The 57,671-nt window shown below is 72.3% G+C and carries 45 protein-coding genes and 1 pseudogene (2 of these 46 cut by a window edge); 32 read left to right on the top strand and 14 right to left on the bottom strand.

The features are described 5' to 3' along the window. From ABD793_RS29760 to ABD793_RS29750, 3 genes are all read left to right on the top strand, one after another. A protein-coding gene (locus ABD793_RS29760) for a serine/threonine-protein kinase (protein ID WP_344865937.1) crosses the window boundary here: on the top strand, positions 1–786 show its 3' portion. The gene continues 681 nt to the left of window position 1, outside the view; only the last 786 of its 1,467 coding nucleotides appear in the window; its start codon lies off the left edge, out of view; the stop codon is at positions 784–786. 103 nt (positions 787–889) lie between these two features. Next, entirely contained in the window at positions 890–1,903 is a 1,014-nt protein-coding gene (gene dapA / locus ABD793_RS29755) for a 4-hydroxy-tetrahydrodipicolinate synthase (RefSeq protein ID WP_344865936.1), read from the top strand. Beyond that, positions 1,900–3,597, top strand: a complete 1,698-nt coding sequence (locus ABD793_RS29750; protein ID WP_344865934.1) for a ribonuclease J — start codon at positions 1,900–1,902, stop codon at positions 3,595–3,597. The genes dapA and ABD793_RS29750 overlap by 4 nt, the downstream gene beginning before the upstream one ends. 209 nt (positions 3,598–3,806) lie before the next feature. On the opposite strand, the gene ABD793_RS29745 is transcribed toward ABD793_RS29750, so the two are convergent. From ABD793_RS29745 to ABD793_RS29730, 4 genes are all read right to left on the bottom strand, one after another. After that, positions 3,807–4,751 (bottom strand): EamA family transporter, encoded by a 945-nt coding sequence (locus ABD793_RS29745; protein WP_344865932.1) that lies wholly within the window; start codon positions 4,749–4,751, stop codon positions 3,807–3,809. 49 nt (positions 4,752–4,800) lie between these two features. Then, positions 4,801–5,415, bottom strand: a complete 615-nt coding sequence (wrbA, locus tag ABD793_RS29740) for an NAD(P)H:quinone oxidoreductase (RefSeq protein WP_344865930.1) — start codon at positions 5,413–5,415, stop codon at positions 4,801–4,803. A 34-nt stretch (positions 5,416–5,449) separates the two neighbouring features. Further along, entirely contained in the window at positions 5,450–6,277 is an 828-nt protein-coding gene (locus ABD793_RS29735; protein ID WP_344865928.1) for a lysophospholipid acyltransferase family protein, read from the bottom strand. Positions 6,278–6,581: 304 nt separating this feature from the next. Then, a complete protein-coding gene (locus tag ABD793_RS29730) occupies positions 6,582–6,842 on the bottom strand; it encodes a hypothetical protein (RefSeq protein WP_344865926.1) in 261 nt (86 codons plus the stop codon). On the opposite strand from ABD793_RS29730, the gene ABD793_RS29725 reads away from it, so the two are divergent. Next, complete coding sequence (locus ABD793_RS29725; protein ID WP_344865924.1) at positions 6,832–9,165, top strand: DNA translocase FtsK; 2,334 nt, start codon at positions 6,832–6,834, stop codon at positions 9,163–9,165. The two genes, ABD793_RS29730 and ABD793_RS29725, sit on opposite strands and share 11 nt — an antisense overlap. Positions 9,166–9,209: 44 nt before the next feature. Beyond that, complete coding sequence (locus ABD793_RS29720; protein ID WP_344865922.1) at positions 9,210–9,617, top strand: hypothetical protein; 408 nt, start codon at positions 9,210–9,212, stop codon at positions 9,615–9,617. A gap of 12 nt (positions 9,618–9,629) precedes the next feature. Here the strand turns inward: ABD793_RS29720 and ABD793_RS29715 are convergent, their stop codons facing one another. Continuing rightward, positions 9,630–10,151: an amino-acid N-acetyltransferase gene (locus tag ABD793_RS29715; protein ID WP_425548792.1), complete on the bottom strand. Its 522-nt coding sequence runs from the start codon at positions 10,149–10,151 to the stop codon at positions 9,630–9,632. Positions 10,152–10,302: 151 nt separating this feature from the next. On the opposite strand from ABD793_RS29715, the gene ABD793_RS29710 reads away from it, so the two are divergent. From ABD793_RS29710 to atzF, 9 genes are all read left to right on the top strand, one after another. Further along, positions 10,303–12,348: an acyltransferase family protein gene (locus ABD793_RS29710; protein ID WP_344865918.1), complete on the top strand. Its 2,046-nt coding sequence runs from the start codon at positions 10,303–10,305 to the stop codon at positions 12,346–12,348. A 1,106-nt stretch (positions 12,349–13,454) separates the two neighbouring features. Beyond that, on the top strand, positions 13,455–17,036 hold the full coding sequence (locus tag ABD793_RS29705) for an AAA family ATPase (protein WP_344865916.1): 3,582 nt from the start codon (positions 13,455–13,457) through the stop codon (positions 17,034–17,036). A 97-nt stretch (positions 17,037–17,133) separates the two neighbouring features. Then, positions 17,134–18,582 carry a 30S ribosomal protein S12 methylthiotransferase RimO gene (gene rimO, locus ABD793_RS29700; protein WP_344865914.1) on the top strand — a complete coding sequence of 483 codons (1,449 nt, stop codon included), beginning with the start codon at positions 17,134–17,136 and terminating at the stop codon, positions 18,580–18,582. After that, positions 18,579–19,241, top strand: coding sequence for a CDP-diacylglycerol--glycerol-3-phosphate 3-phosphatidyltransferase (pgsA, locus tag ABD793_RS29695; protein WP_425548791.1), 663 nt, complete (start codon positions 18,579–18,581; stop codon positions 19,239–19,241). Before rimO ends, pgsA begins: the two co-directional genes overlap by 4 nt. After that, a complete protein-coding gene (locus ABD793_RS29690; RefSeq protein WP_344865910.1) occupies positions 19,241–19,705 on the top strand; it encodes a CinA family protein in 465 nt (154 codons plus the stop codon). Before pgsA ends, ABD793_RS29690 begins: the two co-directional genes overlap by 1 nt. A 100-nt stretch (positions 19,706–19,805) precedes the next feature. Further along, positions 19,806–20,261, top strand: a complete 456-nt coding sequence (locus ABD793_RS29685; protein ID WP_344865908.1) for a helix-turn-helix domain-containing protein — start codon at positions 19,806–19,808, stop codon at positions 20,259–20,261. Positions 20,262–20,489: 228 nt separating this feature from the next. Continuing rightward, on the top strand, positions 20,490–21,359 hold the full coding sequence (locus ABD793_RS29680) for a PspA/IM30 family protein (RefSeq protein ID WP_344866182.1): 870 nt from the start codon (positions 20,490–20,492) through the stop codon (positions 21,357–21,359). Positions 21,360–21,400: 41 nt separating this feature from the next. After that, entirely contained in the window at positions 21,401–22,390 is a 990-nt protein-coding gene (gene pspM / locus ABD793_RS29675) for a phage shock envelope stress response protein PspM (protein ID WP_344865906.1), read from the top strand. A gap of 661 nt (positions 22,391–23,051) precedes the next feature. Continuing rightward, on the top strand, positions 23,052–24,800 hold the full coding sequence (gene atzF / locus ABD793_RS29670) for an allophanate hydrolase (RefSeq protein WP_344865904.1): 1,749 nt from the start codon (positions 23,052–23,054) through the stop codon (positions 24,798–24,800). On the opposite strand, the gene ABD793_RS29665 is transcribed toward atzF, so the two are convergent. From ABD793_RS29665 to ABD793_RS29650, 4 genes are all read right to left on the bottom strand, one after another. After that, complete coding sequence (locus ABD793_RS29665) at positions 24,769–25,800, bottom strand: quinone-dependent dihydroorotate dehydrogenase (protein WP_344866180.1); 1,032 nt, start codon at positions 25,798–25,800, stop codon at positions 24,769–24,771. The two genes, atzF and ABD793_RS29665, sit on opposite strands and share 32 nt — an antisense overlap. Before the next feature lie 84 nt (positions 25,801–25,884). Then, positions 25,885–26,448 (bottom strand): GNAT family N-acetyltransferase, encoded by a 564-nt coding sequence (locus tag ABD793_RS29660; RefSeq protein WP_344865902.1) that lies wholly within the window; start codon positions 26,446–26,448, stop codon positions 25,885–25,887. A gap of 1,688 nt (positions 26,449–28,136) precedes the next feature. Next, positions 28,137–28,940 (bottom strand): Fpg/Nei family DNA glycosylase, encoded by an 804-nt coding sequence (locus tag ABD793_RS29655; protein ID WP_344865900.1) that lies wholly within the window; start codon positions 28,938–28,940, stop codon positions 28,137–28,139. A gap of 3 nt (positions 28,941–28,943) precedes the next feature. Further along, complete coding sequence (locus ABD793_RS29650; RefSeq protein ID WP_344865898.1) at positions 28,944–29,801, bottom strand: ParA family protein; 858 nt, start codon at positions 29,799–29,801, stop codon at positions 28,944–28,946. 112 nt (positions 29,802–29,913) lie between these two features. On the opposite strand from ABD793_RS29650, the gene ABD793_RS29645 reads away from it, so the two are divergent. Then, entirely contained in the window at positions 29,914–30,645 is a 732-nt protein-coding gene (locus tag ABD793_RS29645) for a methyltransferase domain-containing protein (RefSeq protein ID WP_344865896.1), read from the top strand. A gap of 166 nt (positions 30,646–30,811) precedes the next feature. Further along, entirely contained in the window at positions 30,812–32,026 is a 1,215-nt protein-coding gene (gene dinB, locus ABD793_RS29640; RefSeq protein WP_344866178.1) for a DNA polymerase IV, read from the top strand. Between the two features lie 797 nt (positions 32,027–32,823). On the opposite strand, the pseudogene ABD793_RS29635 reads toward dinB, so the two are convergent. Continuing rightward, positions 32,824–32,928: pseudogene (locus tag ABD793_RS29635) on the bottom strand (IS481 family transposase); the annotation flags it as partial. A gap of 1,093 nt (positions 32,929–34,021) precedes the next feature. Between ABD793_RS29635 and ABD793_RS29630 the strand changes: the two are divergent. Next, positions 34,022–34,426 (top strand): DUF3040 domain-containing protein, encoded by a 405-nt coding sequence (locus ABD793_RS29630; protein WP_344865894.1) that lies wholly within the window; start codon positions 34,022–34,024, stop codon positions 34,424–34,426. 408 nt (positions 34,427–34,834) lie between these two features. On the opposite strand, the gene ABD793_RS29625 is transcribed toward ABD793_RS29630, so the two are convergent. The 3 genes from ABD793_RS29625 to ABD793_RS29615 all read right to left on the bottom strand — a co-directional run bounded on the left by ABD793_RS29625 (position 34,835) and on the right by ABD793_RS29615 (position 40,311). Beyond that, the gene (locus ABD793_RS29625) at positions 34,835–37,390 is read right to left on the bottom strand and encodes a transglutaminase TgpA family protein (protein WP_344865892.1); all 2,556 of its coding nucleotides are present in this window, start codon (positions 37,388–37,390) and stop codon (positions 34,835–34,837) included. A gap of 559 nt (positions 37,391–37,949) precedes the next feature. Beyond that, positions 37,950–39,221, bottom strand: coding sequence for a DUF58 domain-containing protein (locus tag ABD793_RS29620; RefSeq protein WP_344865890.1), 1,272 nt, complete (start codon positions 39,219–39,221; stop codon positions 37,950–37,952). 31 nt (positions 39,222–39,252) lie between these two features. Then, on the bottom strand, positions 39,253–40,311 hold the full coding sequence (locus tag ABD793_RS29615; RefSeq protein ID WP_425548790.1) for an AAA family ATPase: 1,059 nt from the start codon (positions 40,309–40,311) through the stop codon (positions 39,253–39,255). Positions 40,312–40,583: 272 nt separating this feature from the next. Here ABD793_RS29615 and ABD793_RS29610 point away from each other — a divergent pair, with 272 nt between their 5' ends. From ABD793_RS29610 to ABD793_RS29595, 4 genes are all read left to right on the top strand, one after another. Next, positions 40,584–40,955 carry a hypothetical protein gene (locus ABD793_RS29610; RefSeq protein WP_344865888.1) on the top strand — a complete coding sequence of 124 codons (372 nt, stop codon included), beginning with the start codon at positions 40,584–40,586 and terminating at the stop codon, positions 40,953–40,955. Then, positions 40,948–41,478 carry a DUF3558 family protein gene (locus tag ABD793_RS29605; RefSeq protein WP_344865886.1) on the top strand — a complete coding sequence of 177 codons (531 nt, stop codon included), beginning with the start codon at positions 40,948–40,950 and terminating at the stop codon, positions 41,476–41,478. The genes ABD793_RS29610 and ABD793_RS29605 overlap by 8 nt, the downstream gene beginning before the upstream one ends. Before the next feature lie 70 nt (positions 41,479–41,548). Continuing rightward, entirely contained in the window at positions 41,549–42,073 is a 525-nt protein-coding gene (locus ABD793_RS29600) for a PPE domain-containing protein (RefSeq protein ID WP_425548794.1), read from the top strand. Beyond that, positions 42,070–42,777 (top strand): ESX secretion-associated protein EspG, encoded by a 708-nt coding sequence (locus ABD793_RS29595; RefSeq protein ID WP_344865882.1) that lies wholly within the window; start codon positions 42,070–42,072, stop codon positions 42,775–42,777. The genes ABD793_RS29600 and ABD793_RS29595 overlap by 4 nt, the downstream gene beginning before the upstream one ends. Here the strand turns inward: ABD793_RS29595 and ABD793_RS29590 are convergent. Beyond that, on the bottom strand, positions 42,666–44,006 hold the full coding sequence (locus ABD793_RS29590; RefSeq protein WP_344865880.1) for a glycosyltransferase 87 family protein: 1,341 nt from the start codon (positions 44,004–44,006) through the stop codon (positions 42,666–42,668). The genes ABD793_RS29595 and ABD793_RS29590 overlap by 112 nt on opposite strands. Before the next feature lie 486 nt (positions 44,007–44,492). Here ABD793_RS29590 and mraZ point away from each other — a divergent pair, with 486 nt between their 5' ends. From mraZ to murC, 11 genes are all read left to right on the top strand, one after another. Continuing rightward, positions 44,493–44,924 (top strand): division/cell wall cluster transcriptional repressor MraZ, encoded by a 432-nt coding sequence (gene mraZ / locus ABD793_RS29585; RefSeq protein ID WP_184776968.1) that lies wholly within the window; start codon positions 44,493–44,495, stop codon positions 44,922–44,924. 185 nt (positions 44,925–45,109) lie between these two features. Further along, positions 45,110–46,060, top strand: a complete 951-nt coding sequence (gene rsmH / locus ABD793_RS29580) for a 16S rRNA (cytosine(1402)-N(4))-methyltransferase RsmH (protein WP_344865877.1) — start codon at positions 45,110–45,112, stop codon at positions 46,058–46,060. Continuing rightward, on the top strand, positions 46,057–46,752 hold the full coding sequence (gene ftsL, locus ABD793_RS29575) for a cell division protein FtsL (RefSeq protein ID WP_344865875.1): 696 nt from the start codon (positions 46,057–46,059) through the stop codon (positions 46,750–46,752). Before rsmH ends, ftsL begins: the two co-directional genes overlap by 4 nt. Continuing rightward, complete coding sequence (locus ABD793_RS29570; RefSeq protein ID WP_344865874.1) at positions 46,752–48,674, top strand: peptidoglycan D,D-transpeptidase FtsI family protein; 1,923 nt, start codon at positions 46,752–46,754, stop codon at positions 48,672–48,674. Before ftsL ends, ABD793_RS29570 begins: the two co-directional genes overlap by 1 nt. Positions 48,675–48,916: 242 nt before the next feature. Then, positions 48,917–50,461: a UDP-N-acetylmuramoyl-L-alanyl-D-glutamate--2,6-diaminopimelate ligase gene (locus ABD793_RS29565; RefSeq protein ID WP_344866174.1), complete on the top strand. Its 1,545-nt coding sequence runs from the start codon at positions 48,917–48,919 to the stop codon at positions 50,459–50,461. After that, on the top strand, positions 50,458–51,981 hold the full coding sequence (locus ABD793_RS29560; RefSeq protein ID WP_344865872.1) for a UDP-N-acetylmuramoyl-tripeptide--D-alanyl-D-alanine ligase: 1,524 nt from the start codon (positions 50,458–50,460) through the stop codon (positions 51,979–51,981). The genes ABD793_RS29565 and ABD793_RS29560 overlap by 4 nt, the downstream gene beginning before the upstream one ends. Further along, positions 51,978–53,060 (top strand): phospho-N-acetylmuramoyl-pentapeptide-transferase, encoded by a 1,083-nt coding sequence (gene mraY, locus ABD793_RS29555; protein WP_344865870.1) that lies wholly within the window; start codon positions 51,978–51,980, stop codon positions 53,058–53,060. The genes ABD793_RS29560 and mraY overlap by 4 nt, the downstream gene beginning before the upstream one ends. A gap of 8 nt (positions 53,061–53,068) precedes the next feature. Beyond that, positions 53,069–54,493: a UDP-N-acetylmuramoyl-L-alanine--D-glutamate ligase gene (gene murD, locus ABD793_RS29550; protein ID WP_344865868.1), complete on the top strand. Its 1,425-nt coding sequence runs from the start codon at positions 53,069–53,071 to the stop codon at positions 54,491–54,493. After that, positions 54,480–55,970: a putative lipid II flippase FtsW gene (ftsW, locus tag ABD793_RS29545; RefSeq protein ID WP_344865867.1), complete on the top strand. Its 1,491-nt coding sequence runs from the start codon at positions 54,480–54,482 to the stop codon at positions 55,968–55,970. Before murD ends, ftsW begins: the two co-directional genes overlap by 14 nt. Further along, positions 55,967–57,088 carry an undecaprenyldiphospho-muramoylpentapeptide beta-N-acetylglucosaminyltransferase gene (gene murG / locus ABD793_RS29540; protein ID WP_344865865.1) on the top strand — a complete coding sequence of 374 codons (1,122 nt, stop codon included), beginning with the start codon at positions 55,967–55,969 and terminating at the stop codon, positions 57,086–57,088. The genes ftsW and murG overlap by 4 nt, the downstream gene beginning before the upstream one ends. Before the next feature lie 124 nt (positions 57,089–57,212). Beyond that, a protein-coding gene (murC, locus tag ABD793_RS29535) for a UDP-N-acetylmuramate--L-alanine ligase (RefSeq protein WP_344866172.1) crosses the window boundary here: on the top strand, positions 57,213–57,671 show its beginning. 972 nt of this gene lie beyond the right edge of the window; the window shows 459 of its 1,431 coding nt (coding positions 1–459); the start codon lies at positions 57,213–57,215; its stop codon lies beyond the right edge, outside the window.

The following is a 57,671-nucleotide window of genomic DNA, read 5'->3' as shown; positions in this document are numbered from 1 at the left end:
ACCACCGCCGCGACGCTGCACGCGGTCATGACCGAGACGCCCTATCCCACCCGGGCGCAGGGCCCGGTCGCCGCAGTCGTGGCCGGTCTGCTCGTGGCACAGCCGGAAGCGCGGCTCACCGCGCCACAGGCCCGCGCGCTGCTCGCCACAGCGACCGGGCACGATCGGCGCACCCCGCCGCCGGGCACCGTCGCGATACCGCAGCCGCCCGCCCGCAAGGCCCACCGCGACCGGTGGGTCGCCGCGGGCGCGGTGCTCGTGGTCGCGGCGCTGGTCGGCGGGTTCTTCCTGGGCCTGCCGGTCTGGTCGCCTGCCGAGGACGCGCAGCAGCTGGAAACCGTGACCTACGGGCCGGACGGGTACCTCAAGACTTCGATCTCCACGACGGACCTCTGCTACAACGTGGTGATCCAGCCGGGAGTGGTGATCAGCAGCGACAGCAGCGGGGACTGCGACAAGAACCACACGCTCGAGGTGTACGACAACGCCAAGGCGCTGCCGAGCGACAGCAGTTACGGCAGCGACGACAGCGAACTCGCCGCGTACCCCGGGGTCGAGGAGCTGAGCAAGGCCGCCGAGGCGCGCTGCGAGATCGCCTTCCACTCCACCGTGGTGCCCGAGAAGCAGCGCGGGGACCTCGTGTACCGGGCGCTCGTGCCGTCCCAGAAGGAGTGGGAGCTGGCGCCGGAGAACGACACCAGCAGCCCGGTGCGCGACTTCTACTGCGTGCTCACGCGTGCCGACAACGGGCAGATCCCGGCGCAGATCACCACCAAGGTCAAGTAGCCGCACGCGAGAAGTTCCGCCGCCCGCGTCCCGGCAACGGAAATTCTCCGCATCCAGCAGGTCCGGGCCGGTTTCGGGGTCCGCACGGGGTACCGTCTTGGCTATGTCCACCCCACCCTCCGCCGCGCCCGGACGCCCCTTCGGCCGCGTGCTCACCGCGATGGCCACGCCCTTCGACCGCGACGGTGCGCTGGACGTGAAGCGCGCGCAGGAACTCGCCGAATACCTCGTGGATCTGGGCAACGACGGCCTCGTCGTGAACGGCACCACGGGGGAGAGCCCGACCACCACCGACGCGGAGAAGACCACCCTGCTCCGGGCCGTCGTCGAGGCGGTCGGTGACCGGGCCACGGTGGTCGCCGGGGCGGGGACCAACAACACCGCGCACAGCGTCGAGCAGGCGAAGGCCGCCGCGGACGCGGGTGCGCACGGGCTGCTCGTGGTCACCCCGTACTACTCACGGCCCAGCCAGGCCGGGCTGTATGCGCACTTCACCACCGTCGCCGACGCCACCGAGCTGCCGGTGCTGCTGTACGACATCCCGCCGCGTTCGATCGTGCCGATCGAGGTCGACACACTGCAGCGGCTGGCCGAGCACCCGCGGATCGTCGCGGTGAAGGACGCCAAGGGCGACCTGATCGCGGGTTCCGAGGTCATCGCCAGTACCCACCTCGCCTACTACTCCGGCGACGACGGCCTCAACCTGCCGTGGGTCTCGGTCGGCGGGGTCGGCGTGGTCAGCGTGATCGGGCACGTGGTGGCGGGCCGGATCGGCGCGATGATCGACGCCTACGAGAGCGGCGACACCTCGACCGCACGTACGAACCACCGCGCCATGCTGCCGGTGCTGCGGGCGATGTCGCGCGTGGGCGGGGTCACCTTCACCAAGGCGGCGCTGCGGCTGCGCGGGTTCGGCATCGGCGACCCGCGGCTGCCGATCGTGCCCGCCACCGACGACCAGCTGCTGGCGATCGCGGCCGACCTCGGACAGGGCGGGGTGCCCCTGGAGGACACCGCCGCCTCGGACTGGCACGGCGCCAGGGTGGCCCAGGCGGATTCGCAGGCGGCCTACGTGGCCCCCACCTCGCACACCAGCGTGGGTACCCTGCCCCGGTGAGCTCATTACCCCTCGGCCCCGGCCCGACCCACCTCCCGCCCGCCCTGCCCGACGGCGCACTGCGCGTGGTCGCGCTGGGCGGCATCGGCGAGGTCGGACGCAACATGACCGTCTTCGAGCACGACGGGCGGCTGTTGATCGTCGACTGCGGCGTCCTGTTCCCCGAGGACGACCAGCCCGGCGTCGACCTGATCCTGCCCGACTTCCGCACGATCGAGGACCGGCTCGACGACGTCGACGGCCTCGTGCTCACCCACGGGCACGAGGACCACATCGGCGCGGTGCCGTTCCTGCTGCGGCTGCGCCCCGACCTGCCGATCTACGGTTCGCGCTTCACCAACGCGCTGCTCGCGGCCAAGGCCAAGGAGCACCGCCAGCGGCCGAAGCTGACCGAGGTGCGCGAGGGCGAACGGCGCAAGGTCGGCGGGTTCGACCTGGAATTCTTCGCGGTCAACCACTCCATCCCGGACGCGCTGGCGGTGGCCATCCGCACCCCGGCGGGGGTGGTCCTGCACACCGGAGACATCAAGCTCGACCAGCTGCCGCTGGACGGCAGGCTCACCGACCTCGCCGGCTTCTCCCGGCTCGGGGACGAGGGCGTGGACCTGTTCTGCGTGGACTCGACCAACGCCGAGGTGCCCGGGTTCGTGACGCCCGAACGCGACATCGGCCCGGTGCTCGACGACGTGATCCGCAAGGTCGGCCAGCGGGTGATCGTCGCATGCTTCGCCAGCCACGTGCACCGCGTGCAGCAGGTGCTGGCCGCGGCGCAGCGGCACGGCCGCCGGGTGGCGTTCGTGGGCCGGTCGATGGTGCGCAACATGGGCATCGCGGCCGAACTGGGCCTGCTGGACGTGCCGGAAGGTCTGCTCTTGGACCTCGACCAGGCGAGCAACCTGCCGGAGAGCAAGGTGCTGTTCGTCTCCACCGGTTCGCAGGGCGAGCCGCTTTCCGCGCTGTCGCGGATGGCGCGCGGCGAGCACCGGCAGATCTCCATCCGGGCCGGGGACACCGTGGTGCTCGCCAGCTCGATGATCCCCGGCAACGAAACCGCGGTGTTCGGCGTGGTGAACGGCCTGACCCGGCTCGGTGCGAACGTGGTGCACCAGGGCAACGCGAAGGTGCACGTGTCCGGGCACGCGTCCGCGGGCGAGCTGCTCTACCTGTACAACGCGGTGCGCCCGAGCAACGTGATGCCGGTGCACGGCGAGTGGAAACACCTGCGTGCCAACGGAGAGCTGGCCGTGCGCACCGGCGTGGCACCGGACAACGTGGTGATCGCCGAGGACGGTGTGGTGGTGGACCTGGTCGACGGCAAGGCCACCCGCACCGGCCGGGTCGAGGTCGGGCACGTGTACGTGGACGGACTTTCGGTGGGCGATGTCGGCGAGTCGACGCTGTCGGACCGGCTGGTACTCGGCGAGGGCGGGTTCATCTCGATCAGTGTCGCGGTGGATTCCAGCACGGGCCGCGCGGTGAGCAGCCCGACCGTGTCCGGCCGTGGTTTCTCCGACGACCCGAAGGCACTCGACAGCGTGCTGCCGCTGGTGGAGATGGAGCTGGCGCGCACCGAGGCCGAGGGCATCACCGACACGCACCGCATCGCGCAGGCCGTGCGCCGGGTGGTCGGACGGTGGGTGGCCGACACCTACCGGCGCCGTCCGATGATCGTGCCCACGGTCATCCCGGTCTGACCCGGCGCCGCCCGGCCGCCAGCGCCAGTGCCAGCACGGCGGTGGCGGCCTGGCGGGCGAGCGCGTTGCGGGCCCGGCGCTGTTCGGCACGGTTCGGTCTGGACACGGCGGCCTCCCGGTTCCGGTCGATTGCCGTCATCCAGTGTCCGGGGCGGAGCGGGCGCGCACATCCCGCTCAGGTCTGGTGCCGGCTCATCCGTGCGGACGACTCAGGTGACCCCCGCGGAGTTGCGCTGGACGAGGAAGGCCCCGCCGAGCAGCAGCACCGCCCCGAAAGCCTGTGGCCAGGCAAGGGATTCGCCCAGCAGGGCCCAGGCGAACGCGGTGGTCGCGAGCGGCTCGACGAGACCGAGCACGCTCGCCACCGAAGCGGGCAGATGGCGCAGTGCGGAAATGCCCAGCAGGTACGACAGCACTGTGGACAGCACCACGAGCGCGGCCAGCAGCAGCCACACCGGCGGCGTCCACGGTCCGAACGCGACATTGCGCGTGGTGAGCGACCAGGGCAGCGTCCACGGCGGCGCGAGCACGCCCACGATCACCGCACCGATCACCATGCCCCAGGTGACCAGGCCGAGCGGATCCCGTTGCGCGACCGCGCGTTCGCCGAGCAGGAAGTAGCCGGCCGAGCAGATCGCCGCGCCGAACCCGGCGAGCAGTCCGACCGCGTCCAGCCGCAGCCCCTGCCACACCTGCGCGACGAGCGTCAGGCCCAGCATGGCCAGCCCGATCCCGCCCCACATCGCGCGCGGCAGCCGGGTCCGCCGCACCACCCGGACCCAGAGCGCGATCAGCACCGGTGCCATGAACTCCAGCAGGATCGCGACGCCGACCGGGATCCGGTCGGCCGCGATGAAGTACATCAGCTGGGTGCCTGCCACGCCGAGCAGCCCGTAGGCGAGCAGCATCGGCCATTCCCCGCGCCGCACGCGCAGGGACCGCGGGGCCAGGATCGCGGTACCGGCCAGCAGCAGGAGCCCGGCGCAGCCGATCCGCACGGTGGCCACCTGCTCCGGGGAGAGCCCCGCGGTCATCGCCGGTTTGCCCAGCGAACCGGACGTGCTGAAGAAGAGCGCGGCCAGCAGCACGAGCAGGACGCCGCGGCCACGGCGGGTGTCCCGCGGTGGCGCGGCGACGGGCAGTTCGGTGGTCACGCCGGCGACGGTACGGCCCCGCGGTCGCGGGCCGGAACCGGTTTTCCTGCTACTGCACGGCTTTCCGCCCGGCGGTCAGGTTCGTGGTGATCGTCGCGAGCCGGGTCCCCTGCCGCCGCAGCGCGCCCAGCGCCGGCTCGTCGGGGGCGGCGGACTTGCGCGAGACGAACGAACCGCCGTACGGGTTGCCCGACTCCAGCAGATGCGGATCGGCGTAGCCGAGCGGGACCACGATCGCGCCCCAGTGGTAGAAGATGTTGTTCGTGGCCAGCACGGTCGACTCCAGCCCGCCGTGCGCGGTGGACGCCGTGGTGAACGAGGTGGCCACCTTGTCCGCCAGTTTCCCCTGTGCCCAGAGGCCGCCTGTGCTGTCCAAAAAGGACTTCAGCTGGGCGGCCGGGCCGCCGAACCGGGTCGGGCTGCCCACCGCCAGCCCGTCCGCCCACTCCAGGTCGGCCAGTGTCGCGTACTCGTGGTGCGGGCCGGAATCGACCCACTCCTGCCAGCGCGGATTGCTCGCGACGGCGCCGTCCGGCGCGGTTTCCGGCACGGTGCGCAGACGCACCTCCGCACCGGTCTCGGTGGCGCCCTCGGCCAGGGCGGTGGCCAGCGCGGCGGTGTTGCCGGTCGCGCTGTAGTAGACGACGAGAATGCGAGTGCTCACGCCGGGCGACTCTAGCGGCGCCGCCCCACCGGTCTCAGGATCCGGACGCCCGCACGGGTTTCCAGGGGCTGACCGTGTCCGTCGGCCGGGTCGGATCGTGGAAGCGGGGCCGGACCGGTTCGTCGCGCCGCAGCGGAACCAGCCCGTCAGTGACCGCTTGCATGATCTTCGCGTGCGCGCGCACCCCGGCGCCCGGCCGTTCCGGCTCCACCCCGGACAGGTCCACCGGCTCGCCGAAGTGCACCTTGAACCGCGGACGGCGCAGCGGGGCACTCAGTCCGGAGCGGGCGAGCGGCACCAGGTCGGCCGGCCCGTTGACGGTTTCGGTGCCCCAGTACACCGCCTCGTGCGCACCCCACTGGCTGATCGGGAGCACCGGCACCCCGGCGGCGAGCGCGAGCCGGGCGGCGCCGGTCTTGCCGCGTTCCGGCCACAGACCGGGGTCGTGGCTGATCCGGCCCTCCGGGTAGACGATGATCGGCTCCCGCGTCGTGCGCAGCGCCTCGGCGGCCTCGGCGAACTGGCCGACCGCGGTGGCCGCCTGGCTGCGGTCCACCCGCAGGTGCCCGCTCACCCGCAGCGCCGGGCCGATCACCGGGGCGTCAAGTATCCCGCCTGCCAGCATGAACCGCGGGTTGATGCCGATCCGCTTGCACGCCGCCATCAGCACGAACGCGTCGAACACGCCGATGTGGTTGGCCACCATGAGCAGCGGCTGCGCGCGCAGTCGCGCCGGTACGGATCCGGTGACCACGAGCTTCCCGACGAGGTTCACCAGCCCGCGGTCGACGTTCAGCATCGTCCGCCAGATCGCCGGGGCCCGGCGCACGGCCGGAAGATCGTCCTGATGCGGCGCGAACATGCGCAGAGCATGTCATGACCACGGTCACCGGGAGCGCCCCGGTCGTGGCCTGCGGCGCGCCGCCGTCCCGGGGACCCGCCGGGGTGGACGGCGCACGCTGAACCGCATCCGGGCAGCACGCCGGTCGTGCTTTACCGGTGCGCGGTGGGTGGCGAACTCGCGCTCGACGGCCCGAATCCCGGCCGGCCCTCCGGAGGCCGCACGGGCACTTGCCGTCACTCCGGGTGACTACCGGAGGGATCCGGCCGTGACGATTGATTCGGCTGCGGTGCGAGTGGCGCATGGGACTATTGCGGTTCGCCGGTTACCGTGGAGGCATGGCTGGGTCGGCGACGAGGAAGCGGAGCACGGCGAGCGGCGGGAAAGCGCCTGCGCGGGGTTCGCGCACGCCGTCGAAGGCGGCCGGCGGCCGCTCGACGGGGGCGAAGTCGTCCGGGAGCCGTTCGTCCGCGGGCCGGTCCTCCGGCAGCCGCCCGGCGAGTTCCCGTGCACGCACGCCGGCGCGCCGTTCCGCGGCCCGGCGCGGCCGCTCGTCCGGTGCCTTCGGGCGCGGGGTGCGCGGCACCTGGAACCTGATGGCCAAGGGGATGGGCACGCTCGCCCGCACGGTCGGGCGCACCCGGGAGCTGGAGCCCGCGCACCGGCGTGACGGCCTGGCCCTCGGGCTGATCGCGCTCGCCATCGTTGCCGCGGTCGGCGTGTGGTGGCGGGGCGCAGGGCCGATCGGTTCCGCGGTGGAGGTCGCCACCCGTACCGTCCTCGGCGCCGGTGCGGTGACGCTGCCGCTGGTGCTCGTGGTGGTCGCGGTCGCGCTGATGCGGTCCGAACCGCAACCCGAGACCCGGCCGCGGATGGTCATCGGCACCCTGCTGGTGGTGCTGTCCGTGCTCGGGATGCTGCACATCTTCACCGCGCTCCCGGAAACCAACGACGCCAGGATGTACGCGGGCGGTGCGCTCGGCGCGTTCGCCGGCGGCCTGCTCACCAAGGGCGTGACCATGTGGGTCGCGGTGCCGTTGCTGATCCTCGCGCTGCTCTTCGGCGTGCTCGTGTTCACCGGTACGCCGGTGCGCGAGATCCCGCACCGGCTGCGCACCTGGGGTCTCGACGAACAGGAGCTGGCCGACTACGACGCCGGGCACCCCGAGACCACCGCCGAACCGGACGCGGTCACCGAGGCCGATCCGAAGGCGGTGCGGCTGCGCAAGCCGTCCCGGCGCCGCCAGTCCAGCGCCGGCGACGGCGAGCAGCTCGACCTCGACGCCGCGCTCGCCGAACCGCCCACGCCGATCCGGCCGCCGAAGCCTGCCGCCAAACCGGCCGAGGTCCCGGAGAAGAAGCCGAAGAAGGAGGCCGAGCCGGCGCTGTCGGTCACCCGGACCGTCGAAGGCGACTACCAGCTGCCGCCGCCGGACCTGCTCCAGCTCGGCGAAGCGCCGAAGTCCCGCAGCAAGGCCAACGACGCCATGATCGAGGCGATCACCGGCGTGCTGGACCAGTTCAGCATCGACGCGCAGGTCACCGGGTTCACCCGGGGGCCGACGGTCACCCGGTACGAGGTCGAGCTGGGCCCCGGCGTGAAGGTCGAGAAGATCACCGCGCTGACCAAGAACATCGCCTACGCGGTGGCCACCGACAACGTCCGGCTGCTCGCGCCGATCCCGGGCAAGTCCGCGGTGGGCATCGAGGTGCCGAACTCCGACCGGGAGATGGTGCGCCTCGGCGACGTGCTGCGCGCGCCCACCACGGTCAAGGACACCCATCCGATGCTGATCGGGCTGGGCAAGGACATCGAAGGCCAGTTCGTCACCGCGAACCTCACGAAGATGCCGCACCTGCTGGTGGCCGGGTCCACCGGTTCCGGTAAGTCCAGCTTCGTCAACTCGATGCTGGTTTCGCTGCTGGCGCGGTCGACGCCGGACGAGTGCCGGATGATCCTGATCGACCCGAAGATGGTCGAGCTGACCCCGTACGAGGGCATCCCGCACCTGATCACGCCCATCATCACCCAGCCGAAGAAGGCCGCGGCCGCGCTGGCCTGGCTGGTCGAGGAGATGGAACAGCGTTACCAGGACATGCAGGCCAACCGGGTGCGCCACATCGACGACTTCAACAAGAAGGTGCGCTCCGGGGAGATCACCGCGCCGCCGGGCAGCGAGCGCGAGTACCGGCCCTACCCCTACATCATGGCGATCGTCGACGAGCTGGCCGACCTGATGATGACCGCACCGCGCGACGTGGAGGACGCGATCGTGCGGATCACCCAGAAGGCCAGGGCCGCCGGTATCCACCTGGTGCTGGCCACCCAGCGGCCGTCGGTGGACGTGGTGACCGGCCTGATCAAGACCAACGTGCCGTCCCGGCTGGCGTTCGCCACCTCGTCGCTCACCGATTCGCGGGTCATCCTCGACCAGCCGGGCGCGGAGAAGCTGATCGGCATGGGCGACGCGCTCTACCTGCCGATGGGCGCCGGGAAACCGGTGCGCATCCAGGGCGCGTTCGTCGGCGACGAGGAGATCTCCGCGGTCGTCAATTTCGCCAAGGAGCAGGCGCAGCCGGAGTACACCGACGGCGTCACCGCGGCGAAGGCGGGCGAGAAGAAGGAGATCGACCCGGACATCGGCGACGACCTCGACGTGCTGCTGCAGGCCGCGGAACTCATCGTCACGTCGCAGTTCGGCTCCACCTCGATGCTGCAGCGCAAGCTGCGGGTCGGCTTCGCCAAGGCCGGACGGCTGATGGACCTGCTGGAAAGCCGGGGCGTGGTCGGCCCGTCGGAGGGGTCGAAGGCCCGCGACGTGCTGATCAAGCCCGAGGAAATGGAATCGGTGCTGTTCATGATCCGCGGTGGTGACGCGCCCGCCGACGAGGACGGCGAAGACGGGTGAACCTGCGGTGCAACCGGGGGCCGGGGCCGTGCCGTCCTGGCTCCATGGACGCCAGGAGATTCGCTCTGACCGTCGGCGCGACCGCGGTGCTCGCCGCAGGTGCCGGTGGCTCCGTCGCGCTCGCGCAGACCCACCAACCGCGCACCGCCGAACCCGGCCGTGACGTCGTGCTCGGGAACGGCGAAGAGACCTGGTTCGCCGGCCGGGACCTCACCGTGCGCTATACCGGGCTCGTGTCGGATTCGCGGTGTCCGCGGCAGGTGCAGTGCTTCGCTCCGGGGGACGCCGTCGTCTCCGTCGCGCTGGCCCAGCCCGGGAGCGGCGAGCGCACCAGCTCGCAGCTGCACACCGGCCACCCCGGCCCGCGCGAGACCACCTACGCGGCGACGACCGTGCAGCTGATCGGCGTGAGCACGGCGGGGGACCGGATCACGCTTCGCCTGACGGACTGAGCGGGCCGGGGTTCAGAACTCCAGCAGCATGCGTGCGTTGCCGAGGGTGTTGGGCTTGACGTAGGGCAGGTCGAGGAATTCCGCGACGCCCGGGTCCAGCGAGCGCCGCATCTCCTCGTAGACCTCGTGCGACACCGGCGCGCCGTCGATCTCCACGAAGCCGTGGCCGGCGAAGAACGAGGTCTCGAAGGTGAGCACGAACAGCCGGCGGAGACCGAGTTCGTGGGCCTCTTCGACGAGCCTGCCGACGAGCGCGTGGCCGACCCCGCGCCCGCGGGCGGCCTTGTCCACCACGACCGTGCGCAGTTCGCCGATGTCCTCCCACAGCACGTGCAGTGCGGCGGCACCGAGCACGTCGTCCGACCCGTCCGAGGCGATCCAGAACTCCTGCACCGCCTCGTACAGCGTGACCAGGTCTTTTTCCAGCAGAACGCGGCCGGCGTCGGCGTCGACGAGGGCTTTGATCTTGCGGACGTCGGCGATCCGGGCACGCCGGACGGACGGGGGAGCGGGATCGAGGGACACGTCTGTCAAGATATCGAGTGCCGCGCCTGGGTGATCGGGGCGGCTCCGCCGGGGGACCCCCGCGTGCCCGCGGTTGCGAGCTGTCACGTATAGCTCATACCGGCACGTGCCCGTTGTCCGCCGTCTCCGGCCCGCCCCGGCCCCTTGGAGGAACAAACAGATGTCCGGGACCACCGCGGTCGCGCCCGCCCGGCCGGGGCCGCCGGCTCCGTCCGAGGCACAGGCGAGGTTCCGCCCCGAACTGCAGGGCGTTCGTGCGCTGGCCTCGGTGCTGGTCGTGGTCTACCACGTCTGGCTGGACCGGATCTCCGGTGGCGTCGACGTGTTCTTCCTGGTCTCCGGCTTCCTGATCACCGGCCAGCTCTACCGGGCGCTGCTGCGCGGACGGATCCAGCTGCGCAGCACCTGGGGCCGGATGATCAAGCGGCTGTTCCCGGCCGCGATGACCGTGCTGCTCACCGTCGTGGTGGTCTCGCTGCTGCTGTTGCCTGCGGACCGCTGGTTCCAGACCATCCGCGAGGTCTTCGCCTCCGCGCTGTTCTACGAGAACTGGCAGCTCGCCGCGGACTCGGTGGACTATTTCGCCCAGCACAACAGCGCGAGCGTGGTCCAGCACTTCTGGTCGCTGTCCATCCAGGGCCAGTTCTACCTGCTCTGGCCGATCCTGTTCGTCGGGCTCGGCCTGCTCGTGCGACGGCTCGGCTGGTCGCTGCGGCACACCGTGACCCTGCTGCTGGTGGTGTTCTTCGCCGCGTCGCTGGCGTACTCGGTGTACCTCACGAACGTCGACCAGCCGCTGGCCTACTTCCACGGCCTCACCCGGGTGTGGGAGTTCGCGCTCGGCGGGCTGATGGCGATGTTCCTCGACTCGTTCACGCTGCCCAGGGTGCTGCGCATCCTGCTCGGCTGGATCGGCGTGGCCGGGCTCGTGCTGTGCGGCATCCTGCTGCGCGTCGACTCGGTGTTCCCCGGCTGGATCGCGCTGTGGCCGACGCTGTCCGCGGGACTGGTGCTGGTCGCGGGCCAGACCGGGAGCAAGCTCGGCGCGGACCGGTGGCTCAGCTCGAAACCGCTGGGCTACCTCGGCAACATCAGCTTCTCGCTGTACCTGTGGCACTGGCCGGTGCTGGTGTTCTACCTGGTGGCCCGTGACCGGGTGGCGGTCGGGCTGCTCGGCGGCGCGGTGGTGCTCGGGGTGTCCTTCGTGCTGTCGGTCCTCACCTACCACCTGATCGAGAACCCGATCCGGCTGTCGAAGATCGGCACGGTCAAACGCTGGGGCGCCTACCGGTTCGGCGTGCTCGCGCTCGCCCCGGTGCTGGTCGGGGCGGGCATCTGGGGTGGCGTGAGCAGTTCCCAGGCGAACTTCACGATCACCGCCGACGACCAGGACCACCCCGGCGCGGTCGCGCACACGCCGGGATTCGTCTACCGCGGTTCGGCCAACCCGTCGATCGTGCCGCCCACGCTCAAGCTGCCCGAGGACTGGGCGGGCATCACCGACGACAAGTGCACCACCTCGCCGCGCAACCAGGAGCTGAAGGTCTGCACGCAGAAACCGCAGGGCACGCCGAAGAAGCGCGTGGTGCTCGTCGGGGACTCGCACATGCAGCAGTACCTCGCGGCGTACCTGCCGCTGGTCGACTCCGCCGGCTGGGAGGTCACGTCGATGCTCAAGGGCGCCTGCCCGTTCTCCACCGACGCCGACCTGATGCCCGGTGACCAGGGGTGCATCGACTGGAACAAGGCGGCCGCGGACGAGGTCGTGGCGATGCACCCGGACGCGGTGGTGACGCTGGGCAGCGTGAACACCCGCGCCGGGATCACCGAAACCACGCCGCAGGGATTCGTGAACCAGTGGTCGAGGATGGACCAGGCGGGCATCCCGGTGGTGGCGCTGCGGGACAACCCGCGGTTCGCGTTCAACATGGCCGCCTGCGTGGCACAGCGCAGCCCGCAGGACCCGGCGTGCACCCTGCCGCGGGCTTCGGTGCTGCCGCCTGCCCCGACGTACCAGACGGCCAAGGGCGTGCCGCCCAACGTGTCCTTCCTGGACTTCACGGACTACTTCTGCACCGGGGACAGCTGCCCGGCGGTGGTCGGCAACGTGCTGGTGTACATGGACGACAACCACCTCACCGCGACCTTCCTGACCACGCTGGCACCCGTCGTCGGCAAGGAGATGACCGACGCGCTCCGGTGGTGATCACGGTGTGTCCCGGGTCCGGCACAATGGGAGCGGGGCAGGCCCACTGCCCGTGACGCACGAGGGGGAAGCGGGGTTCCATGACGGGCGCAGGGTGGGACGCATTCCAGGCCGCACAGTCCGCTGCGGCAACAGGCCGTACGACCGCGCTGACCGGCCCGGACGGAACGGTGTGGCTGCTCGCACCCGGCCAGGCGTGGCAACGGCGGCTCCCTGACGGGAACTGGCAGTACACCCAGCCTCCCGCCGACCCCGGCTACCGCGCGGCGGCCCGCCCCGCGCCACCCGCGCCGGGCACCCCCACCCCACCCGCACCGGCCGGATACCCCCCACGACCGGGCGGCGGGCCCGGATTCACCGGACCGGACACCGGCCCCGGCGGTGCGCCGGGTCAGCCGGGCGGCTTCGCGGCTCCGCCGGGCGGGGCGGTTCCGGGCCGGCCCGGTGGCTACCCGGCTCCGCCGGGCGGGCCGGGACCGGGTCAGTCGGGTGGTTTCCCGGGCCAGCCGGGTGGTTCGGGCCCGGGGCAGTCAGGCGGCTTCCCGGCTTCGCCGGGCGGGCCGGGTCCAGGCCAGTCGGGTGGTTTCGCGGCTTCGCCGGGCGGACCGGGTCCAGGTGAGCCTGGTGGCTATCCGGCTCCGCAGGGCGGATCGGTTCCGGGCCGGCCAAGTGGTTTCCCGGGCCAGCCGGGTGGTTCCGCGCCCGGTCAGCCGGGTGGGTTTCCCGGCCAGCCGGGCGGTTCGTCGGCAGGGCAGCCGGGCGGGTTTCCGGGTCAGCCGGGCGGTCCGGGCACCGCGCAGCCCGGCGGATTCCCCGGGCGGCCGGACGGGCCGGTTCCGCAGGCCTACTCCGGCCAGCCGGGTCCCTACCCGCCGCAGTCCGGGTTTGCGCCGGCGCCGCAAGGGAGTTCCGGGCCGCAGGGTGGTTCCTGGTCCGGGCAGGCACCGGCGCCGCAAGGGCCGTCCGGTGGGACGCAGCAAGCGCCCGCCGGAGGGGCGTGGCCCGCGGCGCAGGGCGGGGCTCCCGGACAGGCGAACGCCCAGCCCGGTGGCTTCCCGCAGGGCACGCCCGCCGGTGCCGCGCCGAACCAGGGCGACCGGGCGCCGGTGCGGGTGGACGACGTGGGCCAGGAGGGTGCGTTCGTCTGTGGCACCGAGTCCGTCGCCGAGTTCCTCGCCAAGGCCGCCCGGGTGATCGGCTGGGCGGACGCCAGCAGGCACGGCACGCAGAACGGGCCGGGCGAACCCGCCCCGCCCGAGCCGAAGGCCCCGGTCAAGCCGAAACCGCCCTCGTCGCGCCCCAAACGCGGCATGCTCGACGACCTCGCGCGCAACACCCGCTCGGCCACCATCGACCTGCTCGCCGCGGGCAACCGGATGCGGCAGCGCAACGGGGACCGCGAAAAGCACGAGCGCGCGATGGCCGAGTACGAACGCGAGTACGCCCAGTACGAACAGGCCCGCGAGGCCTGGCGCACCGCCTACGCCGAATGGGAGAAGCGGGAGGCGGTCCGCACGTCGTCGGGCACGAAGCAGCCGAACCCGCTCATCCTGCTCGTGGGCGAGCCGAACACCGGGCAGCGCAGGTTCCAGCGGTCGCTGGGGGCGGCGCTGAAACAGGCCGACATCGGATTCGACGGCACGGTGTGGTTCGACAGCCCCGGGATCGTCGCCGACTCCGGTGACGATCCGGTCGAGCAGGTCATCTCCCGCGTCGTCGGGGACCTGGAGAAGGGCGGTTCGCCGGTCATCCTGGCCAAGCAGGTCGACGCCCTCTTCGCCAAGGATGCCGCCGGGACGGCGCGGCTGTTGCGCAACTACGCGCACGACCAGAACAGCTGCCGGGTTCTCGTGCTCGACTGCACCGAACGGGTGCTGGAACAGCTCTCCACCGAGGCGCCGGACCTCCTCCAGAACGTGCTGCAGTACCGGCTGCCGCGCTTCGACCGGCCGGCCCCTGCCGCCTCGCTGCTGGACGTGCTCGCCACCGAGCGGTCGTTCGCGCTGCCGCCCGACGTGCGCGACCGGCTCGCGCAGATCGTGCGGGAGCCCAGCGCACGCGGCGTCGAAGCGCTGCTCGACGCCGCGGGACGGCAGGCCATCGTGCGGGGCGCGGCGCCCGGCGGGCGGGTCACCATCACCCACGAGGACGCGGCGCCGATCATCGCCGCGGCCGGGCAACGTGGCGGCACCCCGCTCGAAGACCTGCTGGCCGAGCTCGACGGGATGATCGGCCTGGACGCGGTGAAACAGCGGGTCCACTCGCTCGCCTCGGAAATGGCGATCGACGCGCGGCGCCGCGACGCGGGCATGAAGGTCGCGGTCCGCAGCCGTCACCTGCTGCTCACCGGCAACCCCGGCACGGCCAAGACGACCGTCGCCCGCTTGCTCGGGAAGATCCACCAGGCACTGGGCGTACTGCCCAAGGGCCACGTCGTCGAGGTGACCCGTACCGACCTGGTGGGCGAGTACACCGGCCAGACCTCGCCGAAGACCCGCGCGGCGTGCGAACGGGCCGTCGGCGGCGTGCTGTTCATCGACGAGGCCTACAACCTGGTCACCGACGAGGACGACGACTACGGCCGCGAAGCCGTCGCCGAGCTGCTGGTGCAGATGGAGGACCACCGCGACGACCTGGTGGTGTTCGCGGCCGGGTACCCGAAGGAGATCGACACCTTCCTCGAATCGAACCCCGGCCTGCGCTCGCGGTTCGCCGGCCGGATCGAGTTCCCGGACTACTCCAACGACGAACTGGCGCAGATCTTCCGCGCAATGGCGAAGAGCCAGGGCTACGAGCTGACCGACGACTTCGTGACCGCGCTGCCGGAGGCGGTCCGGCGGATCCCGCGCGGGCGCGGCTTCGCGAACGGCCGGTCGGCGCGGGTGCTGCTGGAAGCGGCCATCGGCAAGCAGTCCAACCGGCTCGCCGCCGAAGCGCACCCCGCCGACGAGGAGCTGGCCCGGCTGGTCGCCGCCGATCTGCCGCAGCCGGGCGAGTCCGGGGTGTCCGCAGTGGACGACGCCGGGCCGCGGCGGAGCCTCGACGAGCTGCTGGCCGAGCTGGACGCGATGATCGGGCTCGATCCGGTGAAGCGGCGCGTGCGGTCGATGGTCGACGAGATGGCCGTCGACGCGCGCCGCCGCGAGGCCGGGCTGCAGGTCGCGGTGCGCAGCCGCCACCTCGTGTTCACCGGGAACCCGGGCACGGCGAAGACGACCGTGTCCCGGCTGGTCGGGCAGATCTACCGGGAGCTGGGCGTGCTGCCCTCGGGGCATCTGGTCGAGGTCGGCCGGGGTGACCTCGTGGCCGAGTACTCCGGCCAGACCGCGCCGAAGACGCGTGCGGTGTGCGAGCGGGCCGCCGGCGGCGTGCTGTTCATCGACGAGGCCTACAACCTCGTGCGCGACGACCACGACGACTACGGCCGCGAAGCCGTCACCGAACTGCTCGTCCAGATGGAGAACCACCGGGACGACCTGGTGGTCTTCGTCGCCGGCTACCCACAGGAGACCGACGAGTTCCTGGCGTCGAACCCGGGTCTGCGCTCGCGCTTCTCCGGGCGCATCGAGTTCCCGGACTACTCCAACGAGGAGCTGGCCGCGATCTTCGCACTGATGGCGAAGAGCCAGGGCTACCGGCTCGACGACGGGCTCGCCGCGGCGCTGCCGGAGGCGATCCGGCGCATCCCGCGCGGCCGGGGCTTCGCGAACGGCCGGTCCGCACGGGGTCTGCTGGAGTCCGTGATCGGCGTGCAGTCCGGCCGGCTGGCGGCCGCGCCGGACACCCCGGCCGACGAACTGTCCGTGCTCGTGGCCGCCGATCTGCCGAGCGAGTCCGGCGTCGCGGTGACCGACGCGGCCGGACCACGCCGGGGCCTCGACGAGCTGATGGCCGAGCTCGACGGCATGATCGGACTGGACGAGGTCAAGGAACAGGTCCGCGCGCTGGTCGCGGAGACCCGGCTGGACGCCCGTCGTCGCAAGGCGGGGCTGCCGGTCGGGGCGCGCAGCCGGCATCTCGTGTTCACCGGCAATCCCGGCACCGCCAAGACGACCGTCGCCCGCCTGATGGGGCAGCTGTACCGCGAGCTGGGCGTGCTGCCCTCGGGACACCTGATCGAGGTGGCCAGGCCGGACCTGGTCGCCGAGTACATCGGCCAGACCGCGCCGAAGACCCGTGGGGTGTGCGAGCGGGCGATCGGCGGGCTGCTGTTCATCGACGAGGCCTACACCCTCGTCCAGGACTCGGCGAACGATTTCGGCTCCGAGGCCGTCGCCGAACTGCTCGTGCAGATGGAGAACCACCGCGAGGACCTGATCGTGATCGCCGCGGGCTACCCGGCGGAGATGGACCGCTTCCTCGATGCCAACGCGGGCCTGCGCTCCCGATTCGGTGCCACGGTGCACTTCGCCGACTACGACGACACCCAGCTGGCGGCGATCTTCACGGCCATGGCAGGCAAACAGGGCTACCGCCTGGCTGCCGACCTCGCCGAGTCGCTGCCCGGGATCATGGCGGGCCTCGACCGTGGCGCGGGCTTCGCCAACGGCCGCTCGGCGCGTGGCCTGCTCGAACGGGCCATCCGCGCGCAGGCGATGCGGCTCGCCGGCGACGACGTCGACCTGGAGGCACTGGCGGACACGGAGCTGACGCTGCTCACGGTGGCGGACGTGCCCGCGGGTTCGTGACGCGGCCGCGGGGGTGCCGAGCGGCCGTACGGCGCCCCCGTGCGCCGATGGTCGGCCGTCGCCGGGGCGCCCGGATGCGGCGGCTACCCTGAACGTCGTGCCTTCTCCCACCACAGAGCCAGCCGGTAGCCGACGTGTTTCCCTCGTGACCTTGGGCTGCGCCCGCAACGAGGTCGACTCCGAGGAGCTGGCGGGCCGGCTCGCCGCCGGGGGATGGGAACTGGCCGCGGAGCCGGAGGACTCCGACGTGGTCGTGGTGAACACCTGCGGCTTCGTGGAGTCGGCGAAGAAGGATTCGGTCGACACGCTGCTCGCCGCGGCCGACACCGGCCGCAAGGTCGTCGCCGTCGGGTGCATGGCGCAGCGGTACGGCACCGAGCTGGCGGAGAGCCTGCCCGAAGCCGACGCGGTGCTCGGCTTCGACCACTACGCCGAGCTGTCCGACCGGCTCGACGACGTGGTCGCCGGCCGCGCGCTCGCCTCGCACACGCCCTCCGACCGGCGGAAACTGCTGCCGATCAGCCCGGTGCAGCGGCCCGCCGCATCCGATGCGGTCGAGGTGCCGGGGCACGCCCAGCACGGCTGGGGCCCGCGCGTGCTGCGCACCCGGCTGGACGATTCACCGGTCGCCGCGCTGAAGGTCGCCTCCGGCTGTGACCGGCGCTGCTCGTTCTGCGCGATCCCGTCGTTCCGCGGGTCGTTCGTGTCGCGGCAGCCGGACGAGATCGTGGCCGAGGCCGGCTGGCTGGCCGAGCACGGCGTCAAGGAGCTGTTCCTGGTCAGCGAGAACTCCACCTCCTACGGCAAGGACTTCGGCAGGGACGGCTCGAGCGCGCTCGAGCGGCTGCTGCCGCGGCTGGCCGGGGTCGAGGGCATCGAACGGGTGCGGGTGTCCTATCTGCAGCCCGCGGAAACCCGGCCGCAGCTGGTGCAGGCCATCGCGGGCACGGCCGGCGTCGCGGACTACTTCGACCTGTCCTTCCAGCATTCCAGCGAGCAGGTGCTGCGCCGGATGCGCCGGTTCGGCTCCACCGATTCGTTCCTCGCGCTGACCGAGCAGATCCGCGAGCACGCGCCGGAGGCGGGCATCCGGACCAACGTGATCGTCGGCTTCCCCGGCGAGACCGAGCACGACCTCGCCGAGCTGGAGCGGTTCCTCACCGGCGCCCGGCTCGACGCGGTCGGCGTGTTCGGCTACTCCGACGAGGACGGCACCGAGGCCGAGACGTTCGCGGACAAGCTCGATCCGGCCGAGGTCGCCGAGCGGGTCGCGCGCGTTTCGGCGCTGGTCGAGGAGCTGACCGCGCAGCGTGCCGAGGACCGCATCGGCACCTTCGTGGACGTGCTGGTCGAACAGGCCGCCGGGGACGGCGACGACGCCGTGGGCCGGGCCGCGCACCAGGCGCCCGAGGTCGACGGCGAATGCGTGCTGCTGGAGGATCCGCAGGCCCCCGCGGTGGCGGTGGGCGAGCTGGTCCGCTGCGCAGTGGTCGACTCCGCCGGCGTCGACCTGATCGTCCGTCCGGTACGGGAAACCGACCGGTGAATGCCGCACCGAGCGACGCCGGCGAGGGCCTGCCCCGCGCCGCTGCGGCGTCCGGCGCCGTCGAAGGGGGTGCCCAGGTGCCTGCAGCGACGCCGGTGCCGACGCTCAACCTGGCAAACCTGCTGACCATCTCGCGGCTGGTGCTGGTGCCGCTGTTCGTCGTCGCGCTGTTCATGGGCGAGGGCGCGGACACCACCTGGCGGGCGATCGCGACCGGCCTGTTCGCCATCGCCTCGGCCACCGACCAGGTCGACGGATGGGTGGCCCGCCGCTACGGACTGGTCACCGATTTCGGCAAGATCGCCGATCCGATCGCGGACAAGGCGCTGATCGGGGCCGCGCTGATCGGGCTGAGCGTGCTCGGCGAGCTGCCGTGGTGGGTGACGATCGTGATCGCGGTCCGGGAGATCGGCGTGACCCTGCTGCGGTTCTGGGTGATCCGGCACGGCGTGATCCCGGCCAGCCGCGGTGGCAAGGCGAAGACGATGACCCAGATCGTCGCGATCGTGGGGTACCTGCTGCCGCTGCCCGCCGGCGCGGACCCGGTGCGCTGGGTGCTGATGGGCCTGGCGGTCGTGCTGACCGTGGTCACCGGCGTGGACTACCTCGTCCGCGCGATCAGGCTGCGTGCCGCCGGCCGTCGTGCGACGGGTGCCTGATGACCGGCGCGCGGGATCTCGTGGCGACTCTCACCCGCAGAGGGGAGACCGTGGCCGTCGCCGAATCACTGACCGCGGGGCTGGTGTGCGCGACGCTGGCCGAGGTACCCGGTGCCAGCGCGGTGCTGCGCGGCGGACTGGTGGTCTACGCCACCGATCTGAAAGCCGTGCTGGCCGGCGTCGACGAACGGCTGCTGGCCGAGCACGGTGCGGTCCATCCCGAGGTCGCGGCCCAGCTGGCGGCCGGTGCGCGGGAGCGCTGCGGGGCCACCTGGGGGCTGGGCCTGACCGGGGTCGCCGGGCCGGATCCGCAGGACGGGATCGCGCCGGGCACCGTGCACCTCGGGCTCAGCGGTCCGGGCACCGAGGTGGTCCGTGAACTGGCCGGGGAGGGTGACCGGGCGGCGATCCGGGTCGCCGCGGTGCGCGCGGCGTTCGCCCTGCTGGGGGAACATCTACACTGATCGGAGCGTTCGCCCTTGGCGTACGCACGTGTCAAGTCCTGCACCCGGGCCGCCGCTCTGGGTAACGTAGGAGGCACCAGTTCGGGAAGGGAGGCGCGTGATGACCGTGCTGTTGCGTGAGGCGATCGGTGATCGGCTCCGTCATGCCCGCACCAACCAGCGTCGAACGCTGCGTGACATCTCCCGCGCCGCCAGAGTCAGCCTCGGCTACCTGTCCGAGGTCGAGCGCGGTCAGAAGGAAGCCTCCAGCGAGCTGCTGGCCTCCATCTGCGAGGCTCTGGAGCTTCCGCTCGGCGAGCTGCTGAACAAGGTCGCAGCGGACGTGTCGGCTCTCGACACGGTCGCGGTCACCCCGGTCGAAGAGGTGGAGACCGTGCCGCGGGAGACCGTGCCGGAGCGGGAGAGCGCCGCTGCCGGGTTCGAGGGCGGCAGGCTGGTCTCCGAGCTGGTCGGCGACGACCTCTCCGACCTGCGGCTGCAGCCCGCGCCGCGGATGAACACGACGTTGCGGACCACGATCGGCGCGCCCAAGCTCGCGTCCACGATCGCCGCTTAACCGCACACCGCGTGTACCGACGGCCCCGGGAGCTCCCCGGGGCCGTCGGCGTCTGCGCGGGACGGCTCAGGGCCATCCCTGAATTCCCCCGGGGTCGCCTGGAACACCCGGAGCCGACCTGACACGATGGAACCCGACGCCGGGGTCGGGACGTTGTACAGCTGGGGAGCGACGCCCCACCTCGAGGTAACTCAGGGCCCGTGGGACGCAAGAAGGCAGGCGGAGGAGATGGCCAACCCGTTCGTGAAGTTCTGGAAGTACATGATGGCGGCGTTCTCGTCGAAGATCGACGAGCACGCCGACCCGAAGGTACAGATCCAGCAGGCCATCGAGGAGGCGCAGCGCAACCACCAGGCGCTGACGCAGCAGGCCGCCTCCGTGATCGGCAACCAGCGTCAGCTGGAGATGAAGCTCAACCGGCAGCTCGGCGAGGTCGAGAAGCTGCAGGCGTCCACCCGCCAGGCGCTCGTGCTGGCCGACGAGGCCCGCAGCAAGGGCGACGAGGCGAAGGCGACCCAGTTCGAGACGGCGGCGGAGAGCTTCGCCGCGCAGCTGGTCACCGCCGAGCAGAGCATCGAGGACCTCAAGACGCTGCACGACCAGTCGCTGCAGGCGGCCGCGCAGGCCAAGCAGGCCGTCGAGCGCAACGCCACGATGCTGCAGCAGAAGCTGGCCGAGCGCACCAAGCTGCTCTCGCAGCTGGAGCAGGCGAAGATGCAGGAGCAGGTCTCCTCGTCGCTGAACCAGATGAGCCAGCTGGCCGCGCCGGGCAACACGCCGTCGCTGGAAGAGGTCCGCGACAAGATCGAGAAGCGCTACACCACGGCGCTGGGCTCGGCCGAGCTGGCGCAGAACTCCGTGCAGGGCCGGATGATGGAGGTCCAGGAGTCGGCCACGCAGATGGCAGGGCACTCGCGGCTGGAGCAGATCCGCGCCTCGATGCAGGGGAACTCGGTCGCGCAGGTCACCGACGGCGCCGCGGCGGCGAACTCGGCGGGTGCGGCGAACTCGGGCGCGGCGAACGCGCCCGCGAGCCCCGACATCCAGCGGGAGATCCAGGCTCGCGTGCAGGCCGAACAAGGCAAGAACCCGGCCTGACCCGGTCCGGGGTCCCGGGGCAGTGAGCGCAGGGGGGCTCGATGAACAGACGGCGGGACTTCGACGAGTTCAACGCCCGGATCGAGAAGTACGTCGAGCGGTTACCCGATTACGCGCAGCGGGCCCAGGCAAAACTGCAGCGGTACTTCCCGCCGTCCGAGGAGACCGGCGGGAAGGCCGCGGAGCAGCCGGGCCGGTTCCAGCACCGGCCCGCTCCGGCGAAACCTCCCGTACCGCGCCGGTCCGCGGTGCCTGCCGCCTTCGGTTCGGTCGCCGACCAGATCCCGGCGATGGCCGAAGCCAGGGCGAAGTGGCAGCGCTGGAACGAGCCTGCCGCCAAGCACCAGCGGCGGATCCGCCGCACGTCGCGGGTGCTCACGGTGTGGGTGCTGGTCACCATCCTGCTCGGCGTGCTCACCGTGCTGGCCGGAACCGGCCTGCTCGGCGGCGTGGCCGGCCCGGACATCGGGCAGACGGTACTGGCCGGCTTCGGCACGCTGGTGTTCGGCACCTTCAGCGTCCGCACCGGCCTGCGGCTGCGGGAGCTGAAGAAACACGAGCTGACGGCAGCGCCGAGCGCCGCCCCGCCGCCACTGCCGGCCGCGGGCTCGGCCGCCCGTGAGCCGATGGAACGACTCGCCGAATCGGAAGCCTCGCTCGGCGAGCTGCTGCGCCAGCTGTCGGTGCCGACATCGCTGGGCACCACCGCGGTGTCCGAGGTGTCGGTCGCCGACGCCCGCGCGACCGCCGACGAGGCGGCACAGGCATTGCGTGCACTGGCCACCCGCGTCCAGGCCATCGAACGGGGCCGCAACTCCGCACCCCAGCGCGAGCGTGCCGCCCTCGACGCGGCGGTCACCAAACTGCGCAGCCAGCTCGACGACGGCGTGGAGAGCTACGGCGGCCTGGTCGCCGCCGCAGGCCGGGCGGTCGCGGCGAGCAGCGCGGGAATCGGCACCTCGCGCGAGGCACTGACGGACGCAACGGACCGGCTGGCAGGCCTGGCAATGGCACTCAAGGACCTCGGCTGACGCTGCCGGGCGCGGCGGATCGGCCGGCGGTGGCGTTCGGGGTCTTGGCTGAGGCTTGCGAAGCGGGTCGGCGGGCCATGGCGCTCAGGTGCTTCGGTGGACACTGCGGGCTGGTTGGCCGGTGGCACTGAGGGATCTCCGCTGACGCCGGCTTGCGGATCGGCCGGCGATGGTGCTGCGGGAACTTCGGCGGGTCGGTTGGTGTGGCGCTGAGGGATCGGTGCGGGCATGCCGGTTGACCGTGGCGCGGCGGGAACGGGGCCGGCGTTGCGCGGCTGCGGCGGATCGGCCGGCGGTTGCGCTCGAGGACCTCGGCTGACGCTGCCGGTGCGTGCGGGCGGGACGCCGCTTTCGGCGGTCTCCTGCGGGTGAACTTCGGCTGGCCCGTGGTGGTTGCGCGGCGGGGAAAGCCGTCCGGATGGCCGAGTTTCGGATTCCGGCCGGCCCAGTGCACGGCAGCCGGTGCGACGGTGCGTGATGGCCGCCGGGTACCGCAACAATCGCGTAATCTCCCGCGGCTGGTGGCGGAAACGTATGCGGTTTACCGTTTTTCCCAGGACCTCAGTGGTGGCACCGTCAGTTCCGGCGCCGTGGGCCGAGATTCCGCGGAGCCGGATGTACACAGTGGACTCATCCGATCCCGCCGAGGAAAGGACTCCCCGTGACCACGCTTCCGCCGGAACCGCAACCCGTGCCCGCCCCGCCGCCCAGCGCGCATCAGCGGGTGCTCGCCGCCTTCGAGCGGATCGCCGAGGCCGACCGGCCGGAGGCCTGGATCCGCTTGCGCACCATGGCGGAGGTGCTCGTCGACGCGAAGGCGGTGGACGAACGCGTCCGGGCGGGCGAGGACCTACCGCTCGCCGGAACGGTGCTCGCGGTCAAGGACCTGATCGACGTGGCCGGGCTGCCGACCACCGCGGGCTGTCCGGGTTTCTCGCGATCGCCGGTGCGCAGTGCCACGGTGCTCGCCCGGCTGACCGGCGCCGGTGCCGTGGTGCTCGGCAAGACGAATCTCGACCAGTTCGGGTCCGGGCTGACCGGGACCCGCAGTCCGTACGGCGCGGTCGGTTCGGCACTCGACCCGGCGAAGGTGGCCGGCGGTTCCAGCAGCGGATCGGCGGTGGCCGTCGGCCTCGGGATCGCCGATCTCGCACTCGGCACGGACACCGGCGGATCCGGCCGGGTACCCGCGGCGCTGAACGCGGTGGTCGGCCTGAAGCCCACCATCGGCCTGGTGCCGCGCACCGGGGTGTACCCGGCTTCGCCGTCGTTCGACTGCGTTTCGGTGTTCGCCCGCAGCCTGGCTCTCGGCCAGCGGGCCCTCGCGGTGATGACCGGCCCGGACGGCCAGGACCCCGCGGTACGCGAGTGGCCGGGGGACGTCCGGCTGGGCGCCGGAGCCCGGCCCCGGGTGGCGATCCCCGACGAGGCCGGGCTCGCCCCGCTCACGGCGCCCGCGAGGAAGGCTTTCGACGTGGCTGTGACGTCGCTGGAGGCGTCCGGAGCCGTCGTGCAGACCGTGGACATCAGTGTGTTCTTCGAAGCCGGGAAACTGCTCTACGGCAGCGCGTTGGTGGCCGAGCGGTACGCCTCGGCGGGGGAGGTGCTCGCCGCCGAGCCGGAGGGCGCTGACCCCACCGTTGCGGCAATCGTGGCTGCCGCGGGCCGGTACCGGGCCCAGGCGCTGGTCACTGCCCGGACGAAGATGACCGAGCTGCGGTCCGCCGCGCGGGCCGTGCTGGCCGGCTACGACGCGCTGCTCCTTCCCACCGTGCCCGACCATCCGGACCTCGCCGAGGCGCTGGCGGATCCGGTCGGCGTGAGCGAACGCCTCGGCACGTACAGCACGTTCGTGAACGTCCTCGACCTGGCGGCGATCACCGTGCCGGTGTCGCCGGGGGACCGGCGGCCGTTCGGGGTCACCGTGGCCACGCGGGCGTTCGAGGACCAGATCGGGATCGACCTCGCCGCGGTGCTGACCGGGGAGCAGGCCGCCGAACCGTATCCGTCCGAAGGCGCCGACGTGGTGGTGTTCGGGGCGCATCTGCGCGGCCAGCCGTTGCACGAGAAGCTGCGTGACGCCCGGTTCGCCGGACCGGTCCGGACCGTCGAGCACTACCGCATGGTGCTGCTGGACGGGACGGCGCCCGTGCAGCCCGGCGTGGTGCCCGGCGCGGCTGCGCTCGACGGGGAACGCTGGCGGCTTTCCCCTGCCGCTTTCGGCCGGTTCGCCGCGGAGCTGTCCGCGCCGTTCGTGCTCGGCAGGGTGGCGCTGGAGGACGGGAGCACCCCGCTCGCCGTGCTGTGCGATCCGGCCGCGGCCGAGGGTGCCGAAAGCCTGGACCGGTACGAATCCTGGCGCGGCTACCTGCGTTTCGTCAGCACGGCCGTCCCGCGATCCCCCGGCTGACCCGGCGCACCAGACCGGGGCCGTGCAGGGCGAACCCGGTGTAGAGCTGCACCAGGCTCGCGCCGGCGTCGAGCATCCGGCGCGCGTCGTCCGGCCCGAGGATCCCGCCGACGCCGATGATCGGCAGCCGTCCGCCGGTGTGGTCGTGCACGAATCGCACCACCTCGAGCGAACGCGCGGTGAGCGGACGCCCGGACAGCCCGCCGGTCTCGGTGGCCAGCGTCGCTTCGGCCGGGTCGACGCCGGTGCGGGCGAGCGTGGTGTTGGTCGCGATGATCCCGGCCACGCCGTGCTCGAGGCAGACCTCGAGCAGTTCGGCGAGGGCGTCGTCGGTGAGGTCGGGGGCGACCTTCACCAGCAGCGGGGTGCCGCCGCCGAGTTCGGTCCCGGTTGCGCGCAGCTCGCCGAGGAGTTCGGCGAGCGCTGCTTTGTCCTGCAGCGCGCGTAGTCCCGGGGTGTTGGGGGAGCTGACGTTGATCGCGAAGTAATCGGCGTACGGGTGCAGGGCGCGCTGCGACCAGCGGTAGTCCTCGACCGCCTCCTCGAGCGGCGTGACCTTGGACTTGCCGATGCTGATACCCAGCGGAACCGGGGGTTTCCCTTGTGCGGCAAGGCGTTCGGCGAGCGCGTTCGCACCGTCGTTGTTGAAGCCCATCCGGTTCAGCACTGCGTCGCTGGCGGGCAGGCTGAACAGCCGTGGTTTCGGGTTGCCCGGCTGTGCGTGCCGGGTGACCGTGCCGACCTCGACGAACCCGAACCCGAGCGCAGGCCAGGCGGCGAGCGCGCGGCCGTTCTTGTCCATCCCCGCGGCGAGCCCGACCCGGTTGGCGAACCGCAGCCCGAGCACGGTCACCGGATCGTCCGTGCGGTACCAGCGTGCGGCCGGCCCGAGTCCCGGCCCGAAGCGGCTCAGCATCGTGACCGTGCGCTCGTGCACGAGCTCGGGGTCGTGGTAGGCCAGCCGGTACAGCGAGGGGCGGACGATCCGGTCGAAGAGCACGCGCCCATGCTGCCGCATCGGTGCCGGTGCTGCTTTCGGACCCGCCTGCCGTGTGGCGCCGGTCGCTCGCCGGGCTTCGCACGCTCAGCTGCGTGCGAGCCGCCATTCGTCCTCGAGGACGGCGTAGACCAGTTCGTCGGTCCACACGCCCTTGACCATCTCGTTCTCCCGCAGGTGTGCTTCGCGGCGCATGCCGAGCCGCTCCATCAGCGCACTCGACGCCTGGTTGCGCCCGTCGCAACGGCCGACGATGCGGTGCAGGCCGAGCTCCTCGAAGCCGAGCCGGAGCAGTTCCCCGGCGGCCTCGAGGGCCAGGCCCCGGCCGTGGTGGTCGGGGTGGAAGACGAAGCCGATCTCGCCCTGCCGATGCTCCGCGCTGACATATTCGAGGGTGAGATCACCGATCAGCTGGCCGGTCTCGGTGAGCTCGACCGCGACGGCGAGGAACTGCCCCTCGTCCGAGACCGTCGAGCTGTGCACCCGCTTCGCCAGCGCGGCCGCGGATTCGGCCCGGCTGCGCGGACCCCAGTAGAGGTAACGGGCGACGTCGGCGCGGGACTGGAACGAGTTGAGCGCGTCGAGGTCCTCCGGCCGGAACGGACGCAACACCAGCCGCCCGGTGACGATCGGGTAGTCCGGCTTGAGCATGGGCATCAGCCTAGCGCCGTCCGCACCTGCAGCGCCGCCACACCGAAGCCGAACCGCAGAAGACGTCGGAGCCGTCCGGGCAGCGCCGGACCGGAACGCCGCATACCCACCCGCCGGAGGCAGGTCGCGTGGCCCCCGGCGGGGTTGCCGCCGACCGGTCCCGGCGCGGCTACGCCGTGTTCATGGCTAGCGGTGAGTGCGGCCACACGACGTTCAGTGGGTCTGTGTACGGCCGGACCCCGCCCGATGCGACCGCTACGGCTGCACAGTTCCGTCGCGTTCGGCTGACCGCAGATTGACCTGGCCGGCTGATGCCCGGTGGAAGTGGGCTGCCCTGGTACTCGGCGCATGCGGTGCCGCGCCAGGGTTGCTGCGATGGGCTGGCGTGCTCCGGACCCGGCCCTGCGCGCCCGCCCGGTCCTGGTAGCCGGTAAACCGCGGTGCCCGGTCGAGCTGGACAGACACTGTGCCGTCACAGTGTCCGTGCGATGCTGCGCTGCCACGGCGATGCTGCGCTGCCACGGTGCCCGTGTGCTGTAGCGCCGTCACGGTGCCCGTGTGCTGCGGCGGGGATTGTTACCGGTAGGCCCTTTTGCGGACCAGAGCCCGCGCCGGCTGACACGCCCGCCGGCGCGCGGCGGAAGTACGTTACGGCGGAGTCGCTGCCGTGGGCTCGCCGTAACCGGACCTGGCCCCGGCTGCACCGCACGGCGGAAGATGCGTCGCGGTACCACCGTGAGCTTGCCGCAGTGGCCTACCCGGACCGAACCCGGCCGATCTGACCGGCTCCGCGGCGTGGTGAGGGGCGGGTTGCGGTCCTGCGGTGGCATTGCTGCGGTGGCTTGTGGGCCCGGCGGGTCTGTCCCGGCTGTGTTGCGCGGTGGAGGATTGCGTTGCCGCGTTGCGGTGGGGTTGCCGCAGTGGCCTACCCGGGCCGGATCGAACCCGGCCGACCTGACCGGTGCAGCTGTGTGCTGGCGATCGGCCGTGGTGGCCGCAGCCGGACGGTCTCCCGGCCACGGCTCGTGGACGGGTTCCGCGGGGGTATCGGGCACCGGGGCGTGCCGGCCGGTGCTTGTCTCGATGTCCTCCGGAAGAGATGGGTAACTCCCGGGGTGTCTCCTGGACGCCGTCCTGCGTCCAGGTCCGAGCCGGACTGGTGCTCGGAAACCCCGGGAGCCCGGTGACTGCCTGGTATTCGCTCTCAGGCAGCACGCGAAGCAGGCGATGAGCCGAAGGTGGCTCGGGTTGTATCCCTGCCCAAAGTCCCTTACGCGCGCCATCCGCTAGCGGACAGCCACCTCACGAGTCCTGTGTGAATACAACTTAGGACCACCTCCTTTCCCGTGTACTGCCACGCTAACCGCGAACCGCGCCGTCCGGCAACATCATTTCGGGGATCTCTGCGCCACACTTCGGCGGCGTTCGCCCGGCGCGAACACGGACGTCGCCGGGGTGGGCCGGCGCCCCCAGCAGAACCACGTCGGCCACTGGTACGCCCCGCCCCATCGGGCGCCGACGCCCGTGCCGGGTCCACTTCGGACACTGGCAGCCACGAGGAACCGCTGAGCAGCACCTGCAGCAGGCAACGCGGATGCCGATCGCGCAGTCCCGTGCCGAGGATGCCGCCCTGGCCTGCGAGCCTCCGTTGCCCGGCGTCTGCGAACGGCCGGGAAGCGTTGAAGCGTTCAGCGGGCCGGCGCGGGACCGGGCTGGCAGTGCGGGCAGTACCAGGTGGGCCTGCCTTCGACGCCGGAACCCTGGGTGCGGACGAGAACCCGGCCGCCGCAGCGGAAGCAGCCCTGACGGGTGCGTTCGTAGACCCAGGTGCGCCGTCCCCGGCGCGGATCGCCGGTGGTCACCTGCTCGTGCCGCCACGCGTTCGCGAGCAGCAGCTTCCTGGCGAGCGCCACCACCCGTGCGGAGTCCACTTCGGACACCGGGGTCCACGGGGAAACGCCGAGCAGGAAACAGATCTCGGTCTTGTACAGGTTCCCCACGCCGGCCAGTACTCGCTGATCCAGCAGTGCGTCGCCGAGTTCCCGGTCCGGCCGTGCACGCAGGTTCGCCGCCGCGGCCGCCGCCAGCTCATCCGTCCACTGTGGATCGAGCAGGTCCGGGCCCAGGTGTGCGACCAGTCCGGACTCCTCTTCGGTGGGCAGCAGGCGCAGGTCGTGCAGCCGGAAGCCGACCGCCTGCACGTCCGCGGTCTCCAGGATCACCCGCGCGTGGTGTGCGGCCATCGGCCACTTCGCGCCCACCGGGTGGATCCGCCAGCTGCCGTCCATCCGCAGGTGGCTGTGCAGGGTGAGATCGCCGGAAAACCGGGTGAACAGGTGCTTGCCGACCGTCGCCACGCCACGCACCGTGTGGCCCGCGAGGTCCACAGTGGCCAGTTCGGGATGACGGAACTCACCGCGTACCAAGGTTTTCCCGGCTAGCGCGCGGTCGAGCAATTTGCCGGCGAGAAAGACCGTATCGCCCTCGGGCACGGCTCAGCCCGCGTTCCCGGACACTTCCGCGGGGGACTCGGCCGCCTCGTCCGTACCGTGCACCCGGTGCCGTCCGGCCCGGCTGGAGCGCAGGATCTTCGCCAGCACCATGTTGAACGTCAGCGCGATCTCCTGGGCACCGGGGGAGTGCCACTCGTGGATCGGGCTGCACGCACCCTGCGCCTGCTGGACGGCGAGCCGGTCCGGGATCGCGGTGGGCATCACCAGCGAACCGAAGTTCTCACGCAGCTCGGTGATCCGGAACTGGTGCTCGTAGGAGCGCACACGCAGCTTGTTCACCAGCACGCCGAGCGGGCGGAGCGTGGGGTTCTGCTCCTGCCTGATCCGCTCGATCGCCTCCAGCGCGCGCTGCGCACCGGCCACCGCGTACATCGTGGGCTCGGTGACGATCAGCGCGGTGTCGGCGGCCACGAGCGCGGATTTGGTGAGCCGGCCGAGTGACGGCGGGCAGTCGATCACCACCAGCTCGTAGGGGTCCTCGCCGAGCGGGTCCTGGTGCAGTTCGTCGAGCGCGCGGGACAGGTTCTCCAGCCGTCGACCGTCCGAACCGGGTTCGTTGAGCTGCTCCAGTTCCTCGGCGCCGACCAGCACGTCGATCTGCTCGCTCCACACGCTGGGTGCGATCGCCCGTTCCAGGATCGCGCGGGCTGGCGTCTCGAGGACGTCGGCGAGCGTCGCGTCGGTGAACGGCGGATCGAGGGAGGTGGTGGCGTTGCCCTGCGGGTCGAGGTCGGCGACGAGGGCGCGGGTACCCCTACGCAGAGCGGCCGACGCGATACCGAGCGCGACCGTCGTTTTGCCGACACCACCCTTGAGGCTGAGAACGGCGACCGTGTGCACTCGACACAGCCTACGGCCCGTACGTCCGGAGGGGAGCCGGGAAGGTGGCGAACGCCGCTGTGCCGCCCACGCGGATCACGGCGGGTGACCGGCGGCCACTACCCTGTCGGCCATGAAGACGGACACCGTGGCCGCCCGGGGCTTTGGCGCCGTGAGCCGGGCGCTCGAGGCGGAGCTGCGCGCTGCTCGCGCCCGTGGCGTGGAGCAGCCGGTCGTCGTCGACGTCGGCGGCGGGAGTGGCGGCTGGGCGGTGCCCTTCGCGTCGGCGGGGTGCCTGGTCACCGTCGTCGAGCCGAACCCGAACGCCCGCGCGACGCTGCTGCGGCGGGCCGAGGAGGAGGGCGTCGCGCAGCGGATCACCGTCGTCGCCGACGATTCCGACGCGCTGGCCGCGCACGTGCCGTCCGGCTCGGCCGACCTGGTGCTGGCGCACGGGCTGCTGGAGGTCGTGGACGAGCCCGCTGTCGTGCTCACCGCGCTCGCTGCGGCGGTGGCACCGGGCGGGGCGGTGTCGGTGCTGGTCGCCAACCGCAACGCGGCCGTGCTGCACCGGGCGCTGGCCGGCCGGATCGCCGACGCACAGCAGCTGCTCACCGACGCCGACGGCGTCGTGCCGGGCGAACGGGACACCGTGCTGCGCCGCTACGACAGCGCCGGGCTCACCGACTCGCTGGTCGCCGCGGGCCTGGAGGTCACCCTGTTGCAGGGCGACCGGATCATCTCCGACGTCGTGACCGGCGAGGTGCGCGAGGACGAGCTGGCCGAGTTCGAACTGGCCGCGGCCGCGGTGCCTGCGCTGCGGGACGTCGCCGGGCGGCTGCACGCGATCGCCCGCCGCGGCTGACCCCGGGCCGTGCGTTGGCCAGGATGAACGCCGTGGTGGTTGCAGTGGCGGGCGGAGCGCGCGGCGAACCGGATCGGCAATCCTTGCGGTCCGCCTGTCCGGAAACTGTCGGTGGTCGCCGGTAGCGTCGGCGGACGTGGGGAGAAACACCGAACTACCCAGCGCGATGGCCCGCTACCGCGTCGCGCCCGGAGCGCCGGCGCCGGACGACACCGGCTGCGCGATCCTGCACGTGGACATGGACGCCTTCTTCGTTGCCTGTGAGCTGCGGACCCGGCCCGAGCTGGTCAACCTGCCGGTGGTGGTGTCCGGCGGCGGTCCGCGGTCGGTGGTGGCCGCGGCCAGCTACCCGGCGCGGCGGTTCGGGGTGCGCTCGGCGATGCCGTTCGCCACGGCGAAGCGGCTGTGCCCGCGGCTGGTGTGCATCCAGCCGACGCCGGGGCTCTACGGCGAGGTATCCCGTGGCGTGATGGGGATCTTCCGGGAGCTCACACCGCTGGTCGAGCCGCTGAGTCTCGACGAGGCGTTCCTGGACGTCGGCGGTGCGCTGCGCCGGCTGGGAGCCACTCCGGCCCAGCTCGGGGCACGGATCCGGGAACGGGTCTCCGCCGAGCACGGGATCACCTGCTCGGTCGGGGTCGCGAAGGTGAAGTTCGTGGCGAAGCTCGCGTCCGGGATGGCCAAGCCGGACGGGATGGTGGTGGTTCCCGCCGCGGAGACGGTGGCGTTCCTGCATCCGCTGCCGGTGTCCGCGCTGTGGGGGGTCGGCAAGCGGACCGAGGAGCTGGTGCAGCGGCACGGCTGGCACACGATCGCGGACGTCGCGGCGGCGTCGCCCGCCCGGCTGCGGCGCGCGCTGGGCCGGGCCGTGGGCGAGCACCTGTGGGCGCTGGCGAACGGGCACGACGACCGTGCCGTGGTGCCGGAGTCCGCGGAGAAGTCGATCGGCGCGGAGCACACCTTCGACGTCGACGTGTTCAGCCGGGCCGAGCTGGGCCTGGAGCTGCTGCGGCTGTCCGAACGGGTCGGCGCCACGCTGCGCTCACGCGGGCTGCGCGGGCGGACGGTGTCGATCAAGGTCCGCTTCGGCGACTTCCGGACGATCACCCGCGCCCGCACCCTGTCCGCAGCGACCGACGTCGCACGGGAGATCCACCGCACCGCCGTGGACCTGCTGGCCGAACACGCGCCGACCGGCCCGGTCCGGCTGATCGGCGTCCGAGTGGAGAGCCTGGACACCGGCGAGGACGGGGAACAGCTGGCCTTCGCGTCCCCGGAGCCCCGCTGGCGAGACGCCGAACTGGCCGCCGACGTGGCCCGCTCCCGCTTCGGCTCGACCGCCATCCGACCGGCATCGCTGCTCTCACCCAAGGAGGAATGACCGGCCGGGCCTTCGGGTGGGATCGGGACTTCGGCCGGGGGGTGAGAGACCCGGACCCCGGGACGAGGCGCGGGAGGATCGAGCCGGACCCGGGGCGGAGCGGGATCGCCACACCACGCCGCCACTCCGCCACGCCGCGTTGCTGCTGCCCGCCTCGCCACGTAGCCACGCCACGCCACGTTCCTGTCACGCCGCCCCGCAGCCACGCCACGCCACGCCGCGTTGCTGCTGCCCGCCCCGCTGTCGCTCTGCCCCGCGCCGCGCCGCCAAGACTGCTCCCGCTCGCCACCGCACGGCCCGCAGCGCGAGGGACCCCGCACGGGGGAGCCCCGAGCGGCCCCGCCGTGGCGAAAGCGATCACACAGAGTGCCCGGTCCGGCCGGATGCGCGAGACACGCGGCACCGAGCCCAGTGAGCCGCACGATCGGGCACACAACCCAACAAGCACGAGCGGGACGAGCCCCGACCTACGCAGCGTTGCCCGCGAAACGAAGCCACGCAAGCCACGTCAACCCGAGTCAACGAAGCCGAACCGAACCAACCGAGGCCGGCCCGTGCCAAGACAGCCCGAGCCGCGCCAGGCCAGACCGGACCGGGCCAGCTGAGACCGAGCCGAGCCGAGCAGAGCTGGGCCGGGCCGGGCCTGACCGGGCCACGCCAGGCCGGGGCAGGGGGAGTCGAGCCAAGTCAACCGCGGCCGAGTCGCGCCTGGTCAGGCCGGGCCGGACTGGGCCAAGTCAGGCCCGGCCAGACCAGACCAGACCGGGTCGGGCCGGGGCAGGTCTAGCCGAGCCAACCTAGGTGTACTGACCGGAGAGGTTGGGGACGCGGCTGGCGGGTGGGTGGCCGGCGAGCGCGGTGTGGCTGCGGTGATGATTGTAGGTGTGCAGCCATCGCGGGAATGCTAGGCCGAGTCGCGCCTGGTCAGGCCGAGTCAAGTCATTGGTCATCCGGGGCAGGTCGGGAATGCCAATCTCCTCCTGGCTCTTCGGCAGGACCAGCCTCACCGTGCTGTGCGGGCCCGCGTTGCTGCCGTTGGGCTGCCAGTCGACCGACTGCCAGGCCAGACCGACCCGGGCCAGACCAACCCGGCCGAGTCTGGTCGAGCAAACTCGGGTCAGGTCGCGCTCAGCCAGCCAGGGCTGAACCACGTTGGGTTAATCCGGGTCTGTCCGAGCCAACCCGGCCGAGCCAACCCGGCCGAGCCAACCCGGCCGAGCCAACCCGGCCGAGCCAACCCGGCCGAGCCAACCCGGCCGAGCCAACCCGGCCGAGCCAACCCGGCCGACTCAATCTGGCCGAGCCAACCTGGCCCACCCAGACCCGCCAACCTGGCCGACCCGGACCTGGCCGACCCGGACCTGGCCGACCCGGACCTGGCCCACCCAACCCGGCCCACCCGGACCTGGCCCACCCAACCCGGCCCACCCAACCCGACCCGACCCGACCCGACCCGACCCGACCCGACCCGGACCCGGCCCGGCCGACCCAACCCGCCAATCTGGTCGACCTATCCCCGGTCAACCGGGCCGAGTCCCGGGTCTGTCGGTTGGTTGGGTGGGTGGCGCGGAGCCGGGTGGCGGGGTGTCCCGGGCTGCGAGGGCAGGGGGCAGGTTGCTGCGGGTTTGTCGGCGGTTGCGTCGCCGAGCCGTCTCGGGCGGGGTGGCTGTGTGGGCGGTTCGGGAGCTTGTGGTCGGTCGGGCTGGGTGCACGCTGGGCGAATGCCGTGGTCACGTGGGGTGTTCGGTCGGATCTCGGGTGCTGCCTTGGCGGCCGGGCGGTGGGCGTCGGGGGGTGGCGCGGAGCGTCGTGACCCAGCGTCAACGGCCGGCGGGCGGGATTTCCCCCAATTCGATCCCTTCCGGATACGGGATCGGGTAGTCGGACGAGCGCGGGGCTCGTATCCTGGACAGTGCCACCCCGCCTGGGGTTGGCTGTTGGGTCCAGGACGTTGCGCGGCCCGGCGCCCGCGACAGCTGTGCCGGAGGAGGAAAGATGCCACTCTCCGAGCATGAGCAGCGGCTGCTCGACCAGATCGAGCGCGAGCTCTATGCCGAGGACCCCAAGTTCGCATCCACGGTGCGTGGCACCAGGTTGCGCCGTCCCGTGCGCCGTCGGCGCATCCAGGGAATAGCCCTCTTCGTGGTGGGCGTCGCGCTGCTGGTGCTCGGTGTGGTGCTACCCGTGTTGCGGGTCGCCGACATCCCGGTGGTCAGCGTGCTGGGGTTCCTCGTGATGTTCTTCGGGGTGATGATGGCCGTCACGTCGCTACGCCAGGGCGACAGTGGCACGGACACCCCCGGAGGAGGCGACAGCGGCGGCGGGAAGCAGCCGAGCCGCAAGAGTTCGTTCACCCAGCGCATGGAAGAACGTTTCCGCCAGCGCTTCGAGGAGCAATAGCACCCTGCGTCCGGGATCCGCGCTTCGCCCAGAGGGTGGGGCGCGGTTTCTCGTGGTCACCGTCCGTCCCGGTGACGCCCCGTGCGGGTGGGCATACAGTCGCTCGCTGCTCGGGCTGCGGAGTTCAGTCCCCGGGGAAGCACCGGGCGGGTCGTCCCTGGGGGAGCGCCGCACGCGCGAGGTCCCGGGGCTGAACTGTCTGCGGTCCCGGCTCCCCGGGGAAACGCGGTTCGGCGACGATCCGAGGGCGAACCGTCAGGCGGTCCCGGCGGCGAGGAAGCGCGGTTCGTGGGCTGAACGGTCTGTGGTCGTCCTGGGAAGGCGCCGGTCGCGAAGACCCCGGGGCATCCGACGGTCAAGCGGCCCCGGGGCAACGCGGTTCGCGCGACGATCCGGGGTGCTGGAGAGTCAGCGGTTCCGGTGCAGGATCGAGCGGGGGAAGAGCCGGCCGCGCAGCGGGAGCGGGGCGGTGCGGCGGAGGCTCTCGCGCAGGCGGTCGAAGGCAGGTGCCAGCACCGGGTCCGGCTTGGTCTCGTCGCTGTACCAACTGCGTTCCACCGCACCGAGAACTGTGCGCAGGCTTGCGTGACCCTCGTCGTCGAGATGGTGGTGTTCGGCGATCTTGCCGCCCGCGACGCGGACTGTGTCGCTGTCGTGGACCACAAGACCGTGGTCGGCACATTCGGCCTTCAGTTCGCGCCACGCGGCGTCGGCCGATCCCGGTGCGTGTGTGGCGATGGTCTGCAGATGCCGGCGGCGGACCAGGTCCCGTAGCGCGGCCGGGCCGCCCGCGCCGAGGAGCACCAGCACCACCAGCACCGCGAACCACCACGCCACGAGTCCGGCCAGGAACCCGATCGCGGCCACGAACAGCACCCGTGCGGCCAGCGGCAGCCACAGCACGCTCACCCGCGCTCGAGCCGGCGCGGCCGGGGCACGGGTGAGCAGATCGCCTTCCGGGCCTGGCGGCGGGACACCGGACACCGTGCCGTCGCCGGGCGGCGGGCGCCGCCGCAGCAGGTACGAGGTCAGCACCGCGGCCCCGCCGAGCACCGCCAGCGCCAGTGCCAGCCAGCCGAGCCAGCCGTCGTGCGGGCCGTCGTCGGCAGGGGTCGCCGGAGCGGCCTGGTCCTCCGGCTGGTCCTGGGTGGCCCCGGTGGACGGTGCGGTGGTCCGTGGCGCGGTCGGCACGTCGTTCGTCGCGTCCGGCCGGTCCTGGCTCTGGTCGTTCTGCTGCAGGTACGGCGGGACGACGCCGCGCCCGTCGGCGAGCGGGGTGGGGTCGAAGCTGACCCAGCCCTTGTCCCCGAAGTACGCCTCGACCCACGCATGCGCGTCCTGCGAACCGATCGACTGGTGGTCGCCCTTCTGCACGCCCGGTGTGAAGCCGATCGCGACCCGCGCCGGGATGTGCGCGACCCGCAGCATCACCGCCATCGCGGAGGCGTACTGCTCGCAGTAGCCGCGTTTCCCGTTGAGGATGAAGTCGGTGAGCGCGTCCGAATCGGTCGCGTCCGCGGTCTTCGTGTCGTAGACGAAACCGTTCTGCGCACTGAAGAACTGCCACAACGCGGTGGCCCGGTCGAAGTTGTTCGTCTTGCCCGCGACGAGCTGGTCGGTCTTCGCGACCACGCGCTGGTCGACGCCGTCGACCCGGGTGTAGAGCCCCGGCACTTCGTCGGATTTCGGTTGTGTCACCCGCAATTCCGCCGCGGACGGCTCCTTCAGCGACGCCGTTTCCACGTACGGTGGCGCGGGTTCGCTCTTCGTGGTGAACACGGCGCCGCTGACCCGGTCGTACAGCCACTGCGGCGGGACCCCGCGCAACGCCCGCGGCGCGCCGTAGATCGGCAGCCAGTTGTCGACCCAGCGCGTCGGCTGGATCTGGATCTGCCGGGATGCGCCGGTGCCGTCGTCGCCGGGCGCGGCGGGGAGGGTGCTGTTGGCGAGCACGCCGGTCTGCGCCTGACCGCCGCTGCGCAGCGCCCAGCCCTTGTTGGGGGTGAACGTGTCGAGCGTGAAAGCGCGGAGCAGCCGCCGGTCCGGGCCAAGGCCGCGGACCTGGAACAGCTCGGTGTTCTCGCCCTGGTCGAGCAGCCCGCGCAGCTGGGTGAACGGGGCGACGCCGAAGCCGCCGGTCCCGTCACCGTCCCCGCCGGGGCCGGAGCCGAACGGGATCTTGCCGACCGTGCCGACCCAGCTGATGCCTCCGCCGAGCAGTCCGAGCACGACGGCCGCGCTGACCACCGCCACCGGCGCCTGCAACGACCTTGCCCGGCCGGGGGAGCCGGGTGCCTCCCGGTTGCGCCAGCTGCGGTGCCGGTGCAGCTCGCCGAGCGCGAGCAGGCCGGCGAACGCCGCCGCGCCGAGCAGGAACGTCCACCACGGCAGCATGTCCTCGGACAACGCGGCGGGCACCGCGTACACGCACAACAGCACGAGCCCGGTGGCCGCCGGTGCGGACGCGGCGACCGCGAGCGTGTCGACCAGGACTGCGACGAGCCCGATCGCGATGGTGATCAGGCAGAGGATCGGCTGGGTGCCCTCGACCGGCGGCAGTCCGGTGCGGATCTGCTCGGCCGACGCGGCGAGCGTGGCCTGCAGCTCCCCGAACGCGGCCGGTCCCGGCAGGATCCGGAGCACCCCCTGCGTGGTGAACGCCCCGGTGACCAGGAACAGCAGCACGAGCAACTGCGCCAGTCCGGTGGCGACGGTCGGCGCACGCAACGACCGCAGCGCGAGCCCGGTCGCGGCGACGAGCACGACCGCGACGACCAGGTACCCGAACCACGCCCACCCGGCCACCATGCTGGTCAGCGAGGTGGCCGCACAGAGCGTCGCGACCGCCGCCGCGACCGGCGGCAGCAGGCTGCTCGTCCACGCCGCCGGCGGCTCCGGCGGAAGCGGGGTGGGAGTGTGCGGAATCGGCGGCGCGGCAGGCGGCCTCGGCGCAGTGGCGGTCATCGGGTCCCCCCGACCAGGCGTCGCGGGTCCGTGCAGCCGGCCGGTGCGGTCCGGACGAGGGCGGCCCGAGCGGTGACCGGACGGCGCGGGTCGCGGCCGGGTGGCTGTGGCCGGGCCGCCGGACACCGATCGCCGCCGGGAGACGTCGGCAGCACTGTGCCCCGGTGAACCGGCGCCGGCCCGGCCCGCCGGAGGCCGACGGGCGTCGGGTGCGCGGTGGGTGGGTGCGGCTGGGTGTGTGGTGCGGTCCGGCGGGTTGCCGCGGGGTGTGGTCGGTCGGGGCTGAGCGGTGCCGGTCGGGTGGAGGTGGGTGTCCGGTGTCGTGTGGGCTCGGCCTGCCGAGCCGGCGCCGGGCGTGGCTGGTCGGCGTTGAGCGGTGCCGGTCGGGTGGAGGTGGGGTGGGTGGGTGTCCGGTGCTCTGTGGGCTCGGTCTGCCGGGGCGGGGCGGGGCGGTGCTTGGTGGGGTCGAGAGGGCTCGGCCGGGTGGGGTGGGCGCCGGTGGTCGTGATGTGGCGCCGGTGGGTGCCGGCCGGGTTTGGCGGGGTGCGGGCAGGGGTGGTCACGGTGCACCGCCGATCATTGCGGTGCGGTTGGTGCCTGTGCGGCAGAGCTGGGTCCACACCTCGGGCATCGGCGTGTGCGGGCCGGCGATCACGACGCCCCAGCCTGCCGCGCGCAGCAGTTCCGCGGAGTCCTCCGTCGCCGCGGCCAGATGGTCCGGGGAGGCGGTGCCTGCCCAGCTGGGCGTGTCCAGCAGGACGGCGAGGCTGCGGATGCCGCGCGGGCGGTACCTGGTCAGCTCGTGCACGGACTCCGCGCTCACCGTGCCCAGTATCGCGATCAGCTCCTGGCCCTCTGCCGGATCGTGGCCGAGCGTGACGTCGCGCTGGTGGGCGGTCTGCAGCGCGGCCAGCGTGTCGAGCGCGACGTTGTCGTAGCCCGCACCGCCGTCGCCGGGGAGGTCGGACAGCACGAGGCCGTGTTCGGTCACGAGCCGCACCCGGTGGCCGGCACGGCGCAGGTGCAGCGCCACCGACGCGGCGAACGACACCGCCCATTCGAGGCTCGCCGCCTGGCCGCTGCCGTGGTGCGCGGCGGCCCGGTGGTCGAGCAGCACGGTCGTGCCGCCACGCCACGGGCGTTCCTCGACCCGGACCATGATCTCGTCGCGGCGGGCGGTGGAGCGCCAGTGCACCTTCCGCATGTCGTCGCCGGTGCGGTAGTGCCGCACGATGACGTCCGGTTCGCCCTGTCCGGAGTGCAGCCGCACACTCCCGTCGTCACCCGCGCCGACGCCGGAGCCGCCGGGCAGCCCCCACAACGGCACCACCTGCGGAACGACCACGAGCCGCGAGTGCCCGATCAGCTCGCGCTCGAACTCGCACAGCCCGAACGGATCGGTGAGCGTCGCGCGCAACGGGCCGACCTGGTGGATGCCGCGCAACCCCGGCTGCAGCGGATAGCGCAGCAGCACCCGCCGTTCGTGCGGCAGGCGTTCGACGACGAACCGCGGCCGGGTGCCCAGTGCGTACGGCACGCCGTCCTCGAGCAGAACCTCACCACCGGGCAACCGCCCGCTGCGCCACAGCTCCAGGTGTACTTCGCCGGTCGAGCCGACCGCGACCCGCTCCGGTCGCAGCGCCCGTGCCGCACCGAGCCGCAGCCGGGTCGCCGAGATGTAGGCCGCGACCAGCAACGGCAGCGCGATCACGAAGATCGCGACGCGCAGCAGATCGCGTTCGTTGAGCACCAGCGAGCACACCGCGGCCGCGATCCCGGCGGCCAGCAGGCAACGGCCACGGGTGGTGAGGCCGGACAGCGCGCGCAGCATGCGGTTTCTCGAATCGGATAGCGGGAACGGCTCAGCGGGCCGAGCCCTGGGGGACGGGCACGCGGTGCAGGACGGCCCGGACCACGTCGGTCGCCGACCGCCGGGCCGCGTGCGCCTCGGTGGTGAGCACCAGCCGGTGTGCCAGCACCGGGCCCGCGACGGTGTGCAGGTCGTCGGGCACCACGTAGTCCCGGCCGGACAGTGCGGCCTGCGCCCGCGCGGCCCGCACCAGGTGCAGGGTCGCCCGCGGGGACGCGCCGAGCCGGATCTCCGGCACCTGCCGGGTCGCCGCGACCAGGTCGACCGCGTACCGGCGGACCTCCGGCGCGATGTGCACCCTGCGCACCGTCTCGACGAGCCGCCGTACGGTCGCGGCGTCGGACACCGCGGAGAGCCCGGCGAGCGGGCTCGCGCCTGCGTGCTCGTCGACCATGGCCAGTTCCGCCTGCTGGTCGGGGTAGCCGATGGACACCCGCGCGGTGAACCGGTCGCGCTGCGCCTCGGGCAGTGCGTAGGTGCCTTCCATCTCGATCGGGTTCTGCGTGGCGATCACCATGAACGGCGCGCCGAGCGGGTACGTGCTCGTGTCGACCGTGACCTGGTGCTCTTCCATGCACTCCAGCAGCGCCGACTGCGTCTTCGGGGAAGCCCGGTTGATCTCGTCGCCCACCACGATGTTCGCGAACACCGGACCGGGCCGGAACTCGAACTCGCCGGTCTGCCGGTTGTAGATGGACACCCCGGTGACGTCGCTGGGCAGCAGGTCGGGGGTGAACTGCACCCGGCTGACCGTGCAGTCGATCGAGCGCGCGAGCGCCTTGGCCAGCGAGGTCTTGCCGACCCCCGGCACGTCCTCGAGCAGCAGATGCCCCTCGGCCAGCAGCGTCACCAGCGCGATCCGGACGACGTCCGGCTTGCCGACCAGGACCCGTTCGACGTTCTCGGCGATCCGGCGCGCCGTGTCGTACAGCTCGTCGAGACCGGCCGCCGGGAGACTCGCCAGCCCGTCGGCGGAGTCCACCACCTGGTGCGGCGGCTGCCCGTTCCCGTGCGGTCCGGCAGCGGAAGCGGGTTGGATTCTCGACGTCACTCGACCTCCTGGTGGGGCATGGCTGAGCGGGGTCCACCGGCACCTGCCGGATCGCTCGCTTTCCGCGCTGCGCTCAGCCTTCCACCCAGTGTGTCAAACTCGGGCGAACTCGGCGGCGCAACCCCGCGTTCGCCCGGCGATGACCCGGTGCGACCGGGTCCGCTGCGGCATCCGGGTGACGACAGCCCGTTTCCGGGGACTCCCGCTGACCGTCCGCGCTGTCGTATGCTCTCGAGCCGAGGTCGCTCGACTACGGAGAGGCGCAACCGCACATGAGCGAGTCCGACACGGCGCCGGTGCCCGGCGTGCCGGGCCTGACCGGTGCCGGTGGCCGGTTCGCCGTCGCGCCGGAGCTGGCCACCGCGACCTACACCCAGCTCGGCGAACTCGCGGACGTGGTCGGCGAGATGGCTCGTGAGGCCGCCGTGCTCGGCCGGTCGGTGCCGCTCGGCGGCGGGTACGCCGGCGAGATCGGCGCCTTCATGGCGAAGTACGGGATCGGCCGCGACGGATCGGCGGCCGACCAGCTGACCGCGTTCGGCCGGGAAATCGCCGCGTTGCGCGAACGCATCGCCGGCTCGCTGCGCAAGTACCGCGATCAGGACGAGGACGCCGCCGACGGAGTGGACTGCGCCGGTGGCTGACCCCGCGCCCGGCCGGAGGCTGCTGCTCGTGCTCCCGCTCGCCGTGCTGCTCGCCGCCTGCGGGCGCGCACCCGCCGCGCAGCGGGCGATGCCCGCGGGCATCGGACCGGAATCCGCGCCCACGTCGTCGGCGTCGCTCGCCGGGCTGGACCCGTGCACGCTGCTGTCCCCGCAGGACCGTTCCACGGCCGGGCTGACCGAGCAGGGCAAGGCCAAGACGATCGGGGAGGCGCGGGCGTGCGACTGGACCGTGCCGTCGATCTACGGCGTGACCGTCACCCTCGACGAGACCAACGGCCTGGCCAATCTCGACGTGTCCGGCGGCGTGCGGACGAAGAAGAAGGTCGGCACGCACGAGGCGCTGCAGGTGTCCGGGCGGGGCGGTGCCTGCGCGGTGCTGGTCGGCGTGCGTGATTCGGCCAGCGTGCAGGTGGACGTGAGCAACGCGAACTTCGCCGACGTCCCGCTCGCCTGTTCGCGTGCCTCGGCCGTGGCCGGCCTGCTCGAACCGAAGCTGCCCTGAACCCCGCGCGAGGAGGAATGCCGTGCCCGAATCCCCGGTCGTCCCGGAGCCGCTGGCCCGCTACGAAGCGATGAGTCACGCCACGCTGGCCGCGCAGGTTTCGGACGGCAACGATCCCGCCGCCGCGGGGTCGGCCGGCGCACGCTGGACCGAGCTTTCCGCGCGGCTGCGGGATTCCATCGGGAATCTGACCGCGCTGTCCACCGGCAGCCAGGACATGTGGCAGGGCGAAACCGGCGACGCGATGCGCGCGGTGCTCGGCAAGGCCTCCTCCTGGCTGGGTGAGACGGCCGCGGTGTCCGCCGTGGTCGGGGAGTCGGTGACCGGACAGGCCGAGATCGCCGCGCGGGCGCGGGCGGAGATGCCGGAGCCGGTCGAGTTCGACCCGGCGACGATGATCCGTTCCGCCGCGGCGAGCGGGGACGTGCTGGATCTCGCCGGGCTGTCGTCCGCCATGGACGCGCGCCGGGAGGAGGCCGAAACCACCCGGCAGAAGGCGATCGACGTACTGCGCACCCGGGACACCGCGCTGCGCGGTCTGGTGCCCCGTGCGGCATTCCCGGCCGCACCGGCACTCGGCACGGGGCCGGCTTGACCCGGCTGTCCGCGTCCGCGTTCGACATCCTGTGGGACGACCTCGGGCTGGGCCGTCCGCCGGTGCCGCTGGCGGTGCGCAGCGTCGGGGAGACCGAGGCCGACCGGGCCGCGATCCGTGCCGAGGTCTACCGCAACCTCGGCGAACGGGGCCTGTTCGACGGCAGGCTCGACGCCACCCTGGAAAACCGGCTGCGCCTGCTGGCCTCCGGTGAGGTCTACCTCTCGTGCGAGGCACTCGCGGACATGACCGACGACGAGCCGTTCCGCGCGGTGTCCGCGCTGCGGGGCCGGGAGGCGGTGCTGGCACTGCAGCCGTCCCGCACGATCGGCCTGCACCGGATCGGCGAGAGCGAACTGGCACAGGCGATCGTGGCCGTGCTGCCGGAACTGAAGCCAGGGCCCGGATATGGCGTGCGGCTGCCCGCGTCCGGCGCCGGGCAGCCACCGTCCGGACGCCAGGGCGAGGAACTGCGCGCGATCCAGGAGCGTCCGGTGTACGCCGCGGGGCAGTTCACCGTCCGGATCCGAAACCGCGACGGCCGGCTGATCCGCACCGGGGGCGTGACCTGGTTCGACACCGACGCGGGCGCCTACTCGGCCGCGCAGTCCCCCGGCGCCGGGGGAGCGGACTGGGTCACCCTCGCCCCGGTCGACGCGGCCCGGCTGGCCGAACGCGTGCTGGCGCTGGTGCCGGCCGACTGACCGCGGCTGCCGCGGCGAGTCCGTCGACCGGCGGTGAGCGCGACGAACTGCCAGCCGAGGAAGCCCAGTGCCAGCACCAGGTAGCTGTTGCCGAGCAGGTGCTCGATCGGTCGCCAGGACAGCTCCCGGAAGTCTTGGCTGGGCATCAGCGAGTGCGGTGCCACGACGAAGACCACGGCGACGGCCAGCAGCCCGGCCACCGCGCGGCGGCTGGTCGCGCGGGCACCGAGCAGGATGACCGCCGGGACGATCCAGACCCAGTGGTGCGACCACGAGATCGGCGAGCACACCAGTACGACGGCTGCGTTGAGCAGGAACGCCATCGGCGGATCCGCCCGGCGGATGGCCACCACCGCGCACAGCAGCGCGGCCAGCGTCACGAGCGCGATCAGGACGAGCGCGGACGTGGCCGGCAAGCCGAACCGGTGGACCGCGCCCTGGATCGTCTGGTTGGTGGCGAAAATCGATCCGCTCATCCCCGAAGCCCCGGTCAGGCCGCCGCCGAACCAGTAGTCCACGGACGCCCGCGGTGCCGCCGCGAACCCGGCCAGCCCGGCGACGGCGAAGGTCGCGACGGCGGTCCCCGCCGCGCGGAAATCCCGCTTCAGCAGGAAGAAGAGGAGAAACCCGGCCGGCGTGATCTTCACCGCGGCGGCGAGACCCAGCAGCACACCACGGGGGAGCCGGGTCTTCGGGCCGAGGCAGTCGAGCACCACGAGTGCCATCAGCACGAGGTTCACCTGCCCGAACCACAGGGTCTGGCGGACCGGTTCGAACGCCAGCGCGACCGCCCCCAGCGACACCGCGGCGAGCACGGCGGTGCGGCGCGTGGCGTGCGGCCTGATCACGACGTACACCGTCGTGCCCAGCGCGGCCAGTGAGATCCCCAGCATCAGCACCGAGGCCACCTGGACGGGCGGAGCCGTGAGCGCCAGGAAGGTCACCGCGGCGAAGGGCGGGTAGATGAACGGCAGCAGCATCCCGCTCCTGGTCGGCGGGAGTGTGCCGTAGACGTTGTGTCCCTGTGCCAGTGCCTGCGCGCCGAACCGGTACACCTCCAGGTCCACCGGCCACATCGTGCAGACCAGGACGGCGACGCCGGCCGTCACCGTCGTGGCGGACACGACCAGCGCGGACACCGCCCAGCGGCGCTCGCCGATGCGGTCGAGCCACCGCCGCGCCACCACGGCCGGTGTCGCCCCGCCTGCCCGTTGCCGTACCCGGATCACCGCGAGATCATCCCGCCGCGGTCTCCCGGCGTCGGCGCAGGGGCGTCCCGGGGCCGGTTCCCTGTCCCCGCTGCGGGCTCCGGGCACTGCCGGACCGGGCCCGTCCACCGCTTGCCCACTGCGTCCCGCACCGGCTCCCCACCGCTCCCCACCGTGGTGCCCCACCCGGCCCCACCACGTTCCCCACCGGCCCCCACCGCCGGGCGGTGCCGGACTGCACGCTGCCGAAATCCGGACGCGCCACCCGCTGTGCGGGTTGCCAGTGACCCCGGCACGGGGGATCTTGGCCACCGTCCCCCACTCACCCCCCACCTGGCTCCACAGCGCTGACCAGCGAAAACGCTGCACTCGACCGAGTGGTGGCGGGGTTTGGCTCGTTGACTGTGGTGAAAAGTGGGGTACGGTGGTGCTCAGTGGGGCAGAAGGGAGCCCCGGGGCCGGAACCGGGTGGTACGCCAGCCGGAACCGGTAGGGAGGTGGAGGCCGATGTTCCTCGGCACCCACACCCCGAAGCTGGACGACAAAGGGCGGCTCGCGCTGCCCGCGAAGTTCCGCGACGCCTTGGCCGGTGGGCTGATGATCACCAAGGGGCAGGACCACTGCCTGTTCGTCTTCCCCCGTGCCGAGTTCGAGCAGATGGCAAGGAAGGTCGCCGAAGCCCCGTTCACGAACGAGGCGGTGCGGGCCTACCAGCGCTACCTGTTCGCCGGAACCGACGAACAACGCCCGGACGGGCAAGGGCGCATCGCAATCGCGTCCGAGCTGCGCAGGTACGCCGGGTTGAACAAGGAATGCGTGGTGATCGGTGCGATCACCCGGCTGGAAATCTGGGACGCCCAGGCGTGGCAGGGCTACCTGGACGAACACGAGGACAGCTACGCACAGGCTCGAGAGGAAGTCCTGCCGGGCGTCTTCTAGGAAGGCGCGCACCTGCGTCGTCGGGGGACGCGGGTACGCCGCCCTCGTGGATGCCGTGAGGCCTCTGTCCGCTCTTTGGCCCTGGCGCACCTTCCCCGGTGCCAGGTCAGCAAGCGGGCGGACAGGGACCTGACGGCATCCACTGCATCTTCCCTCGGCGCGAAGCACGAAAGGGGGGAAGGGCCATGGCAACCGAGCACGTGCCGGTGCTGCTGGATCGCATCGTCGAGCTCTTCACCCCCGCGCTGGCCGAGCGCGACGCCGTGCTCGTCGACGCAACGGTCGGGCTCGGCGGTCACGCCGACGCGCTTCTCGACGCTTTCCCACGGCTGCGGCTGATCGGTCTCGACCGGGATCCCGCCGCGCTGGAGCGCTCCGGCGAGCGGCTCGCGCGACACGGTGCCCGCTTCGACCTCGTGCACACGATCTACGACGGGCTGCCCGACGCGCTCGCCGGACTCGGACTGTCCAAGGTGGACGGCATCCTCTTCGACCTCGGTGTCTCCTCGATGCAGCTGGACCGCACGGAACGCGGGTTCGCCTACGCCCAGGACGCGCCGCTGGACATGCGGATGGACCCGACCACCGGGAGCACCGCGGCGGACGTGCTCAACACCTACCCGCCGGGTGAGCTGATCCGGATCCTGCGCGACTACGGCGAGGAGCGGTTCGCCCAGCGGATCGTGCGCGCGGTCGTGGCGGAGCGGGAGAAGGAGCCCTTCACCCGTAGTGCCCGGCTGGTGGAACTGCTCTACACGGCCGTGCCCGCGGCGAGCAGGCGCACCGGCGGCCATCCGGCCAAGCGCACGTTCCAGGCGTTGCGGATCGAGGTCAACGGCGAGCTGGAGGTACTGCGCCGGGCACTGCCCGCGGCGCTGGGCGCACTCGCCCTCGACGGCCGGATCGTCGTCGAGTCCTACCAGTCGCTGGAGGACCGGCTGGTCAAGCGGGCGCTCACGGAACTGGCGAAATCCCGGACGCCGGAAGGGCTTCCGGTCGAACTGCCCGGACACGGACCGGAGCTGAAACTCCTCACCCGGGGGGCCGAGAAGGCCGGTGCGGGCGAGATCGAACACAACCCGCGGGCCGCCTCGGTGCGGCTGCGGGCAGCACAACGGATCGGAGAGCCGCGATGACCGCACCCACGAAGTCCCGCCGTACCGGCGCGGAGACCCGGCGGCGTGCCCAGGCGGGGACTACGGTCGAACCGGAACCGCAGATCACGACCACGCGGCCGGAGGTCTCGCCGCGCCGGGCCACGCGCGGGCGCACCACCGCCGCGGAACGGGCGTACGCACGCCGTGCGCAGCGTGCCGACCTGCTGCGCCAGCGTGCGCCGAAGCGGCCGGTGGCCGAACCGGAGCCACTGGCAGCGAAGCAGGTCCGCACCCGGCTCAAGCTGCGCTGGCCGCGTTCGCGTGCCTCGTTCGTGCTGGTCATGATGGGCCTGCTGGCCGTCGGCGTGGCGTCCACGCTGTGGCTGACCACACAGGCGATCGCGGATTCCTACCGGCTCGAGCAGCTGCGCACCACCAACGCCGGGCTCGCCGAATCGAAGGACCGGCTCGAACGCGACGTCGCCAAGGCGCAGTCGCCGGCCTCGCTCGCGCCCGCGGCCAAACAGCTCGGCATGGTGCCCGCCGGTGACCCGGCGCGCGTGGTGGTCGGCCAGGACGGCAAGACCCGCGTCGTCGGTGAGCCGCAGAAGGCGCAGTCCGAGACTCCGGACGACGTCACGGCACCCACCGCGCCACCTGCCGGCCCGTCGGAGGGCGGTCTCGAAGGCGACCTGGCCGGCACCCCGGCCGGTACCGGGGCAGGGCAGTGATGGCGGCCGGCGGGCAGCAGCGCCGGGTGCGGGCGGCAGGCAGCGCGCGGCGCACCTACGCCGCGGGCACCCGCCGTGCGGTCGCCAAGCGCGGCAACGGCGGACAGCGCAGCCGGTTCTCCGCGGTGCGCATCCTGCTGGTCGTGCTGATGGTCGTGGCCGGCGTGAAACTGGTGCAGGTGCAGTGGTTCGAGGCGCCCACGCTGTCGGCCGCCGCCGAACGGCAGCGCACGCTCACCATCGACATCCCCGCACAGCGCGGGTCCATTGTGGACCGCAAGGGCGCGAAGCTCGCGTTCAGCGTGGAAACCCGCACGCTGTCGGTGAACCTGCGGGCACTGCACAAGTCGATGGACGAGTACGCGAAGGCCCATCCGGGCACGGACAAGAACTTCGAGACGCAGGTGCGCGAGGCGGCGAAGTACATCGCGCAGAAGGTGCCGAACCTGACCACCGAGCAGGAGCAGCTGAAGCTGCTGCACAAGTCGCAGTCGTTCACCTACCTGGTCGACGACGTCGAGCCGTCGGTGGCCGACGGCATCGTCGAGCAGTTCCCGTGGATCAGCGTGGAGAAGCGCGCCAAGCGCGAGTACCCGGGGGACACGCTGGCCTCGAACATCGTCGGTCTCGCCAACTGGCGGATGGACGATCCCGACGTGTCCAAGCACAACCTGCACGGGGTGGTCGGGCTGGAAGGCTCGCGGGACACCGATCTCGCGGGCACGCCGGGCCGGGAGATCGTGAACACCCAGAACGGCAACAACAACCTGTACCTGCCCGGCACCGAGCACGTGCTGCAGGCCGCGGTCCCCGGCTCGGACGTCGAGCTGACCCTCGACTCCGACCTGCAGTACGAGGTGCAGCGGCAGCTGAGCGACTACGTCGCGCAGTCCAACGCCAAGGGCGGCCAGGCGGTGATCATGGACGCGAAGACCGGCGAGGTCTACGCGCTGGCCGACGACAAGACGTTCAACCCCAACGACCCGTCCACGCTGCAGAGCGATCTGCTCAACGACCGTCCGGTGACCACGCCGTACGAACCGGGTTCGGTGAACAAGGTGGTGACCGCGACCGCGGCGATCGACAGCGGGATCGCCTCGCCGACCTCGACGGTGCAGGTGCCCGGCACGATCAAGATCGCCGACCGCACGGTGCACGACGCGTGGACGCACGGCACCCAGACCTTCACCACCACCGGGGTCTTCGCGAAGTCCTCCAACGTGGGCACGCTGGAGCTGGCCCAGAAGGTCGGCCAGGACCGGTACCTGGACATGCTGAAGAAGTTCGGCATCGGGCAGAAGACCGGGATCGGCCTTCCCGGCGAGAGCCCCGGCTACGTGCCCGCGCGCGACCAGTGGTCCGCGTCCACGTTCGGCAACCTGCCGATCGGCCAGGGCCTGTCGATGACCGTGGTGCAGATGGCCGGGATGTACCAGGCGATCGCGAACGACGGGCTGCGCGTGCAGCCGCGGATCGTGAAGTCGGAGAAGAAACCGGACGGCACCGTGGTGCCCGAGCCTGCGCCCAAGACCGAGCAGGTGGTCAGCCCGCAGACCGCGAAGACGGTGCGCGACATGCTGCGCGCGGTGGTGCAGAACGCCAAGAGCCCGAACGCGGGCACCGCGCCCTCGGCTGCGCTGGAGGGTTACCAGATCTCCGGCAAGACCGGCACCGGCCAGCAGATCGACCCGCGCACCAAGGCCTACAGCGGGAGTCTCGCGAACATCACCTTCGCGGGCATCCTGCCCGCCGACAACCCGCGGTTCGTGGTGGGCATCCGGCTGGACGCACCGGACACCACGCTGCCCGCCGGGCACTCGGCCGGTCCGCTGTTCCATTCGATCGCCTCGTACCTGGCGCAGCGGTACGACATCCCGGTGTCCAACGAACCGTCCCCGGTGGTCCCGCTGGTTCTTCCCTGACCGGTTTCCGCCCGCCGGCGTCGCTTTCCCGCGGCGCAACGTCCACATGGGCTGGTGCCGGGGGCAAAGGCTTTGCGGCGTAACGGCGAGCGCCGGCCCCATAGCACACGCGCGGGGCCGGGGCGCGTTCGCCGTACCGGCTTGGGTCACCCGGATCCGGCCTCGGTAACCTCTCGGACGTGTCCGTGTCCTCGTCCCAGCCCCAGAGCGGGCCGGCCGCCGCGCCGCTGCCGGACAGCCCGGTGAAAGCGGTCGCCGCGCCGCCGCGCCCGGCCCGGATCGAACCGGTTCCGCTGGCCACTCTGCTCGCCCGCGCGGGCGCGCGGCTCATCGCCGATCGCCCGGACGCCGCCGATCTCGCCGTCACCGGCAGCACCTTGCGTGCCCAGCACGTACTGCCCGGCGACCTGTTCGCCGGACTGCCCGGCGCCCGCGCGCACGGTGCCGATTTCAGCGGGCAGGCGATCGCGGCGGGTGCCGCCGCGGTGCTGACCGATCCGGCCGGCGCCGAACGGCCCGCACTGCGCGATCCCGGCGTCCCGGTCCTCGTGCACCCGGACCCGCGCGCCGCGCTCGGCGAGATCGCCGCCTGGATCTACGGCGAGCCGTCGCTGCAGGTGTCCGTGCTGGGCATCACCGGCACGTCCGGCAAGACCACCACCTCCTACCTCGTCGAGTCCGGGCTGCACGCGGCCGGGCTCACCACCGGCCTGATCGGCACCATCGAGACCCGGATCGCGGGCGAGCGGCTGGCCAGCGGGTTCACCACGCCCGAGGCGCCGGATCTGCAGGCGCTGCTCGCGGTGATGCTCGAACACGGCGTCACGCACGTGCCGATGGAGGTCTCCAGCCACGCACTGGCGCTGGGCCGGGTCAACGGCACCCGGTTCGCGGTCGGCGCGTTCACCAACCTCTCCCAGGACCACCTCGACTTCCACCACGACATGGAGGAGTACTTCGCGGCCAAGGCGAAGCTGTTCGACGGGCGGTCCACCACCGAGGTCGTGGTCGTCGACACCGCGTGGGGGCAGGCGCTGCTGACCCCGCAGACGGTGACCGTGTCGATCGAGGCGGGCACCGCGGCCGCCTGGCGCGCCTCGGACATCGCGGCCACCCCGGCCGGCGAGCAGACCTTCACCCTGCACGGCCCGGAGGGCCTCGGCCGGGCCGCGAAGATCCCGCTGCCCGGTACGTTCAACGTGGCCAATGCGGTGCTCGCGGCGGCGATCCTCGGCAGCGCGGGCGTGGCCGTGGACGACATCGTGACCGGCCTCGCCACGGTGGAGGTGCCCGGCCGGATGGAGCGGGTCTACCTCGGGCAGGAGTTCACCGCGGTGGTCGACTATGCGCACAAGCCCGCCGCGGTCGCACAGGGGCTGGACGCACTACGGGCCCGTACCGACGGCCGGATCATCACCGTGCTCGGCTGCGGCGGCGACCGCGACACCGCGAAGCGGCCGATGATGGGCGAAGCCGCGGTACGCCGCAGCGACCTGCTGATCGTGACCGACGACAATCCGCGTTCCGAGGACCCGGACGCGATCCGCGCCGCGATGCTCTCCGGGGCGCGCGGGGTCGGCCCGGCACAGGGCGGCGAGGTGCTGGAGATCGGCGACCGGCGGGAGGCCATCGCGCATGCGGTGCGGCTCGCCGAGCCGGGGGACATCGTTTTCATCGCAGGCAAGGGCCACGAGACCGGCCAGGAGGCACACGGGATCGTGCACCCGTTCTCCGACCGCGACGAACTCGAGGCCGCCATCCGCAAGCGTCTCGAGGTGACCGCGTGATCGAGCTCAGCCTGGCCCGGATCGCCGACGTCGTCGGCGGCCGGTTGCACCGCACCGACGGTTCCGCGGTCGTCACCGGCAGCGTGGAATTCGACACCAGGGAGATCGGCGAGGGCGGGCTGTTCCTCGCGCTGCCGGGGGAACGGGTCGACGGGCACGACTTCGCCGCGCGGGCGGTCGAGGCCGGTGCGGTCGGCGTGCTCGCCGCGCGCGAGGTCGACGCACCGGCGATCATCGTGCCGCCGCTGCCCGGCGGGCAGGCACACGAGCGGTCCGTGGCGCTGGCAGGCGACACCGACGGATCCGGCGCCGCGGTGCTCGCCGCACTGGCGAAGCTGGCCCGGCACGTGGTGGACACGCTGGCCGCGGACGGGCTGACCGTCGTCGGGGTCACCGGTTCGTCCGGCAAGACCTCGACCAAGGACGTCATCGCCCAGCTGCTCGAGCCGATGGGGCCGACGGTTGCGCCGCCGGGATCGTTCAACAGCGAGCTCGGCCACCCGTGGACCGCGCTGCGGGCCGGCCGGGACACGAAGTACCTCGTGCTGGAGCTGTCCGCGCGCGGGCCGGGCCACATCGCCGAGCTGGCCGCGATCGCACCGCCGCGGATCGGTGCGGTGCTCAACGTCGGCAGTGCGCACGTCGGCGAATTCGGCTCGCGCGAGGGTATCGCGAAGACCAAGGGCGAGCTGGTGGAAGCACTGCCGCCGGACGGTCTCGCGGTGCTCAACCTGGACGACCCGCTGGTGGCCGCCATGGCGAGCCGGACCCGGGCCAGGATCACCGGCGTGGGGGAGAGCGAACACGCCACCGTCCGGGCCGTCGGCATCACCCTCGATGCCGAGGCGCGCGCGTCCTTCCGGCTGGTCACTCCGGCCGGCGAAGCCCCGGTCACGCTGCCGCTGCACGGTGAGCACCACGTCGGCAATGCGCTGTCCGCGGCGGCTGTCGCGCTCGATCTGGGCGCGACGCCGGAGCAGATCGCGCAGCGGCTCTCCGCGCTGCAGCGGCGTTCCGCCCGCCGGATGGAGGTCACCACCAGGGCAGACGGCGTCACCGTGCTCAACGACGCGTTCAACGCCAACCCCGAATCGGTGCGTGCCGGGCTCAAGGCGCTCGCGTCGATGAGCCGCCCGGCGGGCCGGCGGGCCTGGGCGGTGCTCGGCGTGATGGGCGAGCTGGGCGAGGAGACGGTGACCGCGCACGACGAGATCGGACGGCTCGTGGTGCGGCTGGGCATCGAGAAGCTCGTGGTGGTCGGCGACGAGGCCGCGGCCCTGCACCGGGGCGCGGCCCAGGAAGGGTCCTGGGGCGAGGAATCGGTGCTGGTACCCGATGCCGACGCCGCGGTCGCCCTGCTGCAGGATCAACTTCGTCCCGGGGACGCGGTGCTGGTCAAGGCGTCCAAGGTGGCCCGTCTCTGGCGGGTGGCCGAGGCACTGCTCGCCGGTGCCGGGAACCCCGGTCCCGAGACGCCTTCCACCCCCTCCTCCGAACCCTCGAACGGTGGTCACGCGTGATCAACATCCTGATCGCGGCCGCGGCGGGTCTGCTCGTCTCCATCCTCCTCACGCCCTATCTGATCCGGGTCTTCTCCCGGCAGGGTTTCGGACAGGAGATCCGCGAAGAAGGCCCGCAGGGGCACAAGTCGAAGCGCGGGACCCCGACCATGGGCGGCGTGGCGATCATCATCGCGATGGTCGTCGGCTACTTCGCGGCACACCTGATCACCTGGCTCGGCAACTCCCGGTCCGCGGCACCCTCGGCGTCCGGCCTGCTGGTGCTGCTGCTCGCGGTCGGCCTCGGCGTGGTCGGCTTCCTCGACGACTTCATCAAGATCCGCAAGCAGCGCAACCTCGGACTGAACAAGACCGCCAAGCTGGTCGGCCAGCTGGTGATCACCATCCTGTTCGCGGTGCTGTCGCTGCAGTTCGCCGACGAGCAAGGGCTCACCCCCGCGTCGGAGAGCCTCTCCTACGTCCGCGATCTGTCGCTGATCACGTTCCCGTCGATCGTGTTCGTGATCTTCTGCTACGTGGTGATCTCCGGCTGGTCGAACGCGGTGAACTTCACCGACGGGCTGGACGGTCTCGCCGCGGGCGCGTCCTCGATGGTGCTGGCCACCTACGTGGTCATCTCGTTCTGGCAGGCCCGGCTCGCCTGCTCGGCCCAGCCGCTGCCCGCCTGCTACGACGTGCGCGATCCGCTGGACCTCGCGGTGGTCGCGGCCGCGGCGACCGGGGCCTGTGTCGGGTTCCTGTGGTGGAACGCGGCACCCGCCAAGATCTTCATGGGCGACACCGGATCGCTCGCACTCGGCGGTCTCGTCGCCGGGCTGTCCATCACCACCCGCACCGAACTGCTCGCGATCGTCATCGGCGGCCTGTTCATGGTCGAGATGATCTCGGTGGTCGCGCAGATCGCGGTGTTCCGCACGACCCGGCGAAGGCTGTTCCGGATGGCCCCGTTCCACCACCACTTCGAACTCGCCGGGTGGGCGGAAACCACGGTGATCATCCGGTTCTGGCTGCTGTCGGCGATCTGCTGCATGTTCGGGCTCGGGCTGTTCTACAGCGAGCAGCTCGGCGTCGGGAACTGACCGCGGCCATGGACCGGACCGATCTCACCGACCTCACCGACCGGAAGGTGCTCGTCGCGGGCGCCGGTGTCACCGGCGCGTCCGTGGTGCCGGTGCTGCGCGAACTGGGTGCGCAGATCACGGTCACCGACGGGAACGCCGGGCGGCTGGCCGAACTGGCCGGCCTCGGCGCGGAACTGGTACCCGGACTGACCGAGCCGCCGCCGGGCAGCACGCTCGTCGTGACCAGTCCCGGCTGGCGGCCGGACGCCCCGCTGCTGACCGCGGCGGCGGCTGCGGGGATCGAGGTGATCGGGGACGTCGAGCTGGCCTGGCGGGTCGGCAGGCTGCTCGATCACCCGCCGTCCTGGCTGGTGATCACCGGCACGAACGGCAAGACCACCACCGTCGGCATGCTCGAATCGATCCTGCGCGCGGCCGGCGCGGACGCGGTGGCCTGCGGGAACGTCGGCTATCCGGTGCTGGACGCGGTGCGCGGCGGGCACGCGGTGCTGGCCGTGGAGCTGTCCAGCTTCCAGCTGCACTGGTCGGCCACTCTCGCCCCGGATGCGTCGGTGGTGCTCAACCTGGCCGAGGACCACCTCGACTGGCACGGTTCGCTGGCGGAGTACGCGGCCGCGAAGGGCCGGGTGCACCACCGGTCCCGCACGGTCGTGCACAACGCCGACGACGAGTGGTCCACCCGGATTGCCGCCGAGCACGGGCCCGCCGGCGCCCGCCGGATCGGCTTCCGGCTGGACACCCCGCTGGCCGGGGAACTGGGACTGGTCGAAGACCTGCTGGTGGACCGCGCCTTCGTGGCCGATCCGGCGACCAGCGCGGAGGAACTGGCCGAGGTCGCCGACGTGCGCCCGGCCGGGCCGCACAACGTCGCCAACGCACTCGCCGCGGCCGCTCTCGCACGGGCGCACGGGGTGGCCCCGGCCGCGGTGCGGGAAGGGCTGCGGGCCTACCGCCCGGCACCGCACCGGGCCGAGGAGATCGCCGAGATCGGCGGCGTGCGCTACGTGAACGACTCGAAGGCCACCAACCCGCACGCCGCGGTGGGTTCGCTGCTCGCGCACGAGAGCGTGGTGTGGATCGCGGGCGGGCAGCTCAAGGGCGCCTCGGTGGACGCGCTGGTGGCCGCGGCCGCCGGCCGGCTGCGCGGCGCGGTGCTGCTGGGTGTCGATTCACCCGTGATCGAGGCCGCTCTCGCGCGACACGCGCCGGATGTACCGGTGAACCGCCTGCTCCCGGGTGACGATGAGCCCATGACTGCGGCGGTGAATGCAGCCAGCGCGCTGGCTCGTCCGGGTGACGTGGTGCTGCTCGCGCCCGCCGCCGCTTCGCTGGACATGTTCCCGAACTACGGTGCGCGCGGTGACGCGTTCGCCGCGGCGGTGCGGAATCTGGCCGGCGGCGCGGTGGGGGCGGCGCATGGCGGTCGTTGACGACAAGAAGCGCGGTGCCCGCCCGGCGCGGCGGCGCCGGACGCGCACGGAGAGCCCGTTCGTCACACTGCGCACTGCGCTGACCGCCTGGCTCTCGCGGCCGCTTGCGTCGTTCCACCTGGTGCTCGCGCTCACCGGGGTGCTCACCCTGATCGGCATCGTGATGGTGCTTTCGGCGTCCTCGGTGGCCTCCTACGACCCGAAGACCGGCAGCAGCGTGTACTCGCTGTTCTTCCGGCACCTGATGTTCATCGCGCTGGGTGCGATCGTGTTCTGGGCCGGGCTGCGGGTGCGGCTGGAGACCGTCCGCCGGATCTCGGCCACCATGGTGGTGGCCTCCCTCGGCCTGCTGCTGCTGGTGCTCACGCCGCTGGGGACCACGGTGAACGGTTCGCAGGGCTGGTTCAAACTCGGGATGTTCACCTTCCAGCCGGTGGAGGCGGCGAAGGTGGCGCTGGCCTTCTGGGGCGCGCACATCCTGGTGATCAAGTACAACGTGATCCACCAGTGGCGGCATCTGCTGGTGCCGGTGGTGCCGGTCGCGCTGGTGATGTTCGCGCTCGTGATGCTGCAGCCGGACCTCGGCGGCACGATCACGCTCGCCGTGGTGCTGCTCGCGCTGCTGTGGTTCTCCGGCGCGCCGAAGCGGCTGTTCGGCGTGCTGCTGGCAGGTGGACTGGCCGGGGTGCTGGTGCTCGCGATCATCGCGCCGTACCGGCTGGCCAGGGTGATGTCCTTCCTGTCCCCGGACGCGGACACCAGCGCCGAGGGGTTCCAGGCGAACCAGGCGAAGCTGGCGCTGGCCGACGGCGGGCTGTTCGGCAAGGGACTCGGCCAGGGCGCGTCCAACTGGGGCTACCTGCCGAACGTGCAGAACGACTTCATCTTCGCGTTGATCGGGGAGGAGCTGGGCTTCGTCGGCTGCGCGGTGGTGCTGGCGCTGTTCGCCGGCGTGGCCGTGGTCGGCCTGCGGATCGCCACCCGCAACATCGATCCGTGGATCCGGATCGTGGCGGGCACGCTGACCCTGTTCCTGGTCGCACAGGCCACGATCAACATCGGCTACGTGGTGGGACTGCTGCCGGTCACCGGGGTGACCCTGCCGCTGATCTCCTACGGCGGCACCTCGCTGGTGATCACCATGCTCGTGATGGGCGTGCTCGCCAATGCCGCGCGGCACGAACCGGAGGCGGTGGCCGCACTGCGTTCGCACGGCCCGGGTAAATTCGGACGCCTGCTGCGGCTGCCCGCCCCCGATCCGTACCGTCCGCCCGCCACCCGCAAGGGATCGGCGCGCGGCAGCGGAAGCGGGACGAAGGCGGCCCGGCCGGCGCCGCGGGCGGCCCGGCCCGCACCGGTGCAGGACCGCCGGTCGGTCCGGCAGCCGGCGCGGCGCGGCGGCGCGCGCACCAGCGCGACGCGCACGACAGCGAACCGCGGTGCCCGGGGCACCGCGAACCGGAGAGGTCATTGGTGAGCAAGCCCGTCAAGGGAGCCGAGCGGTCGCCGTCCGCCACCGCGCCGGTGGTGGTGGTCGCAGGCGGCGGCACCGCCGGACACATCGAGCCCGCTCTCGCTCTCGCCGACGCCGTGAAACGGCTGCGCCCGGACGCGGAGGTGGTGGCGCTGGGCACGGAACGCGGCCTGGAGAACAAGCTGGTGCCCGCGCGCGGCTACCGGCTGGAGCTGATCCCGCCGGTGCCGTTGCCGCGCAAGCCCACACCGGAACTGGTCCGGCTGCCGCTCAAGGTGCGCGACGCGGTGCGCCGCACCCGCGAGGTGCTGGAACGGGTGCACGCGGACGTGGTGGTCGGCTTCGGCGGCTACGTCTCGTTGCCGGCGTACCTGGCCGCCCGCGGTCGCGTGCCGATCGTGGTGCACGAGGCGAACAAGTCGGCGGGCCTTGCCAACAAGGTCGGCGCGAGGTTCGCGGCACGGGTGGCGGTCGCGGTGCCGGGCACCCCGCTGCCGAAGGCCGAGGTGGTCGGCATCCCGCTGCGCCGGTCCATCACCGCGCTGGACCGGGCGGCGCTGCGGGCCGAGGCGCGCGAGCACTTCGGCCTCGACCCCGATGCGCCGACCCTGCTGGTGTTCGGCGGTTCGCAGGGCGCGAAATCGGTCAACACGGCGGTGTCCGGCGCGGCGAAGGAACTGGCCGCGGCAGGCGTCGGCGTGCTGCACGCACACGGCCCGAAGAACACCCTGGTGGTACAGGAATTCCCCGGCCCGGCGTACGTGCCGGTGCCCTATCTGGAGCGGATGGACCTGGCCTACGCCGCGGCGGACGCGGTGGTGTGCCGCTCCGGTGCGATGACCGCGGCGGAGATCTCCGCGGTCGGGCTGCCCGCGGTGTTCGTCCCGCTGCCGCACGGAAACGGCGAGCAGGCGGTGAACGCCCAGCCCGCGGTCGACGCAGGCGCGGCGCTGGTGGTCGCCGATGCGGAGCTGACCCCGGCGAAGGTGGCCGAACTGGTGATCCCGCTGGTCACCGATGCCGGCCGGATCGCGAAGATGAGCTCGGCCGCGATCGGGCTCGGCCACCGCGAGGCCGACGAGACCCTCGCCCGGATCGTGCTGGAGGCCGCCCGTGCCTGAGTCGACACAGCCCGAGCCCGCGCAGCCCGACTCGACACAGCCCGAGCTCGCGCAGCCCGGTTCGGTGTCCGGCGCGACGCGGCCGGATGCCACGGCCCCGGAACCGGCGCCGCCGGGTTCGGCGCTGACCGATGCACCGTTGCCCGAGCAGCTGCGTCGCGCGCACCTGATCGGGATCGGCGGGGCCGGGATGTCCGGCATCGCCCGGATCCTGCTCGCCAGGGGGGCGGCGGTGTCCGGTTCGGACGCCAAGGAATCCCGTGCCCTGCTGTCGTTGCGTGCGCAGGGGGCCACGCTGTTCGTCGGGCAGCGCGGGGAGAACCTCGCCGCGCTGCCGGAGCCGCCGTCGGCCGTGGTGGTGTCCACGGCGATCAAGGAGACCAACCCCGAACTGGCCGAGGCCCGCGCGCGCGGCATCCCGGTGCTGCACCGCGCGCAGGCCCTCGCCGGGCTGATGACCGGGCACCGGGTCGCCTGCATCGCGGGTACGCACGGCAAGACCTCGACCACGTCGATGCTCACCGTCGCGCTGCAGCACTGCCGGCTGGACCCGTCGTTCGCGATCGGCGGCGACCTCAACGAG

It is taken from the genome of Amycolatopsis ultiminotia (assembly GCF_039536925.1).
Classification (GTDB): domain Bacteria; phylum Actinomycetota; class Actinomycetes; order Mycobacteriales; family Pseudonocardiaceae; genus Amycolatopsis; species Amycolatopsis ultiminotia.
This window is presented reverse-complemented; position numbering and strand designations above follow the sequence as displayed.

Bases quoted from the DNA above. Each gene is read 5' to 3' on its own strand.
- dapA (WP_344865936.1), top strand. From the start codon at position 890: ATGTCCACCCCACCCTCCGCCGCGCCCGGACGCCCCTTCGGCCGCGTG.
- ABD793_RS29735 (WP_344865928.1), bottom strand. From the start codon at position 6,277: ATGTTCGCGCCGCATCAGGACGATCTTCCGGCCGTGCGCCGGGCCCCG.
- ABD793_RS29720 (WP_344865922.1), top strand. From the start codon at position 9,210: ATGGACGCCAGGAGATTCGCTCTGACCGTCGGCGCGACCGCGGTGCTC.
- ABD793_RS29710 (WP_344865918.1), top strand. From the start codon at position 10,303: ATGTCCGGGACCACCGCGGTCGCGCCCGCCCGGCCGGGGCCGCCGGCT.
- ABD793_RS29690 (WP_344865910.1), top strand. From the start codon at position 19,241: ATGACCGGCGCGCGGGATCTCGTGGCGACTCTCACCCGCAGAGGGGAG.
- ABD793_RS29685 (WP_344865908.1), top strand. From the start codon at position 19,806: ATGACCGTGCTGTTGCGTGAGGCGATCGGTGATCGGCTCCGTCATGCC.
- ABD793_RS29680 (WP_344866182.1), top strand. From the start codon at position 20,490: ATGGCCAACCCGTTCGTGAAGTTCTGGAAGTACATGATGGCGGCGTTC.
- pspM (WP_344865906.1), top strand. From the start codon at position 21,401: ATGAACAGACGGCGGGACTTCGACGAGTTCAACGCCCGGATCGAGAAG.
- ABD793_RS29660 (WP_344865902.1), bottom strand. From the start codon at position 26,448: ATGCTCAAGCCGGACTACCCGATCGTCACCGGGCGGCTGGTGTTGCGT.
- ABD793_RS29645 (WP_344865896.1), top strand. From the start codon at position 29,914: ATGAAGACGGACACCGTGGCCGCCCGGGGCTTTGGCGCCGTGAGCCGG.
- dinB (WP_344866178.1), top strand. From the start codon at position 30,812: ATGGCCCGCTACCGCGTCGCGCCCGGAGCGCCGGCGCCGGACGACACC.
- ABD793_RS29630 (WP_344865894.1), top strand. From the start codon at position 34,022: ATGCCACTCTCCGAGCATGAGCAGCGGCTGCTCGACCAGATCGAGCGC.
- ABD793_RS29625 (WP_344865892.1), bottom strand. From the start codon at position 37,390: ATGACCGCCACTGCGCCGAGGCCGCCTGCCGCGCCGCCGATTCCGCAC.
- ABD793_RS29620 (WP_344865890.1), bottom strand. From the start codon at position 39,221: ATGCTGCGCGCGCTGTCCGGCCTCACCACCCGTGGCCGTTGCCTGCTG.
- ABD793_RS29610 (WP_344865888.1), top strand. From the start codon at position 40,584: ATGAGCGAGTCCGACACGGCGCCGGTGCCCGGCGTGCCGGGCCTGACC.
- ABD793_RS29600 (WP_425548794.1), top strand. From the start codon at position 41,549: ATGAGTCACGCCACGCTGGCCGCGCAGGTTTCGGACGGCAACGATCCC.
- mraZ (WP_184776968.1), top strand. From the start codon at position 44,493: ATGTTCCTCGGCACCCACACCCCGAAGCTGGACGACAAAGGGCGGCTC.
- rsmH (WP_344865877.1), top strand. From the start codon at position 45,110: ATGGCAACCGAGCACGTGCCGGTGCTGCTGGATCGCATCGTCGAGCTC.
- ftsL (WP_344865875.1), top strand. From the start codon at position 46,057: ATGACCGCACCCACGAAGTCCCGCCGTACCGGCGCGGAGACCCGGCGG.
- ABD793_RS29570 (WP_344865874.1), top strand. From the start codon at position 46,752: ATGGCGGCCGGCGGGCAGCAGCGCCGGGTGCGGGCGGCAGGCAGCGCG.
- murD (WP_344865868.1), top strand. From the start codon at position 53,069: ATGGACCGGACCGATCTCACCGACCTCACCGACCGGAAGGTGCTCGTC.
- ftsW (WP_344865867.1), top strand. From the start codon at position 54,480: ATGGCGGTCGTTGACGACAAGAAGCGCGGTGCCCGCCCGGCGCGGCGG.